Origin of the sequence: Shewanella sp. CAL98-MNA-CIBAN-0140 (assembly GCF_040309905.1) — a bacterium.
In the GTDB taxonomy this organism is placed as follows: domain Bacteria; phylum Pseudomonadota; class Gammaproteobacteria; order Enterobacterales; family Shewanellaceae; genus Shewanella; species Shewanella psychromarinicola.
The window spans coordinates 1-57,671 of record NZ_JBEOPI010000022.1 but is presented as its reverse complement, the minus strand read 5'-3'; the positions used below and the strand labels follow the sequence as shown (position 1 = coordinate 57,671).

Annotated in this window: 54 protein-coding genes and 1 pseudogene (1 of these 55 running past the window's edge); 24 read left to right on the top strand and 31 right to left on the bottom strand. The window is 40.4% G+C overall.

From position 1 onward, the window contains the following. The 6 genes from AAEY93_RS12680 to rnd form a co-directional block, all read left to right on the top strand. Positions 1-294: the 3' portion of a hypothetical protein gene (locus AAEY93_RS12680; RefSeq protein ID WP_351077341.1), read on the top strand. It extends 36 nt beyond the left edge of the window; only the last 294 of its 330 coding nucleotides appear in the window; its start codon lies beyond the left edge, outside the window; it ends in the stop codon at positions 292-294. Beyond that, on the top strand, positions 287-964 hold the full coding sequence (locus tag AAEY93_RS12675) for a M50 family metallopeptidase (protein WP_335686886.1): 678 nt from the start codon (positions 287-289) through the stop codon (positions 962-964). Before AAEY93_RS12680 ends, AAEY93_RS12675 begins: the two co-directional genes overlap by 8 nt. Further along, positions 961-1,824: a class I SAM-dependent methyltransferase gene (locus AAEY93_RS12670; RefSeq protein ID WP_502959557.1), complete on the top strand. Its 864-nt coding sequence runs from the start codon at positions 961-963 to the stop codon at positions 1,822-1,824. The genes AAEY93_RS12675 and AAEY93_RS12670 overlap by 4 nt, the downstream gene beginning before the upstream one ends. Before the next feature lie 224 nt (positions 1,825-2,048). After that, entirely contained in the window at positions 2,049-2,942 is an 894-nt protein-coding gene (locus AAEY93_RS12665) for an alpha/beta hydrolase (protein WP_351077338.1), read from the top strand. Positions 2,943-3,140: 198 nt separating this feature from the next. Beyond that, positions 3,141-4,814 carry a long-chain-fatty-acid--CoA ligase FadD gene (gene fadD, locus AAEY93_RS12660; RefSeq protein ID WP_351077335.1) on the top strand — a complete coding sequence of 558 codons (1,674 nt, stop codon included), beginning with the start codon at positions 3,141-3,143 and terminating at the stop codon, positions 4,812-4,814. 90 nt (positions 4,815-4,904) lie between these two features. Beyond that, a complete protein-coding gene (rnd, locus tag AAEY93_RS12655) occupies positions 4,905-6,017 on the top strand; it encodes a ribonuclease D (protein ID WP_351077332.1) in 1,113 nt (370 codons plus the stop codon). Positions 6,018-6,112: 95 nt separating this feature from the next. Here the strand turns inward: rnd and minE are convergent, their stop codons facing one another. From minE to minC, 3 genes are read right to left on the bottom strand one after another with little or no spacing between them, the layout of a single operon-like run. After that, positions 6,113-6,373: a cell division topological specificity factor MinE gene (gene minE, locus AAEY93_RS12650; protein WP_101031931.1), complete on the bottom strand. Its 261-nt coding sequence runs from the start codon at positions 6,371-6,373 to the stop codon at positions 6,113-6,115. A 2-nt stretch (positions 6,374-6,375) separates the two neighbouring features. After that, positions 6,376-7,185: a septum site-determining protein MinD gene (gene minD, locus AAEY93_RS12645; RefSeq protein WP_101031930.1), complete on the bottom strand. Its 810-nt coding sequence runs from the start codon at positions 7,183-7,185 to the stop codon at positions 6,376-6,378. Between the two features lie 27 nt (positions 7,186-7,212). Next, entirely contained in the window at positions 7,213-7,878 is a 666-nt protein-coding gene (gene minC, locus AAEY93_RS12640; RefSeq protein ID WP_101031929.1) for a septum site-determining protein MinC, read from the bottom strand. Between the two features lie 119 nt (positions 7,879-7,997). Here minC and AAEY93_RS12635 point away from each other — a divergent pair, with 119 nt between their 5' ends. The 3 genes from AAEY93_RS12635 to AAEY93_RS12625 all read left to right on the top strand — a co-directional run bounded on the left by AAEY93_RS12635 (position 7,998) and on the right by AAEY93_RS12625 (position 9,799). Further along, positions 7,998-8,291: a YcgL domain-containing protein gene (locus AAEY93_RS12635; RefSeq protein ID WP_101031928.1), complete on the top strand. Its 294-nt coding sequence runs from the start codon at positions 7,998-8,000 to the stop codon at positions 8,289-8,291. Between the two features lie 31 nt (positions 8,292-8,322). Next, complete coding sequence (locus AAEY93_RS12630; RefSeq protein WP_351077326.1) at positions 8,323-9,291, top strand: lytic murein transglycosylase; 969 nt, start codon at positions 8,323-8,325, stop codon at positions 9,289-9,291. Positions 9,292-9,352: 61 nt separating this feature from the next. Beyond that, positions 9,353-9,799 carry a YcgN family cysteine cluster protein gene (locus AAEY93_RS12625; RefSeq protein ID WP_101031926.1) on the top strand — a complete coding sequence of 149 codons (447 nt, stop codon included), beginning with the start codon at positions 9,353-9,355 and terminating at the stop codon, positions 9,797-9,799. 159 nt (positions 9,800-9,958) lie between these two features. Here AAEY93_RS12625 and dsbB read toward each other — a convergent pair whose 3' ends face one another. Together dsbB and nhaB are read right to left on the bottom strand one after the other, a co-directional pair. Next, on the bottom strand, positions 9,959-10,468 hold the full coding sequence (gene dsbB, locus AAEY93_RS12620; protein ID WP_124011661.1) for a disulfide bond formation protein DsbB: 510 nt from the start codon (positions 10,466-10,468) through the stop codon (positions 9,959-9,961). A gap of 114 nt (positions 10,469-10,582) precedes the next feature. Beyond that, positions 10,583-12,187 (bottom strand): sodium/proton antiporter NhaB, encoded by a 1,605-nt coding sequence (gene nhaB, locus AAEY93_RS12615; RefSeq protein WP_124011660.1) that lies wholly within the window; start codon positions 12,185-12,187, stop codon positions 10,583-10,585. A gap of 585 nt (positions 12,188-12,772) precedes the next feature. Here nhaB and fadR point away from each other — a divergent pair. Next, positions 12,773-13,492, top strand: coding sequence for a fatty acid metabolism transcriptional regulator FadR (fadR, locus tag AAEY93_RS12610; protein WP_101031923.1), 720 nt, complete (start codon positions 12,773-12,775; stop codon positions 13,490-13,492). A 131-nt stretch (positions 13,493-13,623) separates the two neighbouring features. Here the strand turns inward: fadR and AAEY93_RS12605 are convergent, their stop codons facing one another. From AAEY93_RS12605 to sodB, 4 genes are all read right to left on the bottom strand, one after another. Then, positions 13,624-15,150, bottom strand: coding sequence for a SpoVR family protein (locus AAEY93_RS12605; RefSeq protein ID WP_124011659.1), 1,527 nt, complete (start codon positions 15,148-15,150; stop codon positions 13,624-13,626). A 9-nt stretch (positions 15,151-15,159) separates the two neighbouring features. Next, positions 15,160-16,428: a YeaH/YhbH family protein gene (locus AAEY93_RS12600; protein ID WP_124011658.1), complete on the bottom strand. Its 1,269-nt coding sequence runs from the start codon at positions 16,426-16,428 to the stop codon at positions 15,160-15,162. 64 nt (positions 16,429-16,492) lie between these two features. Then, on the bottom strand, positions 16,493-18,427 hold the full coding sequence (locus AAEY93_RS12595) for a PrkA family serine protein kinase (RefSeq protein WP_101031920.1): 1,935 nt from the start codon (positions 18,425-18,427) through the stop codon (positions 16,493-16,495). Between the two features lie 298 nt (positions 18,428-18,725). Continuing rightward, positions 18,726-19,310, bottom strand: a complete 585-nt coding sequence (gene sodB, locus AAEY93_RS12590; RefSeq protein WP_101031919.1) for a superoxide dismutase [Fe] — start codon at positions 19,308-19,310, stop codon at positions 18,726-18,728. Positions 19,311-19,544: 234 nt separating this feature from the next. On the opposite strand from sodB, the gene grxD reads away from it, so the two are divergent. Then, positions 19,545-19,886 (top strand): Grx4 family monothiol glutaredoxin, encoded by a 342-nt coding sequence (grxD, locus tag AAEY93_RS12585; RefSeq protein ID WP_011637214.1) that lies wholly within the window; start codon positions 19,545-19,547, stop codon positions 19,884-19,886. 115 nt (positions 19,887-20,001) lie between these two features. On the opposite strand, the gene AAEY93_RS12580 is transcribed toward grxD, so the two are convergent. Beyond that, on the bottom strand, positions 20,002-21,231 hold the full coding sequence (locus AAEY93_RS12580; protein ID WP_101031918.1) for a uracil-xanthine permease family protein: 1,230 nt from the start codon (positions 21,229-21,231) through the stop codon (positions 20,002-20,004). Between the two features lie 550 nt (positions 21,232-21,781). Between AAEY93_RS12580 and AAEY93_RS12575 the strand changes: the two genes are divergently transcribed. Together AAEY93_RS12575 and hda are read left to right on the top strand one after the other, a co-directional pair. Beyond that, positions 21,782-22,876: a DUF2066 domain-containing protein gene (locus AAEY93_RS12575; protein WP_351077316.1), complete on the top strand. Its 1,095-nt coding sequence runs from the start codon at positions 21,782-21,784 to the stop codon at positions 22,874-22,876. Positions 22,877-23,029: 153 nt separating this feature from the next. Next, positions 23,030-23,740, top strand: coding sequence for a DnaA inactivator Hda (hda, locus tag AAEY93_RS12570; protein ID WP_101031916.1), 711 nt, complete (start codon positions 23,030-23,032; stop codon positions 23,738-23,740). Positions 23,741-23,854: 114 nt separating this feature from the next. Here the strand turns inward: hda and AAEY93_RS12565 are convergent, their stop codons facing one another. The 4 genes from AAEY93_RS12565 to bepA form a co-directional block, all read right to left on the bottom strand. Continuing rightward, positions 23,855-25,804 (bottom strand): hypothetical protein, encoded by a 1,950-nt coding sequence (locus tag AAEY93_RS12565; RefSeq protein WP_351077313.1) that lies wholly within the window; start codon positions 25,802-25,804, stop codon positions 23,855-23,857. Positions 25,805-25,952: 148 nt separating this feature from the next. Then, the gene (locus tag AAEY93_RS12560; RefSeq protein WP_101031914.1) at positions 25,953-26,330 is read right to left on the bottom strand and encodes a DUF2069 domain-containing protein; all 378 of its coding nucleotides are present in this window, start codon (positions 26,328-26,330) and stop codon (positions 25,953-25,955) included. Between the two features lie 11 nt (positions 26,331-26,341). After that, positions 26,342-26,698: an arsenate reductase (glutaredoxin) gene (arsC, locus tag AAEY93_RS12555; protein WP_101034680.1), complete on the bottom strand. Its 357-nt coding sequence runs from the start codon at positions 26,696-26,698 to the stop codon at positions 26,342-26,344. 98 nt (positions 26,699-26,796) lie between these two features. Next, the gene (gene bepA / locus AAEY93_RS12550) at positions 26,797-28,266 is read right to left on the bottom strand and encodes a beta-barrel assembly-enhancing protease (RefSeq protein ID WP_101031913.1); all 1,470 of its coding nucleotides are present in this window, start codon (positions 28,264-28,266) and stop codon (positions 26,797-26,799) included. 126 nt (positions 28,267-28,392) lie between these two features. On the opposite strand from bepA, the gene AAEY93_RS12545 reads away from it, so the two are divergent. Together AAEY93_RS12545 and AAEY93_RS12540 are read left to right on the top strand one after the other, a co-directional pair. Next, on the top strand, positions 28,393-28,614 hold the full coding sequence (locus AAEY93_RS12545; protein WP_101031912.1) for a sulfurtransferase TusA family protein: 222 nt from the start codon (positions 28,393-28,395) through the stop codon (positions 28,612-28,614). Between the two features lie 25 nt (positions 28,615-28,639). After that, positions 28,640-29,722, top strand: a complete 1,083-nt coding sequence (locus tag AAEY93_RS12540) for an AI-2E family transporter (RefSeq protein WP_101031911.1) — start codon at positions 28,640-28,642, stop codon at positions 29,720-29,722. 180 nt (positions 29,723-29,902) lie between these two features. Here AAEY93_RS12540 and AAEY93_RS12535 read toward each other — a convergent pair whose 3' ends face one another. The 13 genes from AAEY93_RS12535 to AAEY93_RS12475 form a co-directional block, all read right to left on the bottom strand. Further along, entirely contained in the window at positions 29,903-30,151 is a 249-nt protein-coding gene (locus AAEY93_RS12535) for a DUF2897 family protein (RefSeq protein ID WP_351077310.1), read from the bottom strand. 75 nt (positions 30,152-30,226) lie between these two features. After that, positions 30,227-30,964, bottom strand: coding sequence for an 8-amino-3,8-dideoxy-manno-octulosonate cytidylyltransferase KdsB (kdsB, locus tag AAEY93_RS12530; RefSeq protein ID WP_124011652.1), 738 nt, complete (start codon positions 30,962-30,964; stop codon positions 30,227-30,229). A gap of 88 nt (positions 30,965-31,052) precedes the next feature. Further along, positions 31,053-32,123, bottom strand: coding sequence for a 3-deoxy-alpha-D-manno-octulosonate 8-oxidase KdnB (gene kdnB, locus AAEY93_RS12525; protein ID WP_351077307.1), 1,071 nt, complete (start codon positions 32,121-32,123; stop codon positions 31,053-31,055). Positions 32,124-32,194: 71 nt separating this feature from the next. Beyond that, on the bottom strand, positions 32,195-33,379 hold the full coding sequence (gene kdnA, locus AAEY93_RS12520; protein ID WP_124011650.1) for an 8-amino-3,8-dideoxy-alpha-D-manno-octulosonate transaminase KdnA: 1,185 nt from the start codon (positions 33,377-33,379) through the stop codon (positions 32,195-32,197). Positions 33,380-33,550: 171 nt separating this feature from the next. Beyond that, positions 33,551-34,165: a carbonate dehydratase gene (can, locus tag AAEY93_RS12515; protein ID WP_101031906.1), complete on the bottom strand. Its 615-nt coding sequence runs from the start codon at positions 34,163-34,165 to the stop codon at positions 33,551-33,553. Between the two features lie 107 nt (positions 34,166-34,272). Then, positions 34,273-35,121 (bottom strand): alpha/beta fold hydrolase, encoded by an 849-nt coding sequence (locus AAEY93_RS12510; protein WP_164839494.1) that lies wholly within the window; start codon positions 35,119-35,121, stop codon positions 34,273-34,275. A gap of 35 nt (positions 35,122-35,156) precedes the next feature. Further along, a complete protein-coding gene (locus tag AAEY93_RS12505) occupies positions 35,157-35,867 on the bottom strand; it encodes a M15 family metallopeptidase (RefSeq protein ID WP_124011648.1) in 711 nt (236 codons plus the stop codon). Next, entirely contained in the window at positions 35,858-36,991 is a 1,134-nt protein-coding gene (dapE, locus tag AAEY93_RS12500; protein ID WP_124011647.1) for a succinyl-diaminopimelate desuccinylase, read from the bottom strand. Before dapE ends, AAEY93_RS12505 begins: the two co-directional genes overlap by 10 nt. Continuing rightward, a complete protein-coding gene (locus AAEY93_RS12495) occupies positions 36,991-37,332 on the bottom strand; it encodes an ArsC family reductase (protein WP_124011646.1) in 342 nt (113 codons plus the stop codon). The genes dapE and AAEY93_RS12495 overlap by 1 nt, the downstream gene beginning before the upstream one ends. 315 nt (positions 37,333-37,647) lie before the next feature. Further along, positions 37,648-38,157 carry a PTS glucose transporter subunit IIA gene (gene crr, locus AAEY93_RS12490; protein WP_124011645.1) on the bottom strand — a complete coding sequence of 170 codons (510 nt, stop codon included), beginning with the start codon at positions 38,155-38,157 and terminating at the stop codon, positions 37,648-37,650. A 69-nt stretch (positions 38,158-38,226) separates the two neighbouring features. Next, on the bottom strand, positions 38,227-39,960 hold the full coding sequence (ptsP, locus tag AAEY93_RS12485; RefSeq protein WP_124011644.1) for a phosphoenolpyruvate--protein phosphotransferase: 1,734 nt from the start codon (positions 39,958-39,960) through the stop codon (positions 38,227-38,229). A gap of 91 nt (positions 39,961-40,051) precedes the next feature. Beyond that, entirely contained in the window at positions 40,052-40,309 is a 258-nt protein-coding gene (locus AAEY93_RS12480; protein ID WP_101031899.1) for an HPr family phosphocarrier protein, read from the bottom strand. 344 nt (positions 40,310-40,653) lie between these two features. After that, positions 40,654-42,270: a methyl-accepting chemotaxis protein gene (locus AAEY93_RS12475; protein ID WP_124011643.1), complete on the bottom strand. Its 1,617-nt coding sequence runs from the start codon at positions 42,268-42,270 to the stop codon at positions 40,654-40,656. A 273-nt stretch (positions 42,271-42,543) separates the two neighbouring features. Here AAEY93_RS12475 and AAEY93_RS12470 point away from each other — a divergent pair, with 273 nt between their 5' ends. The 3 genes and pseudogenes from AAEY93_RS12470 (at position 42,544) to AAEY93_RS12460 (ending at position 44,718) form a co-directional block, all read left to right on the top strand. Further along, positions 42,544-43,254, top strand: a complete 711-nt coding sequence (locus AAEY93_RS12470) for a DUF3334 family protein (protein ID WP_124011642.1) — start codon at positions 42,544-42,546, stop codon at positions 43,252-43,254. 148 nt (positions 43,255-43,402) lie between these two features. Next, positions 43,403-43,558, top strand: a pseudogene (locus AAEY93_RS12465) (LacI family transcriptional regulator); the annotation flags it as partial. Positions 43,559-43,785: 227 nt separating this feature from the next. Further along, entirely contained in the window at positions 43,786-44,718 is a 933-nt protein-coding gene (locus AAEY93_RS12460) for a DUF808 domain-containing protein (RefSeq protein WP_101031896.1), read from the top strand. Positions 44,719-44,821: 103 nt separating this feature from the next. On the opposite strand, the gene AAEY93_RS12455 is transcribed toward AAEY93_RS12460, so the two are convergent. Both AAEY93_RS12455 and trmY read right to left on the bottom strand, forming a co-directional pair. Beyond that, on the bottom strand, positions 44,822-45,217 hold the full coding sequence (locus AAEY93_RS12455) for a DUF805 domain-containing protein (protein ID WP_124011641.1): 396 nt from the start codon (positions 45,215-45,217) through the stop codon (positions 44,822-44,824). Positions 45,218-46,026: 809 nt separating this feature from the next. Then, the gene (gene trmY, locus AAEY93_RS12450; RefSeq protein WP_124011640.1) at positions 46,027-46,623 is read right to left on the bottom strand and encodes a tRNA (pseudouridine(54)-N(1))-methyltransferase TrmY; all 597 of its coding nucleotides are present in this window, start codon (positions 46,621-46,623) and stop codon (positions 46,027-46,029) included. Between the two features lie 290 nt (positions 46,624-46,913). Between trmY and AAEY93_RS12445 the strand changes: the two genes are divergently transcribed. Continuing rightward, positions 46,914-47,375 carry a GNAT family N-acetyltransferase gene (locus AAEY93_RS12445; protein ID WP_351077297.1) on the top strand — a complete coding sequence of 154 codons (462 nt, stop codon included), beginning with the start codon at positions 46,914-46,916 and terminating at the stop codon, positions 47,373-47,375. 98 nt (positions 47,376-47,473) lie between these two features. Here the strand turns inward: AAEY93_RS12445 and dld are convergent, their stop codons facing one another. Then, the gene (gene dld, locus AAEY93_RS12440; protein WP_124011638.1) at positions 47,474-49,174 is read right to left on the bottom strand and encodes a D-lactate dehydrogenase; all 1,701 of its coding nucleotides are present in this window, start codon (positions 49,172-49,174) and stop codon (positions 47,474-47,476) included. 1,063 nt (positions 49,175-50,237) lie between these two features. Here dld and AAEY93_RS12435 point away from each other — a divergent pair. The 4 genes from AAEY93_RS12435 to AAEY93_RS12420 all read left to right on the top strand — a co-directional run bounded on the left by AAEY93_RS12435 (position 50,238) and on the right by AAEY93_RS12420 (position 53,281). Continuing rightward, on the top strand, positions 50,238-51,125 hold the full coding sequence (locus tag AAEY93_RS12435; protein WP_124011637.1) for an STAS/SEC14 domain-containing protein: 888 nt from the start codon (positions 50,238-50,240) through the stop codon (positions 51,123-51,125). A 25-nt stretch (positions 51,126-51,150) separates the two neighbouring features. Continuing rightward, positions 51,151-51,369, top strand: a complete 219-nt coding sequence (locus AAEY93_RS12430; protein ID WP_124011636.1) for a hypothetical protein — start codon at positions 51,151-51,153, stop codon at positions 51,367-51,369. A gap of 259 nt (positions 51,370-51,628) precedes the next feature. Continuing rightward, positions 51,629-51,871, top strand: a complete 243-nt coding sequence (locus AAEY93_RS12425; RefSeq protein WP_101031891.1) for a YecH family metal-binding protein — start codon at positions 51,629-51,631, stop codon at positions 51,869-51,871. Positions 51,872-52,381: 510 nt separating this feature from the next. Then, the gene (locus AAEY93_RS12420) at positions 52,382-53,281 is read left to right on the top strand and encodes a universal stress protein (protein ID WP_164839493.1); all 900 of its coding nucleotides are present in this window, start codon (positions 52,382-52,384) and stop codon (positions 53,279-53,281) included. Between the two features lie 776 nt (positions 53,282-54,057). Here the strand turns inward: AAEY93_RS12420 and AAEY93_RS12415 are convergent. Continuing rightward, positions 54,058-56,262 carry a YfaP family protein gene (locus AAEY93_RS12415; RefSeq protein WP_124011634.1) on the bottom strand — a complete coding sequence of 735 codons (2,205 nt, stop codon included), beginning with the start codon at positions 56,260-56,262 and terminating at the stop codon, positions 54,058-54,060. A gap of 304 nt (positions 56,263-56,566) precedes the next feature. Between AAEY93_RS12415 and AAEY93_RS12410 the strand changes: the two genes are divergently transcribed. Beyond that, positions 56,567-57,544, top strand: a complete 978-nt coding sequence (locus AAEY93_RS12410) for a transposase (RefSeq protein ID WP_124011633.1) — start codon at positions 56,567-56,569, stop codon at positions 57,542-57,544. The last annotated feature ends 127 nt before the right edge of the window (positions 57,545-57,671 follow it).

Below are 57,671 nucleotides of genomic sequence, written 5' to 3'. Positions count from 1 at the left end.
CAATCAGGCCCTATCAGTCTGAGTCAAACTGTTGCCGGAAATCGACCGATCATTGCGGCCCGCGAACCTATTATTATCAACCCTTCTGCTTCAGACCGTGAAGTTAAAGGCATTGAAACCCGTAACGTGGTCATTGTTGATGATTTAACCTTGTCGGCTAAACAGCAGGCACGTGTTGAATATGATCGTGATACCCATAGTCAACGTGGTGCCATAGCGCAATATTTGTCTACACAGCATTTTGTTAAAAGAGACGAAATTCAACAAATGGTTGGTATTGATTTATATGCCTAATGTATCGTGGTCTGCAATACCCAGTCGCAGCCGTTTTATGATTGAATTACTGCTGGCTTTTTTATTAACTCGATTTCCGTATATCTCTATTCCTTTTAAATGGTTTGAAAGCTATTTCCATGAATTATCTCATGGCATCGCGACGTTAATGACGGGTGGCTCGGTCAGTCATATTCAATTATTTCCAAACGGTGCAGGCCTTTGTTTTAGTCAAGGCGGCAGTAGCATATTAATTGCTTATGCCGGTTATTTTGGTGCCGCATTGTGGGGATATACAATCTTCCTCATGGCTACTCAAAAACAGACTATTCGGTTTACACTCACCTTATTAGCCCTAACAGTGGCGGCTTCGTTACTTTTCTGGGCTCGAGATCTGTTAACAATTATTATTCTTAGCGTCTTGATAATACTTTTTTTGTTACCACTTAAATTAAAAAATAGTAGCCTATTAAACACCTTGCTGCGTATATTAGGCCTGATGATTATTTTAAACGCCATGGCCAGTCCAATGGTGTTATTGGGGTTAAGCAGCCAAGGCGATGCGGTTTTGTTAGCTAAAATGACTTGGCTACCAGCATGGTTGTGGGTAATGTCATGGCTAGCATTTAGTGGCTATATGTTGTGGCTCTGCTGGCGTAAAGTGGGTCGAAAAAAGGGAGTGTCAAAATGAAACGTAACATGATGTTAGGAGCCTTAATTGGCTTATCAAGTTTAGGTATGTCGACCGCCATATACGCAGCCGATAGTATGCCCGATAAAAACGTGACGGCGCCGCAGGTCAATGCTGCTCTTGCTAAGGCGGTGGCCAGCGAATTTCGGTCTACAGAAAATAAACTGCGTGATCAATATCGTCATCCTGCAGAAACATTAGCTTTTTTTGATGTAAAGCCTGAACAGACGGTTATTGAGTTATGGCCGGGTGGTGGTTGGTATGCTGAAATTCTTGCGCCTTATTTAGCCTCAAAAGGTCAATATGTTGCCGCCAATTTTGAAACTAAGCCTGCAGAAGATAACCGTCAAACGGCTTATTATAAATCAGCCGGTGTTAAATTTGAAAAATGGGTGAGTGACAACAAAGCCAGCGTTGGCAATGTTCAGTTTGTAACTCTGGATCCACCGGCTAAATTTTCATTAGGCAAAGATAAATCTGCAGACCACGTATTAACATTCCGTAATTTGCATAATTGGGCCATGAAAGGTGAGTTAGAAGGTGTATTTAAAGCCGCTTATGATGTGTTAAAAGTCGGAGGTTCATTAGGGGTTGTCGAGCACAGAGCAAACGTGGGGATGGCTGCAGAAAGTGGTTATATGGAACAGAATCAAATGGTTGAACTTGCCAATAAATACGGTTTTGAACTGACTGCGAACTCAGAATTAAATGCCAATCCTAAAGACAGCAAAGATTATCCCAAAGGTGTGTGGACATTACCACCCCGTTTAGCGATGGGCGATCAAGATAAACAAAAATACCTTGATATTGGTGAAAGTGATCGTATGACACTTAAGTTTACCAAAACTGCGGCTAAATAATCTGAACACGAAATAGTAAACGCATCTAAAATAGCACTTTGAGTCATATTGAATGTACATGTAATAGATTCACTATTGTCATGGTAATTCGGCATGTTAGCGGTACAAAGTGCACGTTTGCTGTGAAAAACTGACCTGTAAGTGGATAGTTAAGCAGATGATTAAGCCATGACCCCTTCTCCGCTCCCAATTTAGATCAATTCGTTTTGTAAAGTGAGCCCATCATGTTGAACGTTAACGTCGCCGAGATTCAATTGCCGTTGGCTCATATAACCCTTGCTGCGAAACGCTATGGTGATGCTAGTAAGCCAATGATATTGGCTTTGCATGGCTGGCTTGACAATGCAGACAGTTTTATTCCCTTAGCACAGGCTTTTGCCGATCAAGGTTTGTTCGATACATTTCAACTAATGTGCATTGATTGGCCTGGACATGGATTATCAGATCACCGTCCAGGGCGCTATCCATTGCATTGGGTCGATTACATTTATGATCTGCAAGCCGTGATCCATGCTATCGCACAAGATACCGGGCCGATTATTTTATTGGGTCATTCGCTTGGCGGCATAGTGGCGTCAGCTTATAATGCTTGTCTTGCTGAAAATATCCATAAACTCATATTAATAGAAGCACTTGCACCATTATCAGAGTCTTCCAGCCAAGCTAAAGATCGCTTACGTAAAGGTTTACTGCAACAACAACGTTTTAATCGTCAATTAGCCAGACCCGCTCCGACATATTCCTCTATGGACGTTGCGGTTCAAGCTCGCCACCAACTGACTGGATTGGCATTGCCATGGTGTGCACTGATCACCAAGCGTAATATGGCGCTCACTGATGGACAATATCATTGGCGCAGTGACCCAAGATTAAAGTTAGATTCGCTGAACCGATTTACGTTTGATCAGGTAGATGCGCTGATGACCACCAGTGACACGCCTTCTTTACTGATTATTGGCCATGATGGCTATAAACAATTAACCGCATCAACAGAGCAAGCCAATAAATGGTTTACCCATATTGAAATAGTACATTTAACCGGAGACCATCACCTTCACATGGGAAATGCCCAACAGGTGGCCGAATCGATTGGAACATTTATTCTAAATAGCCGTTAGCACTGGTTGAAATCGCTGTTATTTTTCGATTATTTATGTGACTATAGTCGAAAATTAAAACGCTTGTATGATTTCGGTCACGATAAGCATCATAATAAAGCCTGCGATAACAATATTAATGATACGCAGACAATAAAATATTTTACCACTGACGGGGTATGCACGTCTTAGCACAGTGGGTATTATTAGGAGACACTTGTGGACCAGCCTTGGATTAATAATTTACCTGAACATGTTCCGGCCGAAATTGACCCATCTCAATTCAGTTCTTTAGTACATATGTTTGAAGATTCAGTAGCAAAATATGCCGACCAACCTGCGTTTATTAACATGGGTGCGACGATCACATTCCGCAAACTCGAAGAACGCAGTCGGGCATTTGCAGCTTACTTACAAAACGAACTGCATTTAAAAAAAGGTGATCGTGTCGCCCTGATGATGCCCAATTTGCTGCAATATCCTATTGCTCTGTTTGGTATTTTACGCGCGGGTATGGTGGTGGTTAACGTTAACCCACTTTATACCCCGCGGGAATTAAAGCATCAATTAGTCGATTCAGGTGCGAAAGCTATTGTAGTGGTGTCAAATTTTGCTCATACCTTAGAAAAGATTGTCGTTCAAACACCTATTGAATCGGTCATTATTACCAATCTTGGTGATCAACTCAGTGCACCGAAACGCACCTTAGTGAATTTTGTCGTTAAATACATTAAAAGATTAGTACCCAAATACCATTTACCTCATGCATTATCGTTTCGCGATGCCTTAACAAAAGGTCGTCGTCTGCAGTATATTAAAGCGGATATTACGGGTGCTGATTTAGCCTTTTTACAATATACCGGTGGCACAACCGGGCTATCTAAAGGCGCAATGCTAAGCCATAAAAACGTGGTGAGTAATGTTTTACAGGCCAATGGTGCTTACTCTCCAGCCCTTGATAATGGCACTGAGTTTGTGGTGACAGCCTTGCCGCTGTACCATATTTTTGCCCTTACGGTTAATTGTTTGCTGTTTTTGCACAAAGGCAGCAAAAATTTACTTATCACCAATCCTCGCGATCTTCCCGCATTTGTGGCTGAACTTAAAAAGTACCCGTTTACCGTACTAACCGGTGTTAATACCTTATTTAATGCTTTGGTGAACAATGAAGAATTCACCCAACTTGATTTTTCTGGCTTGAAACTGTCGATTGGCGGTGGTATGGCCGTACAACGCGCGGTCGCCGATAAATGGCAAAATCTGACTAAGACACGTTTATTAGAAGGTTATGGTTTAACAGAAGCATCACCTTTAGTGACTTGCTGCCCATATAACCTCAGTGGTTATAATGGATCGATTGGTTTTCCTGCACCATCGACCTTTATTCAAATCAGGGATGAAGATTCAAAGGTATTGGCTCAAGGCGAAACTGGCGAGTTATATGCTAAAGGCCCTCAAGTCATGCTGGGCTATTGGCAACGTCCGGAAGAAACCGCCACTGTAATTGATAAAGATGGTTGGTTAGCAACAGGCGATATTGGTTACATGGATGAAAAAGGTTTCTTTTTCATTGTTGATCGTAAAAAAGACATGATTTTAGTGTCAGGTTTTAACGTATTCCCGAATGAAGTGGAAGAGGTTGTTGCCCTGCACCCTAAAGTGATTGAAGTCGCTGCTGTTGGCGTTCCCAATGATGCCAGTGGCGAGTTAGTAAAGATTTTTGTGGTCGCAAAAGACAAATCATTAACCGAAGAAGAATTGATTAAGCACTGTCGTCATCATTTAACGGGATATAAAGTTCCTAAGCTGGTAGAATTTAGAGACGAATTACCGAAAACCAATGTGGGTAAAATTTTACGCCGACAACTTCGAGATGAAGTTAACAAAGCGTAAAATCAAAGCCGGCAACTGAGCCGGCTTTCTTATGCTTAGCTATTCTCAGTTGACTGCCATGGCCCACATCTCTTTTTAGCGGAGCCTATTTTGTTAACGTTTGAATATATCAATGATGATGCCAGCTTATTGTCATTAGTTGAACAATACCAACAAAGCACCTTATTGGTGCTCGATACTGAGTTTGTCCGCACTCGAACCTATTATGCTAAATTAGGTCTTATTCAAGCCTATGATGGCAAGACCTTAGCATTAATTGATCCGGTCGCGATTACCGATTTAAGCCCTTTTTGGCAATTATTAACTAACCCGAAGGTTGTTAAGTTAGTGCATTCATGCAGTGAAGATCTTGAGGTGTTTGCTCATTACGGTGAATGCCAACCTAGCCCATTATTTGATAGCCAAATTGCTGCTAGTCTTGCCGGTTTCGGCCACGGTTTAGGATATGCCAAACTAGTCGATGCATGCTTGCAAGTTGAAATAGATAAAGGCGAGTCACGTACTGATTGGATGAAGCGTCCACTTACTGAAGCACAATTACAGTATGCAGCCAATGATGTGTTTTATTTGTATCAATTATATCCACAGCTCCAAGAGAAACTTGCGGCAAGCAATCGTATTGAATGGTTGTTTGAAGAAGGTCAGCGCATGACGGAAGGGCGTTTGTCATTGCCAGAAGGCGACAGCGTTTACCTTAAAGTAAAAAATGCCTTTCAGCTATCGAGTCAGCAATTAGCCTATTTAAAAGTATTGGCTAAATGGCGCTTAAACAAAGCGGTAAGCCGTAATCTTGCGCTCGGTTTTGTGGTAAAAGATCATGCATTAATTGCATTAGCCAAAAAACAACCGACCACGTTAGCAGAATTAGCTCAATTAAATGATTTAACGGATCAAGAAAAACGTATTCATGGCAAAGACTTATTAACGGTAATGGCGACTGCAGATTTAGTTAATCTACCTGAAGAAGTTGATATTGTTGCGCTTAAATCTGGTTATAAATCAGCTTTTAAAGAGGTTAAGAACGTCTTGACTGAATTATGTGAGCGAGAAAATGTTGCATTAGAATTTGTTGGTTCTAAACGCCATATTCATGAGTTTTTGTTATGGCTTTTCAATAATAAAACGACCTCAACACCTTTGCTACTAAGTGGTTGGCGAGGAATGTTGATCGGTGATTTGCTAGCGCGAGTACGTTTCAATTAATGCAATAAGATCATCAAACTAAAAAGGATACTTGCATTGCTGCAAGTATCCTTTTTGTTATTTTGTCCTAGCGATTTAATCTCAACCAGTGATAGTTACTTAGTATCAGGTAAGGTGACGTTAAGCTCTAAAACCGATAAATTGTCGTCATTTTGGTCTAACTGCACAGACACTTGGTCTTCTGATATTTGGACATATTTTCGGATAACTTCGATGATTTCTTGTTTCATCTTTGGAAAATAATCAGGTATACCGCGTTCTCCACGCTGATGAGCCACAATAATTTGTAATCGTTCCTTTGCCAATGATGCGGTATTGGGCTTTTTACTGCTTCTAAAATAATCAAGTATCGACATAATTAGCTCCCAAATATCCTTTTAAGGAATCCCTTTTTTTCTTCTGTGATAAATCGAACCGGCACATCGTCACCTAATAAGCGCGCAACGGTATCGCCGTATGCTAAACCTGCATCACTTTCTTGATCAATAATGACTGGTACTCCTGAGTTTGATGCTTTCAGTACCGATTGAGATTCAGGGATCACACCTAGCAATTCAATGGCTAAGATTTCCTTCACATCTTCAACGCTGAGCATTTCACCTGTTCTGACTCTGGCAGGAGAGTAGCGAGTTAACAGTAAATATTCTTTAATCGGTTCCAGAGATAATTCAGCACGACGTGAGCGACTCTGTAGCATACCTAAAATACGGTCAGAGTCACGTACTGAGCTAACCTCTGGATTGGTGGTCACAATCGCAATGTCAGCAAAGTAAAGTGCCATCATTGCACCTTGTTCAATCCCCGCAGGGGAATCACACACAATATAATCGAAATCTTTTGTTAAATTGTCAAGTACTCGACCCACGCCTTCTTTCGTTAGCGCATCTTTATCGCGTGTTTGAGACGCGGGTAAAATAAACAGTTTATCACAGCGTTTATCTTTAATTAATGCTTGGTTTAAATTGGCTTCACCATTGATAACGTTGACAAAATCATATACAACTCTGCGTTCACAACCCATTATCAAATCAAGGTTGCGTAAACCGATATCAAAATCGATAACAACGGTTTTTTTTCCTTTTAAGGCCAATCCGGTGGCAATTGCTGCACTGGATGTTGTTTTACCCACACCGCCTTTACCTGATGTGACAACAATAATTTGTGCCATTTATTTTTATGTCCTTGTATTTGCCGATTATTGGGGCAATGATTCAACAGTGAGGGATGCGCCATCAAGGCGAACACAGCCTCTTTGGCTTAGATCGTATTGTTGCAAATGTTCAGTCAACCAATACTGTCCAGCAATCGATACTAATTCTGCTTCTAACGAGTTAGCGATAATCACACTTTGATTATCTCCCGCTGCGCCAGCCATGGCCTTGCCACGAAGAGCGCCATATATATGAATGCTACCATCTGCAATGACTTCTGCGCCATTACCAACCGCACCAAAAATGATTAAATCAGCATTTTGTGCGTATATTTGTTGTCCAGAACGCACATTTTGCTTAATAATTTTGGTTGCCCGTTTAGGCAACTCTGCTTTACGGGCTTGTTTGCCCGACTTTACCACGGCAATAGCCATGCACTTTGCTTGTTCAATTTGCGCTGGGCTTGCGTCGGTAATGCCAACAATAATAAGATTTCGGTCAATTAATAATTGTTTTAGCGCATTGAAATCTATGTGGGAATGCTGAATGGCAGATAAATTTAATACCAAGGGTGCGCCCAAAAAGAACTGAGGAGCTTGAGCCAATTTTGAGTCTAATTCAGATGCTATGATATCGAGATCGTTATGATTAATATGCAGCACTGACAATGTAAAAGACGTGGCCTTTAATTCGAGATTTTCTTTAGCCATCTCGGCGTGATTCTCCAATACTTCAGTGATAAACTGATTTACAATTATTTTCTTGTCTCACCATGTTATAGTGTGCTCAGTTGACTATCAAGTTTGAACCTTTGGAAATTTACACTAAAATGATATGTGCAGTATATAAAAGTGGTCGAAGAGCAGATACTTACCTTTTTGTTAAAAAACGTGATGTTTTTGATGAGGTTCCTGAGTCGTTAATGGAAATGTTCGGCACGCCTACATTAGTAATGATTGTCCCATTATCTAAACGAACTCACTTAGGTATCGCTGATATTAACAAAGTGAAGTCTGCATTGGCTGAGCAAGGCTTTTACTTACAAATACCGCCACCGCAAGTTAATTTACTCGAACAACACAAACAAGAATTAGCTCTTAAGACAGTAGCCCTTAAGAAATAAGCTCATTCTCAAAGGAGTAATCAAGACTAATATGATTCAAAAAATCATTTTAAGCGTATTTTTTTACTTCTTTTGTTCTAATATCTTGATGGCTGAATACAGCCATCGTGAATTTACTGACTACCTGTTACAGCTTCAACAGAAGTCGATAGCCGCTGGCGTTAATCAACTTACAGCAGAACGCTATATTGCTAATATTAAAATATTCAAAAAAGCCAATTTCAGCACCGACTTACAACCATCGACATCCTTAGAGTACTTTATCCCCCAAGCTGTTCCAGAAATTACTGTCAGTACTGCTAGAGCGATGTTTCAGCAGCATGAATCCCAAATAAATGACTTGAGTCGAATTTATCAAGTTCAGCCTCGTTTCCTTATGGCGTTATGGGGCATGAACTCTCGTTTTGGAGAGCGTCCGGGTCGTTTCCCTGGGCTATCTGTATTAGCCTCACTCGCATATAAAGGTGATAAAGAAGCATTCTACATTAACGAATTTATTGCTGCGCTTAAGTTAATCGAGCAGACAAATATAACCGAAGATTTATTGCGCAGTTCCTCATCTGGGGCGATGGGACAGATGCAAATAATGCCGAGCCAATTACTAAAGTACGGTGTCGATGCCGATAATGACGGTATAATCAATGTCTGGAACAGCACGGATGATGCCTTTGCATCAACGGCAAATATGCTGCACCAACAAGGGTGGCAATATGATTCTACATGGGGGCGACAGGTAAAAGCCACCATGATGTTAGATCCTAATTTGCATGGTTTAAGCACACATCACACATTCCCACAGTGGCAAGCCTACGGTGTCAGACGTTTCAATGGTAATGACTTACCGCAACGAAACGACATGGATGTGTCATTAATTGTGCCTGATGGACCGAAAGGGCGCTTATATTTGGTGTACGATAACTTCCGTTTATTGCATCAATTCAATGACACTTTGTACGACACCTTAGCGATAACTTACCTCTCCGAGAGAATTAAACAGTAAACTGAGGTGTTTTCGGTGTAAAATGCGGTCAAATTTCGATAAAAGTTACTATAGATAGAAAATGATGACTCAGTTTTGGACAACCACACCTTTAGAAAACATGACACCCGAACAATGGGAGTCACTTTGTGACGGCTGCGGTAAATGCTGTTTAAATAAAATCATCGATGATGATACCGATGAACTTTATTACACTAAGGCAGCATGCCATCTATTAGACAACGACACCTGTGGTTGCCGTAGTTACCTTGATCGCTTTACTTATGTTCCTGAATGTACAGCTATTACTCCAGAAAATATCGCTGAGTTGACTTGGTTACCTGACAGTTGTGCATACCGTCGCTTGCATCTTGGTAAAGGTTTACCGAGTTGGCATCCGTTGCTGACAGGAAGTAAAGAGGCCATGCACAGCGCGGGTATTTCGGTACAAGGCAAAACCGTCAATGAAATGAAAGTGAAATATTTAGAAGACTGTATTGTATTGTGGCCATTATTGGACATTGAATAATAAGTGCAATAAAACACCTGTTCGGGATATAAATAGCTGAAATAGTCCGGTTATAACCTAATCCGCCCTATCTTAAGCCCAGCAAAGGCTATAAAAGCCAAAAGACCTCAATGAGGTCTTTTGATGCTTAATTTACTCTTCACGCTTACTTTTGCTGGTTTATCTTGCTGGTTTAAGCGCCGGCAACAACATTAATAACCAGATTACACAATAAACAGCAAAACCAACCATCATCCACTGGGCCATGCTAACAGAAAGCCATGACCATGGTGAGTCACTGCACATGCCTGTCGGCGAGAATACTGAAGGCAACCATGTGTCCAATGGCATAAAGCTGGGGAACTCAGGGTAAAAAGAGCAAGTAGCAAAAGGTGACGGATTAACCTGCATATCATTTAATTCATACGCTAATTGTAAGCCCCACACAGCAGAGATTGCCCAACCGACCATACCTACTAGGCGTAAAAACCACACTTCAGGTTGTAGCATGCCTATAAGCCCAGCCAGAAAAATACCGAGTACCGCAACTCGGATGTAAATGCACATCACACAAGGCGCTAGATCCATGCCATATTGAAAAAATAGGGCCGCTAACTCTAGCCCAATAGCGGATAATAACAATAAACCCCAAGAAATACGGCTACGACAAAACTGCTGTAATTGCGACAATTTCAGTTCCTAATAAACGTTGTGATAGAAAAAAACACCCTCAAATGAGGGTGTTCTAATAGACTGTAGAGACTTTAAGATAATTTAACTGCTAAGTCCAATAACGAGATTTAATTAATGACCCATTGCAGCACCAGTGATGTCTTTGGCTGAGTGGTGGATTAATAATTGAGTTTCATAGAGCATATTAGTCATATCGACTAAGAAACCGGTTTCAATAGCCAATACACCGACAATAGATAATACAATGGTATAAGGTAAAGCCATCCATACCATACGGCCATAAGACAAGCGAATTAACGGTGCTATAGCCGACGTTAACAAGAACAAGAATGCAGCTTGTCCATTCGGCGTTGCTACTGAAGGCAGGTTAGTACCGGTATTAATCGCCACCGCAAGCAAGTCAAATTGGTCTCGAGTGATTTGGCCACTCATCAATGCAGCTTTTACTTCATTAATGTAAACAGTACCCACAAACACGTTATCACTGACCATAGACAATAAGCCGTTAGCAATGTAGAAAATCACTAACTGCATATTTCCTTCATAACCTAATGCCCACTGGATAACTGGTGCAAACAGATCCTGGTCAATGATCACACCAACAATGGCAAAAAATACCGCTAATAATGCAGTGAAAGGCAGTGCTTCTTCAAAAGCTTTTCCGAGCGCATGTTCATCAGTAACGCCATTAAATGCAGTGGTTAAAATAATAACAGATAAACCAATGAGGCCAACAGAAGCTAAGTGAAGTGCCAAGCCTGCAATTAACCAAACACCAATTAAGGCTTGGACAACCAGTTTCATTTTATCTTGATCTGTTCGGTGCGAGTCTTCATGGGCTGCATAATCAGATAAAATACGGTGTACAGCGTCGGGTAATTGAGCGCCATAACCAAAAACTTTGAATTTTTCGACAAGAAAACAAGTCAATATACCCGCAACCAATACAGGCATGGTCACTGGGGACATTCGTAGAAAGAATTCGCCAAATTGCCAATGGGCCTGCGCAGCAATGATCAAGTTTTGTGGTTCACCAACCATGGTACATACACCACCTAACGCGGTACCAATACCTGAGTGCATTAATAAGTTACGTAAAAAGGCTCGGAACGCTTCCAATTCATCGTGGTCAAGCTGTCCAGTTGTTTCAGAAGTATGGTCATGACTAGCATCGTCACTGTTACCATCACTAAAACTCTTGCCTGACGCGACTTTGTGATAGATAGAGTAAAAACCTACTGCAACAGCAATAATAACCGCGATGACCGTTAAGGCATCTAAAAACGCAGACAAAAAAGCTGATGCAATACAAAACATCAAGGACACGATAATTTTAGAACGCACTTTTGTGATCATTTTGGTAAATACGAACAGTAGTAACTGTTTCATAAAGTAAATACCGGCGACCATAAAGATCAAGAGTAATAAAACTTCTAAGTTGGCTTCAATTTCATGAAGAACCTGTGAGGCAGATGTCATACCGATAATTACGGCTTGTATGGCTAACAAACCACCGGGTTGCAATGGATAACATTTAAGCGCCATGGCAAGGGTGAAAATAAATTCAACCACTAAAACCCAGCCGGCGAAAAATGGACTGACATAAAAAAACAGCAGGGGATTAATTACTAAAAACGCCAAAATTGCGTATTTGTACCATTTAGGTGATTTGCCTAAAAAATTGACAAACAACGCCTTACCTCTGGTTACAGGCATAGTAGCCTCTCCGATATTGTTATTGTGACGGTATGGATACCATATTTGATAGCTTACAACACATCATTATGTTTAACAGATTCGGAAGAATAGAGGCAACTCACATTCGAAAACTTGATAAAAATCAATTTTTGGTTAATTGAGTTAAAATGCCATTCGATAAATAGAGGATTATGACCCATTATTTTCTGTTTAATAACGATATCTTGATATAGCAAACAATGAGTTAGTACAAGAATGTATGTGGCTAACGCTGCATGGCTGTTATTTTATCGATAGTGTAGCCTAAAAAAAATCGAATTGTAACGTTGTTATTTGGTAAAAAAAACAACATAAAGATAATAAAATATCTACATCAGTATATACTAAATCTGTTTGGTTTTATGACTTAAATTGCTGATATGTTCATGATTACAGTGGTTTAATGTGATGTGCATTCAATTAATGACATTTGAATAGACTAGAGTTGTTCGAAAATCAATCGTTAAGAGAGTGGTGATTAAACAATGGTTTTTATTTTCCACCGCTCTGGTATGATCAGTAATAATAGTTTCGTCATTGTTTAGCAATAGGATATGAAGGCTGATGATCATCAATGCCAAAGGGCCAGCAAGTTTTGCCGAGAAATATATTGTTCGTTCCATTTGGGAAAACAAATTTCCACCTGGTTCCATTTTACCTGCTGAACGTGAGCTTTCTGAACTTATCGGTGTTACTCGCACGACGTTAAGAGAAGTGCTACAACGTCTTGCTCGAGATGGTTGGTTGAAAATCCAACATGGTAAACCTACCCAAGTGAATAACTTTTGGGAAACGTCTGGGTTGAATATTTTAGGGACGATTGCTGATTTAAATCCTGATGGTTTTCCATTATTAGTCGATCAACTAATGGCTGCTCGTGGTAACGTCAGTAACATATATTTTCGGGCATCAATCCGTCACAATCCCGAAAAAGTGGTTGAAGTCTTGGCCGGTATTCACAGCTTAGAAAATGAGGCTGAAGCGTATGCTGAATTTGATTATCAGTTGCATCATACATTAGCCTTTGCATCAGGCAACCCATTGTATGTTTTGATTTTAAATGGATTCAAAGGCCTTTACAATCGTGTTGGACGCTATTACTTTTCAAGCCAAGAAGCGCGTGAATTAACCATGCGTTTTTATCTTAAACTTGAAACGCTAGCTAAAGACAAAAATTATACTGATGTGCCTTCGCTAATGCGTATTAATGGTATTGAAAGTGGCAAAATGTGGCAAAAGCTGCGCGATGATTTGCCCGCTGAAATGGGTCATGATAATAGCTAATTAACGTTAGTTGTGAATCATGATCCTTGCTTAATCCGCTTGGGATATCGAATCATAGATATAAAAAAACCAATCACATTGATTGGTTTTTTTATCTGTTAATTATGGCTCAATATCTGTGCTTAGTTAGGTCAGGTGGATATGCTGTACTCTTTTGTTTCAGGGCAAGTAGAGAGTGTGCTAACGTCGCCTGAGTCATCAATTTGTTCTAATGTGACGTTAAACCCCCATAACCGATGCAAATGTTTTAATACCTCTTGATGGTTGTCTGCGAGCGGAATGTTGTCAAATGGAATGTACCGTAAGATAATAGATCGATCACCGTCAACTTGCACTTTCTGCACCTGAATATTGGGCTCTATATTCGACAGGTTATATTGTTGCGATAAAATGTTGCGAATGTCTTGATAACCTTGATCATCATGAATGGCTGATATTGAAAGTTGACTGCGTTTTTGGTCATCTAAAACGCCAAATAATTTAAAGTCACGGATCACTTTGGGTGATAAATATTGGCTAATAAAACTCTCATCTTTAAAGTGCTCCATGGCAAAATGAACCGTAGTGAGCCAATCGCTACCTGCTATATCTGGGAACCACTTTTTATCCTCATCCGTTGGCGTTTCACAAATTCGTTTGATGTCGATAAACATTGCAAACCCTAATGCATAAGGATTAATTCCGTTGTAAGAAGGACTATTGTAGGCCGGTTGTGCGACTACCGCGGTGTGATTTTGTAAAAATTCGAGCATAAAACGGTCGGTGACTTTACCTGTATCATATAAGTGATTCAGGATAGTGTAATGCCAAAAAGTCGCCCAACCTTCATTCATGACTTGGGTCTGCTTTTGTGGATAAAAATACTGTGCCATTTTACGTACAATGCGCACTAATTCACGTTGCCAAGAGGCTAATAATGGCGCGTTTTTTTCAATAAAATATAAAATATTCTCTTGGGGTTCGCTGGGGAAAATGGCTGTCGTTTTAAGGTTGTCTTTTTGTGGTGATGTCGGCAGCGTTCGCCATAAGTCATTTACTTGGCTCTGTAAATAATTCTCTCGCTCTTGTTGTCTTGCTTGTTCTTCTTTAAATGACACTTCAGCAGGACGCTTATAGCGGTCAACACCGTAATTCATTAATGCATGGCAAGAATCTAAGATCAGTTCGACTTGTTCAACACCATAACGTAATTCACATTCACGGATATAATTTTTAGCAAATACTAAGTAATCGATAATAGAGCTTGCATCAGTCCAAGTGTTAAACAAATAGTTATTTTTAAAAAAACTATTATGTCCATAACAAGCATGAGCCATAACTAACGCTTGCATGGTGATGGTATTTTCTTCCATTAAATAGGCAATGCAGGGGTCTGAATTGATAACAATTTCATACGCCAAGCCCATTTGACCACGTTTGTAGCCTTGTTCTGTTTGGATAAAACGTTTTCCAAATGACCAATGAGTATAACCAATCGGCATCCCAATACCTGCATATGCATCCATCATTTGTTCTGCAGTAATGATTTCAATTTGATTCGGGTAAGTATCAAGCTTAAAAAAAGCCGCTGCTTTTTCTATTTCTTGTTGATATTGTTTTAGTAAATCAAATGTCCACTCGGGTCCATCATCTAACGGGTTACGTTTTTTTTGAACCATGATAGCCCCCTATATAGCTTGTTTTTTAAAAAGTTCGCGAAATACAGGGTAGATATCTTCAACTTGGTGAATATGCTGTACCGCAATGTTATCAAACTGCTGTTGTAGTTGTTCATACTGGTCCCACAGCGTCTGATGAGCTCGATGGCTTATCTCTATATAACTGAAGTAACGCACTTTTGGTAAAATATGTTTCGCCAGTATTTCATGGCAAGTTGGGGAGTCATCAGACCAATTATCGCCGTCAGATGCTTGAGCAGCATAAATATTCCATTCAGTTTCGGGGTAACGTGCTTGTTGTATTTCGTGCATCAGTTTTAACGCACTTGATACGATAGTTCCACCGGTTTCTTGTGAGTAAAAAAACTCGTGTTCATCAACTTCTTTGGCTTGTGTATGGTGGCGAATATAGACCACCTCGAGGTTTTGATAACTGCGAGTAAGAAATAGGTACAGCAGAATATAAAAACGCTTAGCCATATCCTTGGTTGTTTGATCCATAGAGCCAGATACGTCCATTAAACAGAACATTACCGCTTGGCTGGAGGGGATTTCACGTTTGGCATAGTTGTTATAACGTAAATCAAAGGTATCAAGAAAGGGCACTTTAGCGATTTGCTGCTTGAGTACTGATATTTGTTCTTTAATGGCTAAAATTATCTCAGCTTTGGCCCCTGGCGTATCTTCAAGTAACGCTAATTCGGCTTCTAATTGTTTGAGCGCTTTCTTTTTTCCACCACTCATGGCAATGCGCCTTGCAAGTGATGAACGTATCGATCTGACAATATTAATATTGGCTGGTACACCATCATTGGTGAAGCCTGCACGGTAAGTTTGGTACTCTATCAGTTTATTGAGGCGGTTTTTTTGCAAGTTGGGCAATTCTAAATCTTCAAATAACAGTTCCAAATATTCATCTTTTGATATTTGAAACACAAAATCGTCATCTCCCTCACCAGAGTTTGAAGCTTCGCCCTGTCCAGATCCATTTCCTTGTCCGCCCTTAGGGCGTTGAATTTGATCACCGCGATTAAATTGATCATTACCCGGGTGAACACGATCACGCTTCCCGCCTTGACCTTGTCTAAACAGCGGTTCACTGAGATCTCGAGTCGGAATACTGATCTCTTCTCCTTTATCAATATCAGTGACACTGCGACGTGTTACCGCATCACCGACGGCTTTTTTGATTTGTTTTTTGTAACGTTCAATAAAACGCTGCCGATTAACGGTGCTCTTGCCTTTTGCGTTGAGTCGTCTATCAATAAAATTAGCCATACGCCTCTCCCAAGTCATATTTCTGCCAGAGTCATTGACTATCTACTCTGCCAATATTGGGTTTTTACGATGATTTCCGCACTCGTAAATACCATTCTGACAATAATCTGACTTGTTTTTTGGTGTAGCCTTTTTCCATCATGCGATTAACAAAATCGTCATGCTTACGCTGATCATCATTGGATGTTTTGCCGTTAAATGAAATAACCGGTAACAGATCTTCTGTATTAGAAAACATTTTCTTTTCTATGACAATGCGCAGCTTTTCATAGCTGGTCCACAACGGATTATTGCCTTCATTATTGGCTCTCGCACGTAAGACAAAATTGACAATCTCATTACGGAAATCTTTTGGATTACTTATCCCCGCTGGCTTTTCTATTTTCTCTAGTTCAGCATTGAGTGCTCCACGATCAAATAATTGTCCGGTTTCAGGATCTCGATATTCTTGATCTTGGATCCAAAAATCTGCATAGGTGACATAGCGATCAAAAATGTTTTGTCCGTATTCTGAATAAGACTCAAGATAGGCGGTTTGAATTTCTTTACCAATAAATTCAACATATTTAGGGATTAAATAACCTTTCAGAAACTCTAGATATTTTTCGCTAATGTCATTGGGAAATTGCATTTGTTCAATTTGCTTTTCGAGTACATAAAATAAATGAACCGGATTGGCCGCTATTTCTGCACTGTCAAAATTGAATACTCTTGATAAAATCTTAAAGGCGAAACGAGTCGATAAACCTTGCATGCCTTCATCTACGCCGGCGTAATCTCGGTATTCTTGGTAGGATTTGGCTTTAGGATCGGTGTCTTTTAAGCTTTCACCGTTATAGACGCGCATTTTTGAATAAATCGATGAGTTTTCAGGTGCGATCAAACGTGATAACACGCTAAATTGAGCCAGGGTTTCAAGTGTGCCTGGTGCGCAAGATGCAGTTGATAATTCGGAGTTGGCTAACAATTTTTGATAAATTTCCATCTCTTCAGAAACCCGTAAGCAGTAGGGCACCTTAACGATATAGACGCGATCTAAAAACGCCTCATTGTTTTTATTGTTTCTAAACGTCGACCATTCGGATTCATTGGAATGGGCCAAAATAATGCCGTTGTACGGTAACGCAGACAAGCCTTCAGTGCTGTTATAATTGCCTTCCTGTGTAGCGGTCAATAATGGATGGAGCACCTTAATCGGCGCTTTAAACATTTCGACAAACTCCATTAATCCTTGGTTGGCTCGACATAATGCTCCAGAGTAGGCGTAGGCATCGGCATCATCTTGTGAGAAATGTTCTAACTGACGAATATCAACTTTACCCACTAGTGCTGATATATCTTGATTGTTTTCATCCCCGGGTTCTGTTTTGGCGATACCAATTTGGTCTAATATCGACGGATAAACTTTAACCACTCGAAATTTAGCAATATCACCACCATATTGATGTAAACGTTTTACCGCCCAAGGAGACATAATTGTTTTAATATAACGGCTGGGAATGTTGTATTCGTTTTTAAGTAATTCGCTATCTTCTTCTGGGTCAAACAAGCAAAAAGGATGGTCGTTGACAGGGCTGCGAATGCCATCGGCACTTAATATATAAATGGGCACTTGCTGCATCAATGCTTTGAGTTTTTCGGCTAGCGATGATTTACCGCCACCGACAGGGCCTAATAGATACAATATTTGTTTTGATTCTTCTAAGCCTTGAGCAGAATGTTTTAAATAGGCCACAATTTGTTCAATCGCGTCCTCCATGCCATAGAAATCTTTAAACGATGGATAGCTTGCAATAACACGATTAGAAAATATTCGACTTAAGATCGGATTTTTTGCTGTGTCGATGATCTGCGGTTCACCAATGGCCATTAATAAACGTTCAGCAGCAGATGCAAAGGCACTTTTATCTTGTTTACAGATAGCGAGAAATTGCTCTAAGGTATATTCTTCGTCGCGTTTTTTTTGATAACGTTGTTGATAATGCTCAAAAATGCCCATAGTAACCCCTTAAAAACGTGCAGTTGTATTGCTTAAAAAGCCAGAGTGATTAACGCGATGGTCTATAATGTGGTGATGAGTCGGTGGCGCAATATTAGGCTTTACGACTAAAGTGTAGGACAGGAAAAATAACTTGGCGAAGTTTTAATGAAAAATAAATTAAATAAAAACAAAGACAAACAGTAGCATTTGCAATAGTTGCAAAAATAAAGCTGTCAGAGTCGTGGTACTTTTGGTGGATTTTAATGCATAAAAAAGGAGCCTTAACGGCTCCTTTGATTTTTGCTATTAATTAACATTAAGCAGCAAAGTTGTTGTTAACAAATTCCCAGTTAACAAGTTGCCAGAAGTGAGCTAAATACTCTGGACGTGCGTTACGGTAATCAACGTAGTAAGCATGTTCCCATACGTCTACCGTTAATAGAATGGTAACTGATTCGTCAGTTAATGGAGTAGCAGCATTGCTAGTGTTAACAATCGCTAATGAACCGTCAGCTTTTTTCACTAACCATGTCCAAGCGCTACCGAAGTTGTTTACTGCAGAATCGGTAAATTTAGCTTTGAATTCTTCAAAAGAACCAAAAGAAGCATTGATAGCAGCAGCGATATCGCCAGTTGCTTCGCCGCCAGCGTTAGGTGCTAAGCAGTTCCAGTAAAAAGTGTGGTTCCAAACTTGAGCTGAGTTGTTGAACATACCACCAGTTGAAGTTTTAACAACTTCTTCTAGTGTTTTGCCAGCAAATTCAGTTCCTTCAACTAAACCGTTTAGTTTTACCACATAGGTGTTGTGATGCTTACCATAATGGAACTCAATGGTTTCTTGAGAAATGTGTGGTTCAAGTGCGTTCTTTGCATAAGGTAATGCTGGTAGTTCGAAAGCCATTAGTATTTCTCCATGGATTCAGGTTATCGTTTTGTTTACCCATCAGGTAACATTCATTTAGGACCATTGTACTGATTATTTTTGTGATGTGAATCATTGTTTAGGGAATTATGTGGATTGCAGTAATCGATTTTATCGATTTTAAAAAAACCCTACAAACTGTGGCATTTTGTTCTTTGTCTAGGTGTCGTACAATAGTCACTATATGTTCAGTCGTTGTAATTAGGAAATCAAATGGAAACTGTAGAAAAGATTAAACAGCAAATTAGCGAAAACCCAATTATTGTGTACATGAAAGGTTCGCCTAAACTACCAAGCTGTGGATTTTCATCTCAAGTTGCTCAAGTGATGATCAACTGTGGTGAACAATTTGCCTTCGTAGATATTTTACAGCACCCAGATATTCGTGCTGAATTACCAAAATTTGCTAATTGGCCAACATTCCCACAATTATGGGTTGAAGGCGAATTGATTGGTGGTTGTGACATCATCACTGAAATGTTCCAAAAAGGTGAACTTCAGCCAATCATCAAAGCGACAGCTGATAAGTTCCGTACAGAAGATGCTGCAGAATAATTGCTATTGATTGAGTGCGTTAAGCGTTCAATAAAAAGCCCCAATGCTAATCGCTATTGGGGCTTTTTTATTTTACATTTTATATGTGTTTACTTAACGATGCTGTAAAAGGATATTACTCGTCTGTTTGTGGCTTTCTCACGGCAGGTAAAATCAGGTTCATGAAAATAGCCACGATACCGCACAAGCTGATACCTGTTAAACTGAACGAGCCAATACCAAAAGCCATTCCGCCAATACCAAACACTAATGTTACCCCGACAATACTCAGATTGCGTGGTTCTGATAAATCGACTTGATTACGAATTAATGTATTTAATCCCACCGCTGCAATAGAGCCAAACAGTAAGCACATAATGCCACCCATGACCGGAACGGGAATGGTTTGCATCATAGCGCCCAGTTTGCCGATAAAGGCTAAGGTAATCGCGGTGATAGCAGTCCAAGTCATAATGCGCGGGTCAAAGCTTTTAGTCAGTGTAACTGCGCCGGTGACCTCGCTGTATGTTGTATTAGGAGGACCGCCCAGTGCCGATGCAGCAATCGTAGCAATGCCATCGCCGATTAGGGTGCGATGTAAACCAGGCTTTTTGAAAAAGTCTTTTCTAGTGACATTTGATATCGCTAAAATATCGCCAATATGTTCTACCGCGGGGGCAATAGCGACTGGGATCATAAATAATATCGCGTGCCAGTTAAACTCAGGGGCCACAAAGTTTGGCATCGCGAACCAAGGCGCTTCACTGACAGGCGTAAAGTCGACAATACCATTAGCTAAGCTGACAGAATAACCCACTAAAATACCGGCGAGAATAGGCATTAAACGGACTAACCCTTTGGCAAATACCGCGACTATGATAGTCGTCATTAATGCAGAAAGAGAAATGATTAATGCGATATTTGGCTCGACGATGATGAGACTGCCATCACCGCTTTTGCCTAACGCCATATTGACCGCAACCGGTGCCAAGCCTAAACCAATGATCATGATGACTGGGCCAACGACAACAGGAGGCAATAGAGTATGAATAAATTTTGTGCCACGTAACTTTACTGTTAATCCAAGTAGCATATACATACCACCTGCAGCCATTAATCCGCCCATGGTGGCAGGAATACCCCATGTTTGTACGCCATATAAAATCGGCGCGATAAAGGCAAAGGAAGAAGCGAGAAAGACGGGGACTTGACGTTTGGTGACTAATTGAAACAGTAGGGTACCGAAACCGGCAGTAAACAAGGCAACACTTGTGTCTAGGCCCGTTAATAACGGCATTAGCACTAGTGCACCAAAAGCGACAAATAACATTTGTGCGCCTTGTAGCGGAATTAACACGCGTTTCATATTTTTCTCCATCTTTGATTAGAAAGTTAGCGTGTGATTAAACGGCGCGAATTGTCACATAAAAGCGATCATATGCATAACAACTTATAGGGCGCTGTAGCGATTATTGTTATTCGATATGGCTACAATACCCAGGTCTTGTTGAACTCGAGCTGTCAAAATTTTTTCGCGATAAGCGAGTTAGCTCTTTGCTTAAAATGATGCGGCGCAAGTGTTAGAGACAAAGTCTCTAAGTAAGCCTGTCTCTTGTAACAAAGACCCTAGCTTACAAAGACACTTGCTTAACATCATTACCGCGGTTTAGCCGAACCCTCCGGCAGCGTTTGTGGCTTCTTTCTACTGCATTATCACTTATTCATCTCGAACATCGACACACCATAAACGTTGCCTTGGATAAAACGGCCATAAACTGTTGTAAAATTTATCTCAAAAGATCAATCACTTCCTTTCAATATGTTTGTGCAAAAAAGAGTTTTCGTTATCTATTACTCGATGAAATTTTATTATGATATAATTTGCCTACTTTTATTTGCTGCGTTTATGTTATCAGATGCTGAAAAAACTAATTAATCTCATTGTGTTACCCCTGTTTGCGCTTACCTCAATCGCGCTCGTGCAAGCTGCAGAAGTCGGCAAGCTTGATGAAGCGGATATTGCGGTAAGCTCACGCGCAAACGATGTTAAAGATCACGGCCTCAAAGAGGCATTAGCTGCCGTTTTCATAAAAAATTCTGGTCTGCCTAGCGTGGTGTTAAATCCATTGGTTAAGGCTCAAATTAATACACCAGAAGTCATTTTGACTCAATATGGTTATTATGAAAAAAATGGCGAGCTAATGCTCAAGGCCAGTTTTGACCATCAACGGATTATTTCAACGTTACGTCAAGCAGGTTTACCTGTTTGGGGTAGTCAGCGACCCTTGACCCTGTTATGGATGTCTGTCAATGAGAACAATGAGCCGACTGTGTTAGCTGATGCTTCTTCGGCAGATATTCGTATTGAGTTGGCTCAAGAGTCTACTAATAAAGGCATACCATTATTGCTGCCGATTATGGACTTGGATGATGTTATGCAAGTGAGTATCACTGATGTACGAGGGATGTTTACTGATGTATTAGCCAATGCATCTGCGCGTTATCAAGCGGATTACTTTGCCGTTGCGAATGTGGACACTCAAGGCGGTAATGTCCATTTCTCCTTTAAATTATTTGATAAAAATAGAACTAATGGCGTGTTACAAGCATTAATTTCACAACAAGGTAATGCTGCTGATTATAAACAAGCGACTAAACAAATGATGAACATTCTGGCCGATTATTATATTAGCCAGTATGCAATCGCCTCTACAGGTAGTGATGTTGCAACACAAGTCAGCTTTACTGGGTTAAATAACATGATTCAAGTGGTGCATGTTGAGACCTATCTTCGTCAGCTCAGTGCAGTAAAGTCGATTAAGCTTAGCCAGTTCAAGGGTGATTCTGCTACTTACTCGATAGCGCTGTTTAGTAGTGTAGACGATTTACAGCGGCTGCTTAATATTGATAGTCGGCTATCACAATTAGATACAAAGGGCAGTGTAGAGTCATTTTATGAGTCTAAGACTGACGACACCAAACCCAAATTGATTTATCAATGGTTAGGCTAATAAGTATTACTGGTGCGCGGTACATTGTAATAGTGCAGCGTTAAATACTGTACCAAGACTCGTTATGTGCAGGTTTGTCGTTGAAACTCGCATAATTGAGCGACTTAGGTATATAATAGTGTTAGTTCGTTTATGATTTTGAGACCTATCTGAGTGACACAAAACTCACCAAGACAATTATCTTTACCCGTTTATTTACCTGACGATGAAACCTTCCAAAGTTATTACCCGGCTTCGGGTAACGACGAGTTGATCCAAAAACTTCAAGCCAGTGCTGAGGGGAGGTTGGCTTCTTCTTTATATGTCTATGGTCCTGAAAAATCAGGCCGAACACATTTAATGCATGCTGCCTGCGCCCATGCTAATGACTCGGAACGCCGCACTCTCTATATTCCATTAGGTATCCACGCAAGCATTTCACCGGCATTATTTGAGGGCCTAGAATCTCTTGAATTGATTTGTATTGATGATATAGAAGCGATAGCGGGTAACCTTATATGGGAAGAAGCGATTTTTCATTTGTATAATCGTATTGCTGAACAACAAGATTGCCGCCTGATTGTCAGCGGCAAAGCTTCACCTTCTGAAACGGGTTTTTTGTTGCCAGATCTGGTTTCTCGTATGCAGTGGGGCTTAATTTATCAACTTCAACCGATGGCAGACGACGAAAAACTAGTTGCTTTGCAACGCCGAGCGGCAATGCGAGGACTGCAGTTGTCAGATGACGTAGGACGATTTTTACTGACTCGAATGGCGCGTGATTTACGTTCTTTGTTTGATGTACTCGATAAATTAGATAAAGCTTCGATGGTGCACCAACGTAAGTTAACCATCCCGTTTATTAAAGAGATGCTTAGCCTTTAGTGCCTTAGGGTTTAATTCATTAGAAATAAAATTATCGCCATCAGTCTATCCGATTAGACAATAAAAAACGCCAAATGCATTCATTTGGCGTTTTTTATTGCGTGAGTCAATGGCTTATTGCTTCACGTGATCACTGCCACTAAATTGCAATGGTCTAGTGTCAACAGAATTTTTTTCAGTTTGTGATGAAATTTTCTGTGAAGATTTTGATGGATCAGTTGTTAGAAGCAAGTTTTGTGCCCAGGTTTGGCCTTTAACTAACGCTACTGGTGCAGGTAAACCATCCATCACTTGTCTTACCTCTATTTCAGGTAACATTTGGCTCAAGACGTAACTAGCGCGATCGTATAACTCAGGTTGACCGACTCGGCCGCGTTGGCCCCATTCAACCACAATCGTCGAGCTTGTCTCAATTTCTGGTTTGTCAGTAATGGCGATATCACGCAAAATACCATATCGATGGCTCAACATCACTTCTTCAAATAGCATGGCAACATCTTCTCGTGTTGATGAATAAGCATAATCATCGTTGGCGAGGTCACTTGAGAAAAATAGCGCTACATCACTTGGAGTATAGGCTTTTTGGGTGTTATTTGCAGATTCACCGGCATGATTTACTTTTGCAAGACCATACATCTCATTACTGGTTAATGGATAGCGTATATTGAGTTGAGCTGATGTCATGGCATTCGATTCATCACGACGCTGATATTCGTCTATTAAGGTAGGTCCTTGAATATTGGCATGCATGCTTTGTGGATAATAATCATTTGCGTGAGCCAGTTCATGATAGAGCAAATCAGCTAAATCATAAGACATGCTGTCAATCGTGCGGTTGATGCGATTACCTTTTTCTATGTATTCACTTGCATAAGCATTATCTTTAACATAACGATAGGGAGATAAATAATTCAGGTCTTCACCAAAGTTGCTGCGATAATCAGGCGTTTCATTAATCGTATCTCGCTGGGCAGAAGTTAGCCACAGGTATTCAGGATCAAGATATATTGCTCCTATAAAACCAGTATAAAAGGCTGGTCTGATATCGTAACTGATGACGACAGCAGTCACTGATTGCAACAATTCTACAAAATCATTATGAGTTTGTGTACGTAAATAGGCTTCAAAGTTTGCCCCCATCCAGTCGTGCGACACGACCACTCTGTCCATAATCGTATCGATAGGATCGAGATTGGTATCTTGGCTAATAAAGGGCAACTCATTAATGATGTTGCATGGATCAACGAATTGGTTCGAGTAAACACAAGAGATTAGTTGGTTTGCATATGGTGAGTCAGGCTTGTAAGGGTGCATTCGTGCAATGGGGTAGCTGAAGTAGGCGTCCGATGGGGTGGTTTTTTCTTTGGTTACGAGTAAATTGACGTCATCACTAATGGTTTGGCCGTCAAATGTGGCAGTGGCTTTAAGACTGAATAGTTGATCGGTATCGACGTTTGGCGCAACAAAAAACGGCCTATTTATGTCACTTAAATCCACGTTGGTAAAGGCTTTATTATTAGCACTCGGATACATGCACCAACTGATATTTTCAGGTACTTGGCCGTTTATATTCTGTATACGCAAACTCGCATCAGTTCTATTCACCATTTGATGATCGCTATTAATGCGTAAAAGATTGTCATTAGAATCGGCAGTAATTGATACCGTTTCTTCAATGTTGATGTTATCGCCAGAGACCGTCACTTTAAAAGCGTAATCTTGGTTACTTGTGGGTGTGAATGCTAATACTTGGCTATTAACTGCAGCAAGTTCAAGACTGGGTCCTGAAATCTGCTGCCACAAAAATGTTTTTCCAATACTGTCTTGTTCATTGATACTGGCAATAATGCTACCTGGTTTGTCTTTGGCATAATCGTGTTCAAGAATAAAAGTCAGTTGAGAGTTTGTGTCGGCAATGGAATAAGTAATATTTTCACTGCAGATTTCGAAAGTGGATGAGGTAGGTACACCTGGATTGTTATTGTCTGAATCTCCTCCGCAGGCGCTAACTAGTATGGCACTGGCTAAAAGACTGTAGATCCCTAAATTTTGCGATAACTTCATTAAACCTCCCTGTCTATTTTATTATTATTTAAAAATACATTTTTATAACATCCTGTTAGCAAAATAATGTAGCATGCTGTTTTGTATAAATGCAACTAACAAAAAAGCGCCCGAAGGCGCTTAGTGAGGCAACAAAAATGAAGGTTGGTTATTGTTGCTCAGATTTTTTCTTTAACCCTAATCCCAACTCTCGGCCACGTATGCGGGCATAAAACGGAAAACTGACAAGTAGTACGCAAATAAGCACCGATTCAATTAGGGCAAAAACAAGGGCGTCAGTGGTGACATAAGCTAGGGTTAATCCATGTAATAAATACAAACACAGAATAAAACTCGCCCATGCATAAGTGTATGGGTTACCCGTTAAAATACCTTTTAGCGGCAACAATAAAGGTACAATCCATATTAAGCTGAATCCTAGCGAGTAAGTTCCATTTATACCTTGTTGAATAAACCAGCCGCTGAGCAACAAGAGTAATGCAAGGTAACCAATTCGACTTAGTTGAAACAAGGTTTGTGAAGTCATTATTTTACTCGTTAAAGAATAGACAAAACATTTTCAGGTGGACGACCAATGGCAGCTTTGTTGTTCGCTAACACAATAGGGCGCTCAATTAATTTAGGTGTTGCTACCATTGCAGCGATAAGTTGAGCTTCCGATAACGATGTATCCGCCAAATTCTGAGCTTTATATTCGTCTTCTTTGGTGCGCATAAGTTGGCGAGCCGTTAAGCCAAGTTGCTGTAATATTGTATGGATTTCTGCGGTAGTGGGTGGCGTCTTTAAATATTCAACAACAGTGACATCGGCATTATTTGCTTGCAGCAATGCCAATGTTTCACGACTTTTTGAACAGCGCGGGTTATGTAGTATCGTCGTTTTTGTGGTTGTCATGGTCATAGTCCGTCATTAAAAAAATGGCAAACAATAAGTGGGTTTATTGTTTGTCATTATTCTATCAAAGAATTGCTTATAAGGTTAGATTATCGCAGCTATTTTAATGCCTCCATAGCTCTATCCGCTTGTCTAAACTGCCTTATTCTCGCTTCAATTCGCGCCAGTTGTAAGGTTTGGCCATCGGAATAGCGATAGGCATAATTGAGTTGGTCAATCGCACCTTTATAGTTCGCCGATAAGGCCATCAGTTCAGCATTGCTGTAATACTCAAGTGCTTTGTTGTCTAGCTTACGGTATGCATCAGCCATAATTTGATATGGCAACATGTTCTGTTTATCGAAAAATATCAGTTCTTCTAACAGCGGGATAGCTTTTTTAGGCTGATCTGCCTGAACATAAATATTGGCTAAGTTAGCGTTGACCACTTGTGAGGTCGGTTTTAATTTCCGTTGAGCTTCTAATAATGCTATCGCCCCCGCAAAATCTTTTTTCTGATCTAATAAGTCTGTTTTGGTGTCGATGTAAAACAGATTATTGTCATCTTGTTTAAGTAACCCATCAATAATGACTTCAGCTTGATCAAATTTCTCTAAACGGAAAAGTGCTAAGGCTTTGCCATAGAGTGCAGCCTCTTTAAAAGAGTATTCGTTCTTTTTTAGTTGTTGATCAAACAAAGATAACGCTGCATCATCACTAAAACTGGAAAAGCGTACTTGGATACGGGCTTTAGCTAACTGAAAGTTTAAACTATTAGGAACATTATGTTTAGGGTACTGAGCCGCGCGATTACGCGCCTCGGTAATACGTGATTCTGGTAACGGATGTGTCAGTAACATTTGCGGTGGCGTCGTGGTAAAGCGATAGCGAATAGCAAGTTGACCAAAAAATGTAGCGGCAGCATTGGGATCAAATCCAGCATCTACAAGAATTTGCATTCCAATACGGTCGGCTTCTTTTTCATGTAACCGAGTATAGTTAATTTTAGATTGTGTGGCTAATGCTTGAGTTGTTGCTAGCGCAGCCATACCGGCTTGAGGTGCGGCAATCGTTAATAAAATAGCCCCTAACATCCCCACAATAGTCGCCGTCGAACTCTTTTCTTGTGCTTCAAGTGAGCGAGCTAAATGTCGTTGGGTGACGTGAGAAATTTCGTGGGCTAATACCGATGCTAATTCACTTTCGGTATCGGCATTTAAAAATAATCCGCTATGTACTCCAACATGACCACCAAAAAAAGCAAAAGCGTTGATTTCATCATTGCGCAGTAAAAAAAAGTAAAAGGGTGTTTTTACTCCAGTGGCATTAGCAACCAGCTTATTTCCCAGTTCTGATAAATATTGATTCAGCACCGGGTCACTGAGCACGGGTGCCGAAGAACGTATAACGCGCATATAGGCATCACCGTAAACGGTTTCTTTTTCTAAACTAAAAGTATTGACCGCTGCGGTGCCAAGATCAGGAAGATCGTTATTGGCAAAGCTGTGGCCAATACTGGCAGCAAACAAAACGCTAATAGCACTAGCGGCCAGTGTTTTTGAAAAGGTCAATAATGATAATTTACGCAAACGGAACCTTTATGATGATTGAATCGAAAATTTAATCTTAACCAACAAGAATGCTTAATTTACATTGCTTGTGGTTTATTGTCCAAACTAGGATAATAGCCCTAGATTGTTTAAAGCAAGTTGATAATGATTTTAATTGATTTAACACCCTATGTTTGTCCTTATCCTTTGGTAAAAGTAAAACTTTTACTGAAGCAAATGGATCTGGATGAAAAATTACATGTACTCTTGTCTGACCCTGGTTCACGCCGAGATGTTCCCTTGTTGATAAAAAAAATGGGTTTTGGTATTGAAATCATTGCAGATCAATCGCATTGTTTGTCATTTATCATCACCAAAACAAATTGATATTGTTTATATAAAAGGTTTTTCAATGCTGGAATTTTTAACTGATTGGTACAAAACCCGTTTTAGTGATCCACAAGCCATAACGTTAATGTTTATCATTATTGGGATAGGTCTTGCATTGTACTTTGGTGCCGGATTACTTGCGCCCTTGCTCGTTGCTTTGGTGTTAGCCTTTTTGCTTGAGTGGCCGGTGGCACAAATGTCGCGGCTGAGGATCAGTCGAACCGCCGCCGCAACGATAGTGTTGGTGGTTTTTTTAAGTTTGATGCTCATTTTGATGTTAGGTTTGGTACCCAGTATTTGGCGTCAAGGGGTGTCATTGGTCACTGATTTACCCTCTATGATCGATAAGGGAATGCTAATCGTTAGAGAGTTTAGTGCAGATTATCCTAAATTTGTCAGTGCATCGCAACTTGATTCGATGATGGAAGAAATCAATAAAATGCTAGATACACAGCATCTTATTGATTTAGGTAAACAAATTCTGGGTTATTCTGCGTCATTACTAGTGTTAATGGTGTACGCCATTTTAGTGCCATTATTGGTTTTTTTCTTTTTAAAAGACAAAGACCTTTTGCTGAGAGGTAGCAAACGTTTCTTCCCTACTAACCGCGGTTTAGCGCGAAAAGTATGGTTTGAAATGGACCAACAAATCTTCAACTATATTCGTGGTAAAGTGATTGAAATTGTCATTGTAGGCGTAGCCAGCTATATCTTTTTTGCCATCATGGGGCTGCGTTATTCTACGTTACTAGGTGTGTTGACTGGATTGTCTGTATTGATCCCGTATGTTGGTGCCACGTTGGTTACATTACCAATTGCGTTAGTGGCTTTTTTTCAATGGGGTTTCAGTGCTGAATTTGGATACTTAATATTAGGCTATGGCATTATTCAGGCGTTAGACGGCAATGTGCTGGTACCGCTATTGTTTTCTGATGCAGTGGATTTACATCCGGTAGTGATTATTGCCGCTGTGTTGGTATTTGGTGGCTTATGGGGCGTGTGGGGAGTCTTTTTTGCCATACCGCTAGCGTCGTTAGTGAAAGCGGTGATAAATGCTTGGCCGAATAACCAAGAGCAACGACGAGTCAAGTTCGACTCTGAATAGCGCTTGCGAATGGGGGCATTAATCCTGATACAGTAGCCTAACCCGTTGTATAAAAATTAAAGCTAACCCTATTATGGTGTTAGCTTTTTTATTATGTGGTTTAGGTGTGAGATGTATAAGTGTTTATATGTACAATATGCTATTTGTACAGTGCTTGCTGAGGCATACGACAATCGGCCACTATAGTGTTTTGTCTTTACTGTCTTTACTGTCTTTACTGTCTTTACTGTCTTTGCCTTCTTTGGTAGAAGATTCTTTATCAAGTTCTTCTGAACTATTTTTTTGCTCAGGGTTAAGCTCTTTGCCTTTATGCTCACCAAATTGAGGCATTTTAAATTTGGCCGAATATTTCAACACTGCAATATTACTCGCGATAACACCTAGGACTAAAATGATAATTAGCCATACTTCATAGCCTTCTAAACTCATTGTAAACTCCTGTTTAATATTGATATTTTATAGCCTTGCTGTTAAGCCAGCGCAGGCTAGATCCATATCTATTGCTTAGTCGACGGCCAAACGTAGCTCACACTTGCGAATATCTTCTGGGGTATCAACTTCTGGTGAGTCAAATGCACTGATGGCGATTTTAATTTTGTAACCATATTCCAGTGCGCGTAACTGTTCTAATTTCTCGATGTCTTCAAGTTTACCTAAAGGCAACTTAGCAAAGGCATTCACAAAACGCTTAGTGTATGCATAAATACCTAAATGTTTGTAAACAGGGTAGTCGTTAGTATCTCGACCAAAAGGAATGCGGGCTCGTGAGAAATATAATGCATTATGGTGATTATCGAATACCATCTTAACGTGCAATGGATCGTCTAACTCACCTTTATCGACAATTTCAAAACCTAAGGTCGCCATGTCAAACTCATTAGGGTGACGTTCAAAAAGCGTAATGATTTGTTCAATTGATATTGGATCAATCAGCGGCTGATCGCCTTGCAAGTTAATCACTAAATCGTCATTACTAAGACCAAGTTGCTCGATGGCATCGTTAATACGGTCGGTACCTGAAGCCGCATCTGGGCTGGTCATTACCACTTTACCACCAAAAGATTCAACCGCGTCTTTGATCCGGTCGTCATCAGTAGCGACATAAATATTATCTACCCCTCTTGCTAATGAGGCTCGTTCATAAACGTGTTGGATCATGGGTTTACCATTAATCGGGGCGAGTGGTTTACCCGGGAAACGGCTTGAACCATAACGTGCAGGGATTAATAGAGTAACGTTCATTAATATGACCTACTTGTGGTTGTGACAATGGTGTAGACAATAAATAAAAGGGCTCATAAGAGCCCTTTATGACTAAATGTATCGTTTATTATATACGACGGAATAACGTCGTTAGCATTTCATCAGTAACTTTTTCTTCCCAGCCTTTACCGTACACATTGTCCCAAAGTGGGCCCATGCTCTTGGTGACGGCAACCATCTTAGCGATAGTTTCATCTGGTAAATCTTTACAGATATTTTTCGGCAGAGTGATGTTGTGAATTTTCATCATTTTACGGAACTCAGTCACGCCTTCAGGGTAGAACTCTTCTAACACATCAAAGGCTAAACAGTTACCAATACCATGGTGATAACCCAGCACATACCCGAGACCGTAAGATACAGCATGACATGCACCTACTTGGCTATAAGCAATGCTCATGCCGCCCATGTAAGATGCCATCATTAATTTGTCATCTTTTTCTGGGTGGTCGTTTAAGAACACTTGACGACATAAATCCATCGATTTTTCAGCGAAGGCTTTAGCAAACTCGTTAAGATAAGTACCTTGTAATGACTCTACGCAGTGGATAAAGCAATCCATACCGGTATAGAACCACTGATCTGTTGGAACCCCTGCAATTAATTCAGAGTCCATAATGATTTGATCAAATACGGTGTAATCAGAGTTTAACCCTAGCTTACGTACCGGTCCGCACAATACCGCAGTACGTGACGCTTCAGCACCAGTACCCGATACCGTTGGAATACCAATATGATGTATCGCAGGGTTTTTAATCAAATCCCAGCCTTGGTATTCAGAAGAACTACCAGGGTTAGTTAGCATTAACGATACCGCTTTAGCCAAATCCATGGTTGAACCGCCACCTAAACCGACGACGCTCACAGGTAATTGGCTGTTAAATGCTTTAACTTGTGCCGTTAAACCATCAACTTGTTCTGTGGTTGGCTCATCATCTACGTTAACGTAGATAACTAAGTCGTGTGCTTTAGTTGGCACGCGGTCAGCCAGTGGTTTGCCCTGGTGGACATCATCGACAAGAAAAACAACAAAATCGTTTACGTCTTGTCGTTCTTGACCTAATACAACATCAAGTTGTACAAATGAACCACGACCAAAGATCATTTTTGGTACACATTTAAAATTTTTAAAACTCATTACAAGTGTCTCCATTGAGATAAATTCTGTAAAAAGTGCTCTCAGCTATCACTGACCAAGAGACATTAATGCTAGGCGAAAGCACGTTTAATATTCTCAATACGCTCAGCAATTTGCTCATCGGTCCAAGATAATTTTATCAGCATCGAAATGGTGCGGCTGATGATAGCGTCAGACTTAGGCGTTAGCACCTTAGTGTAATCTGGGCGATCGGCTATTAACATAATGGGTAACGCAGCAGGAGCGTTAAGCTCTTGGATGTGCTTCCAATTTTTAAGATAATGCCAATTGTTAACATACCAGTAAAAACAACCATCAACTTTGTTGGCTGCGAGCTTTTTATTAATTTCTTGAGTGCGAGCTTCCGTTGGCATCATAAATGTTAAGAAGCCTGCTGAATCACCTTCTGGATCAGGAATTTCACGGAATGTAATTTCTGCGATAGAAGCCATAGCATCTTTGATGGTTTTCTTGTTTTTACGTTGAATAGCAATGATTTTATCAAGCTTACGTAACTGTGCTAAACCCATTGCCGCATTCATTTCAGAAATACGGAAATTCAACCCCATCATTGGGTGCGATTCTGCACCGCGATCATTGCCTACATGGTCATGACCGTGATCTGAAAACATATGTGAATGGTTATAAATCTCGCTGTTGTTGGTCACAATCGCGCCACCTTCACCACAGGTAATGGTTTTGACTGAGTCAAAAGAGTAACAACCCACATCACCAATTGTGCCTAATGCTTGGCCTTTATAACTGCCACCGATGGCTTGACACGCGTCTTCTAAAATCACCAAGTTATGCTTTTTACATACTGCTTTGATTTCGTCCATCTTAGCCATTGAACCACACATGTGAACCAGGTTAATCGCCTTGGTACGTGGTGTGATTGCCGCTTCAATACCTTCTGGAGATAAACACAATGTTTCATCAATTTCAGCAAAAATGGGTACAGCACCGGCCATAAACACGGCTTCAACAGAGGCGACAAAGGTAAATGGAGGAACAATGACTTCATCGCCAGCACCAATGCCCGCTGCTGCCATTGCCGTTTGTAATGCAGCGGTACCGCTTGATACTAGATGAGCGTGTTTAACGTTCATCTTTTCGCAAAGTAATTGCTCCATGTCGCGGGTTTTCCAGCGATCATTGCGCATATGGTCAAAATTGTAACGGAAGGTAAAACCGTTCTCCATCACGTCAGCAACTTCCTGCTTTTCTTCAGGACCAAATAATTCAAAACCAGGCATGGAAATCATCTCCTAAAAATTCTGCGCATAGTAGCGCTAAATAAACGGGATGATTATAACGTCCTTCAGTGGTGGTTCGCGACTTTTATTGCATATTTTTAATAACAATAAACAAAGGCCTACTAAATAAACGACCTATTGATAAAGTGTAAAAGCAGATAGAAGGAGCCGTTATGCGAAATTTCGGCCATGAAGACGGTCAATGGTCACGTCTAAATCGGTGAGTAATCCGTTATTAACCCCGTAAATCCAACCATGTACTGCTACATCCTGACCGCGATCCCATGCTTCTTGGACTATGTTGGTCGACACGACATTTGACACTTGTTCTATAACATTAAGTTCGCAAAGACGATCAAAACGCCGTTGCTCAGTCATGGGTTCAAGTTCTGCACAATGAAAACGATGAATATCACGCAAATGCCCAAGCCAATTGTCAATCAGCCCCAATCGCTCTTGATTCATTGCCGCACGCACACCACCGCAGCCATAATGCCCAACGACCATAATGTGCTTTACTTTCAGCACATCAACAGCGTATTGCAGCACCGATAAACAATTTAAATCAGTGTGGATCACCATATTAGCGATATTACGATGAACGAATACTTCACCCGGTAATAAGTCGATAATTTGATTAGAAGGCACTCGACTGTCAGAGCAACCAATCCACAGGTACTCAGGATTTTGTTGTTTTGCTAATTTTTCGAAAAAGGTGGGATCTTCTTTGTTGATCCGTTCAGCCCAACGGCGATTATTTTCAAATAAAGGTTGAAGAAGTTTCATTGGTGCTCAAATTAGGTCGTTTTCGCCGGTAACGCATTACAGACTATATGTCATTTGTCTCGATTATATCAGCAATATCGGTGGATCTGGTCTATCCATTTAAGTGATTAATTAAAATTAATTTTACTCAAAAAATCAATAAGATGCTGATTAAAAATAGTCGGTTTTTCGATGTTAGCTAAGTGACCCGTTTGTTCTATGTGGACTAATTGACTGCCATCGATGGAGTCATGCATTAAATAACTTTCCAGTGCGGTACGCAAATGGCCGCTTAATCCAACCGTCACTAATGTGGGTAATGTTAGCGATTCGACAAATTCGAGGGTATCGCGTTTAAAGATGGCCATGTTGGCAAATTTAAGTAACGCGGCAATTTGCGCGCTGGAATAAGTGGTTAATTCAGTGCTGAATTGCTCTATCTCGGCCGTAAGCGTGGCATCTTGGGTGATTAATTGCTCAATGTCTTTACTGAAAAATAAGCCGCTAATAGTCTGTGCAAGCTCCGATGATATTGCTTGTTTGTTGGCTATTTCAGCCATTAACCCTTGATATTTAATGCAATTGACTTGCGGTTCAAATCCAACAAAACTGTTTAACATCACCAGCCCATTAATACGAACTGGGGCATGTAAAATCAGTTCTGCCGCAATGGCGCCGCCACTGCCATGGCCTATGATGGCGGCCGAATGAATATTGAGCATATCCATTAGTGTTAATACATGTTGGGCCACATCTTGCAAATTTTGAGTCGTCTCTGGGATAGTCGTCGTTTGACCATGGCCCCAAAAGTCGATGGCGATACAACGATACTGTGTTGATAATTCATCGATCTGTGCTCGCCACATATGACTGTTTGCGAGTAAGCCATGACAAAAAATAACCACAGGTCCATGGCCTTCATCCGAGTAATACAGTGGCTGATTATCAATTATTTTATGGGGCATTAAAGTGGACATAACAGACTCATTCAAAGGGAACGTACGCACAGGCATTAAGCCGGAGAGGGCGCAACAAAAAAAACGTAATGATTAACTAACTCGGTTAGTCGTTCAAGTAATGATGATTTTAACGATATTTCTGCAGCAGACAACACTTTTGCTAATTCAACCGCGCTAAATTGCGCTAACAATTCATTAGCAACGGGGAAATAACTTATATGCCAAGGCTCTGGGCTAACACCGCTTAAATGAGGCTGATACGGGAAATAAAACCCAAATTGAGCAGCGTGTAAATTGAGCCACTGGTGCAATGGAGCACAAGGACCATTGCCTGAGTATTCTGCTGTGATTAATTGTAACGCTTGCTGGGTAATACTATTGGCATCATATACATCAATATCTGTACCCCAATGGTGCCTCGAGGCACCAGGTAATGCAGACCATATCAAAATAGTATCAATTAGTTGCTGTGGCGTGAGGGTAGTAAACTCTACGGGATTTGAGGTTTTATCGAGTAAAGGACGTTGGCCACAAGCTTTTGCATTCCAAATACTCAATTGGCGATCAAATGGTCGATATGCCGAGCATATTTGCAAATCAAACCCTGCCGCTGATGCCGCATTTTGCAGCTGGTTAAATGCAGCTGCAGTGCGCTGTTCCAGTAAATATTGCCCAATAGCAACTAGATTTTCATCATCTAAACCATAAAGTGACGCTTGCTCGCAAGCAATATCGACCAAGGGCTGCCGTGGACTTATTTGCACAGTAGTTTTTCCAAAATGCGTTCATAACAATTGGCCAATATCTCTAAGTCGGCCACATTTACGCATTCGTTGACCTTATGAATAGTGGCGTTTACGGGGCCTAATTCCAACACTTGTGCGCCCGTTGGGGCGATAAAACGTCCATCTGAAGTACCACCTGTGGTTTGTGGATCGGTTTGATAACCTGTGACTTCACGAATTGCCTCACGCGCAGCGTCAAGTAATGGACCGTCACCGGTTAAAAACGGTAAGCCATTAAAAATCCAGTTGATATCATAATCTAAGCCATGTGCATCAAGAATACTCACTACCCGTTGGATCAACTCTTCTGCGGTCACCTCAGTGGAGTAACGGAAGTTAAACATGACGGCTAGCTCACCTGGAACCACATTTGATGCGCCCGTACCGCCATTGATGTTAGCGATTTGAAAACTGGTGGGTGGGAAAAACTCATTGCCATTGTCCCAATGCATTTGTGCGAGTTCAGTTAGTGCAGGAACCGCTTTATGAATAGGATTATCGGCTAAATGTGGATAGGCTACATGACCTTGAATACCATTGACGGTTAAGTTGCCTGTTAAGCTGCCTCGGCGACCATTTTTGACCACATCACCCAATTTATGCGTTGAAGAGGGCTCGCCGACTAACGCCCAAGTCATTTTTTCATTACGGGCTTCGAGGGTATCAATCACGCGCGTAGTACCGTTAATAAACGGACCTTCTTCGTCACTGGTAATTAAATAAGCAATAGAGCCATTGTGATCTGGATGTTTGGCGATAAATCGTTCGGTAGCAATAATCATCGCCGCCAATGAGCCTTTCATGTCGGCAGCGCCGCGACCATGTAAATAATTATCAATAATGGTGGGTTCGAACGGTGGAGTGTGCCAACGATTGAGATCGCCTGTTGGTACCACGTCGGTATGGCCAGCAAAGCAAAAAACAGGGTCGCTATTGCCACGTCTTGCCCACATGTTAGTGGTGTCTTCAAATACCATTGGCTCAATGTTAAAGCCAATGGCGGCAAGACGATTGGCCATCAACGTTTGGCAACCTTCATCTAATGGCGTTACCGATGGGCGTGAAATCAGATCTTTTGCTAATTCAACTACGTCATTATTCATTATGCGAACCACATTTGATATTCTGCTGCTTTAAAGCCAATCAGCAATTTATCCTTGTTAACTAAAACTGGGCGCTTGATCAGCGTAGGGTGTTGCACCATCAATGCGATAGCCTTGTCTTGAGTGAGATCGTTTTTTTCGGCATCATTTAAGCCACGAAAACTGGTACTTCGTTTATTAAACAGGGTTTCCCAACCGACGATATTAGCCCACAGCGCTACCGTGGTTTCACTTAGACCGTCTTCCCGAAAATCGTGAAACGTGTAATCAATTTTTTCGGCTTCAAGCCATTTGCGCGCTTTACGAACAGTATCGCAATTTTTTATGCCGTATAAGGTCAAAAGAATACTCCATTAATGTCGATTGGATTGTAATAGTAAGGTTTGGCTTTCAAAATAAGCCTGAAAAGTGCCTTATGTAAGATGGATATCAGTGAATGCATTTAACAACATTGTGGCATTGTGAAGCGGCTTGAACAAGCCTAAGACGGCGTTTTGGGGCGATTTCATAATTTGCAACCTAGGCTAATTTAAGCGTGCGGTTGCATATTAATGTGTCGCTAACCATTAGCAATAACCATTAGCATTATCGGTTAACTATGGCAGTTAACTATGTCGGTGAACTATGTCGTTAAAATAGATCGGGCCAACATGATGTTACATTTGCACAGTAAAAATAATATCTTTACCGGCAATGACACTACCTTGGGCTTTATCTAATTGCTTAATATCTTCCATATTGGCCAACACCACAGGGGTCAATAGACTGTCGACTTTATCGCGCAAATAGGCCAGATCAAAAGCCAAAATGGCTTCACCTGCTTTGACTTGCTGACCTTCTTCGGCTAAACGTTTAAAACCATTACCCTTGAGCTCAACGGTGCCAACACCAAAGTGAACAAACAATTCTAGCCCCTGGGGTGACTCGATGCTGAACGCATGATTGGTTTCAAAAATTTTACCAATGGTGCCATCAATTGGGGCAACCATAAATTCGCCCTTAGGGTCGATAGCAATACCATCGCCAACAATTTTTTCAGCAAATACCACGTCGGGTACTTTTTCAATTGCAACAATATCACCCGATACTGGTGCATAAATAGCTATACCGCCCGTCAATGGTGGTTGGCCAGAAATCAATCGCCGTATTCGGCTTAAAAATCCCATAAGAACAAGCCCCTGTTAGTCATTTTTTTATGCGGTTAAGTGTAAACGGCTCTGCCAGCTTTACCTACTTTATTCGTGTGATTGGTCGCAATCGAGTGAAAAAGCGTTAATGGCTTCACGAATATCAGTAATGCGAGTTAACAAAGCGATGTGTTGTGCATGGTTAACAAAATGGGTGTAGTTACCTTCAATCAATGCCACTTTTACGTCTAATAAATTAGCAGGATTGATACTCAACTCATCAAGCCCAAGTCCTACCAATAAGGGCAGAACTTGTGGATCGCTGCCAAGTTCACCACACAATGAAACACTGACATGAGTGTGTTTACAGTGGGAAATCGTTAAGGCAATAAGTTGTATTACTGCCGGTGACAGTGGTGGGTATTGTTTAGCTAAATGCGGATTGGTGCGATCGGCCGCTAAGGTATATTGGGTTAAGTCATTGGTGCCGATACTGACAAAATCGAGTAATGGCAACATACTTGGCAGGTTCAGAACTGCTGCTGGGGTTTCAACCACAATGCCGTAGCTGAGAGCCCCAAAACCTTTTTCTTGCTCGTTCAACTCGGATTTAGCGCGTTCAATTAACAAAAAGGCGGCGTCAAGTTCTTCTACCTGGCTTACCATCGGAAACATTAATCGAACTTGGCCATGATTAGCGGCGCGAAGGGCGGCTTTCACTTGAGTAATAAAGGTCTCTGGGTGTGCCAAACTATAGCGAATGCCACGAATGCCAAGGGCAGGGTTATCTTCGTTGTTTTGAGGCAAGAAAGGAATTTCTTTATCGGCGCCAATATCAAACGTTCGAATGGTAAGCACTTCACCTTGTAAGCTATGAAGGGCATCGCAATAAAGTTTATATTGTTGATGTTCATCTGGCAGAGCTTTGGCATTCATCAGTAAAAATTCGGTACGAAATAAGCCAATACCTTGGGCTCCAACATCGGTGACATGAGATATTTCACTCAGGTTGCCCACATTGGCCAGCAAAGTGACCTTATGACCGTCGCGAGTTTGACTGGGTTTATCTTTATAAATCATCAATGCTTGGCGACGCAGCAATTCTTGTTGTTGTTTCTGCTTTAATTGATCAAAAACGTCAGCTGACGGGGCAACATGTAATTCACCTGACATACCATCTAAAATAAGCTGAGTGCCATCGTCAATGACGTCTTTGGTTTGTGAAAATTGATAATTGAGTAATGCAGGTATCCCTGCTGCCCGAGCCAAAATAGCAGTATGGCTTGTTAGACCTCCAGACTCTAGGATCAGCCCGGTGATGTGAGTTAGTGGCAATATGGCAAATTCTGCAGGGGTTAAATCATCAGCCAGTAATATGGTGTCTTCGGCAAGGGTCGATAAATCCCATTGTAAGTGCCCGTGCAACGCACTGGTTAAGCGCTTAGCCAAACACATAATATCAACACTGCGATTAGCCAAATAAGGGTCATCTAATGCCGACATTTCTGCTGCATGTTGATTAAAAATGCGATCAACAGCAACGGCGGCACCGACTTTAAATTGACGAATATGTTGATGAAGTTGCTGTTGTAGTTCCTCATCTTCAAGCAACATAATATCGCTATCAATAAGTTGGAAATTATCACCATCTGGGTACAGGTGATGTTGGCAGTGTTGTAAATGAGCAATAAGGTGATTAATGGCTTGTGTTAGCTGTTGTTGCTGCTGGTCAATTTGTTCAATAGAGAGAAGTTTAAAATCCAGTGGTGGCAGTTGAGTGGTGATAGTCAGTGCTTTACCAAAAGCGATGCCTGCAGATACTACTATTCCGTTGATTGACATATCGCTGTCCTATTAACTATGGTTGTCCTAATTAACTCTAATTAACTCTAATTAACTCTAATTAACTCTAATTAACTCTAATTAACTCTAATTAACTCAGAGTCATCAGCAGTGAGGCAATTTTGTCAACGGCTGCTTGGGCGTGTTCACCGGAAGCAAATACCGTCACTGACACACCTTGGTATAGACCTAATGTTTGTAACTTGAATAAACTTTTGGCGCTGGCCTGCTTACCATTGCATTCGACTATGACGTCGCAATCAAACTCTTTTGCCTCTTTAACCAGTAATGCCGCTGGGCGGGTATGAATACCGTGAGGAGCAACAATGGTGACCGTTTTTTGATACATAAACAACATACTCTGTAATGAATGACAACTAAATACTCATCGGATTAAATATCAATATTTCAATAAGCTAGTCGAAATATCCACTAGCTTATTGGTTAAATGATACCTTGTAGAACTCAGCTATTTAATCTAATAGGCATAATATACCCTAAAGTCATAATAGCTAAAAGCGATGTTCGACTCGAAATGAGCTGTGATGTTGATATAGACCATGGCTATAAGCCAATATTGTTTGTCGATAAGACGGCGAGGGTGAGGGTAGTAACATTAAGGCTTTCCATGCTGATGGGTATAATATCAACCGTGGAAAGCCTTTGTTTGTGTAATGAGTTGATCGAATTAAATTATATTTTAAATTGTCCTAGTGTCTGACTCATATCTACACTAATAGTTTGCAACGATTGTGCTGCCTGACTGTGGGTTTCGTTAGCTGTTAACGATAGTTCGGTGAGTTCAGAAATCGTACTGACATTAATGTTAATGTCTTCGGTGACGAGTGCTTGTTCTTCTGTGGCGCTGGCGAGTTGCGCTGTCATGCTACTAATATTTTCGATAAGCGCTAAAATTGCGATAATCGCATCACTTGATTGCACAGCTTTTGATTGCAGCTGAGCAGAATGTTGCTGTGTGTTAGTAATACTGTTAATAACCGATTGAATACCTGTCTGGATCTGGTTAATAATTTTATTGATTTCATTGGTTGAAGACTGAGTCCTGTTTGCCAACGCACGCACTTCATCAGCGACTACAGCAAAACCTCGGCCATGTTCACCTGCGCGTGCAGCTTCAATGGCGGCATTCAGTGCAAGTAGATTAGTTTGATCTGCAATGCTACCTATCACGTCAAGGATGCTGCCAATCTCAGCAGATGATTGACTGAGGGTTAACGACACCGTTTCTGCTTGTTGTAGCTCACCGACTAAACTTTCTGTCTGTTCAACTGTTTGTTGCATCAATTGTTGATTTTGTTCGGCTTGATGTTTCACATTGCTGGCACCGTCTGCCGCATCTTGAGTGTTTCGAGCCATTTCTTGGCTCGTCGATAGCATTTGGTTAATCGCAGCGGCGACACTTTGAGTTTCGCTGTGCACTTGGTTCGCGCTTTGATTCGATAATTTTACAGTATCTAATAAATGCACAGCTTCATTATTTAAGGTATGCCCAAGAGGTTGTAAATTAGCAACCATATTAGCTATTTTAATCACAAATTGATTGAACGCATCGGCTAGTTTGGCGACTTCATCATTGCCTTCTGTCGACAAGCGTTGAGTCAAATCGCCTTCACCTTTGGCGATTTGTTCCATCGCGTCGATTGTGACGTTAAGAGGTTGGGTAATGGAATGATTAAGCAATAAAAAGAACGCAAAAATAGGCACTGCAATCATCATCATAATAATGAAATAGTCAATAATGATACCTGTCATACTGTTATTGACATCGTTGACGTTTGCTTGGGTGATTAGCGTTAATTCAAGTTTTGGATAATATTGTGCTGCGGCAAGTACCGTTTGCGGTTGATTTTGTTGATCGACAACCGCAAACTTTGCTTGGGCTGTTTGGTGTTGTTTTGCCGTGGTGATTAGCTGTTGATAAGGCGTTGAAGCATCATTTGCCGCCAAGTTGTTGATGGATTTACTGATTGATCTTGGGTTTAGTGGATTAACAATAATATTATTTTGATTATCGACAACAATAAACGCTTGATGCTCAGAGACCTTAATGTCACTAACAAACTGGCTTAATAATTCGACCGTTGCATCAGGATTAACAAGCTTAAAGGCATCAAGCGTGCTACTTAATTGGTTGACTTGTCCGGTGAGCTGTTTGAACTTTTGCTCTATTAAATGATTGTATTGTTCATTAATGGAAAAAGAACCGAAAACCACTGTACCTAAAGCGGCTAAAGCTAACATAATAAATAATCGCTTTAAAATGGTTAGGCGTCTCAATAATCTAATCATTATCAGTCCTATTTTAAACTATCAATACAAAGTAATGGGATTATAATGAAAATATTAAAAAAAATAAGCGTAAAAGATTGTTTTTGTGAACAAACTGCATATTTTATATTTGTAAGCATAAGGTAGTGAATTGGTTAAAGCTGTTTTTTATCAACTGGTTAGTTGAATATTAACGTTGTTTGGTTAATTAATGTGCTAAGCAATTGTTTTAATTTTGATTTTTTTACGGTTTACCCGCAAGATTAGTGTAATTAACGAAAAGGTATTAATGCTATGAATTCATCTTCTATCGTCAACAATGACGATATTCTACTTAAGCTTTGTCATTCAGTGTCTCATGTTCTTTCTAGCACGAGTGCTAGCCAAATTAGTCATGCTGGGATGATTCAAAGTATTTCTCGCACCCGCTTAAAACCTGATTTGGGTTGTTTCTCTATTTTCGATGGTGGTTTTTCTGGCTTGGTTGTGATCAACTTTTCTGCGGCAGCGGCTATTGAAATTTATCGCCGTTATATGCTCAACATGGGAATGCCTGAAACGGAATTAGCGTTTTCACATACTTCTGATGATGTGAGCAATGTAATGGGCGAATTAATGAACCAGATTTTGGGTGATTTTATTGGTAAAATATCAAAAGAATTACAAACATCCATTAGCCAAAGTCAGCCTAAAATGTTGACGATTAATAAAGAATTAACGATTTCAGTCGATACTAACCTCGATAACGCCGTCGCGAGAAGAGTGTCGTTTAGGACTGAAAATAACCATATTTTTTATCTTGAATTTGCCATGGATAAAACAGAGTTTCTTCGATCTGCAGACTTTGAAATGAATGAGGAATTTGATCTTGACTCATTAATCGAAACTCACGGTCAAAAAGCGCAAGCTAAATCAGATAAATCACAAGATGTACTCAATGATCCCAATGTAAAAGGCCTTGTTGTCGACGATGCTGATGACTTACTCAGCGAGCTTGGGTTATAACGTCAGGGATATAATGAAAACAACCATGTTAAGTTATTTATCTTGGTTGTTTTGTTTACCAAAATGCACTATTCATAGAAGGTTAGCTATAAAAATGGCATTTAAAGCCACTTCTATTGATATAACTTACTGTGATGGCGTGTTTTAGTTGACCGTGTCTGGTGCGTTAATGAATAGTCCATTGGTAAATTTAGACACGCGTCAGCCATTTCAAGCTATTGCCAAAGAGCTTAATGCTAACGTTGATAAAAATGCCAGTAACTTAAGTACTCAAAATAGGCATATATTAGCCTTATTAACTTGTGGTTAAGAGGCCTGTCAGCGATTAATCAAAAACCATTTAGTGTTACATAGCTCTTGTGGTGTGATGGTAGAAGACGACTCACTGACTTAACGTGTACTGAGTAGTATTTTGAGTATCAACACTAGGTCAATATCACGGGTTTAAGTGTTCCCATGTGTTTACTCTAAACGATGTATGACATAAGTAAAAATCAACCAACTGATTGATTTAAAAGGATAAGTCTTTTTATGGCAGGTGCCAGTTTATTAACCCTATTAGATGATATTGCCACTATTTTGGATGATGTAGCGGCAATGAGCAAAGTGGCGGCACGCAAAACCGCTGGTGTTCTGGGTGATGATTTAGCGTTAAATGCGCAGCAAGTATCGGGTGTTGCCTCTGAGCGAGAGCTTCCTGTCGTGTTTGCCGTCGCCATGGGGTCGTTTCGCAATAAAGTCATTTTGGTGCCGATGGCCATGCTGATCAGTGCGTTTATTCCATGGGCTATTACTCCTTTATTGATGTTTGGTGGTTTGTTTTTATGTTATGAGGGCTTTGAAAAGGTCTATCATTCACTAACACATAAGCGTGTACCAGTGGTCGATGACGATGCGGTGGTTGCCAAAGCAAAAGCTGATATCGAAGACTTAGCAGCATTCGAAAAAGAAAAAATAAAAGGGGCGATTCGCACCGACTTTGTCTTATCCGCTGAAATTATCGCAATTAGTTTAGGTGTTGCTGCACACATGGACCTAATGGGGCAATTTTTAACCTTATGCGTTATTGCCATTGTGATTACGATAGGCGTATACGGCCTAGTGGCAGGGATTGTTAAAATTGATGACCTTGGTTTGTATCTTGCTCAACGTAAGCCCAGTGGAATAGGGCATAAATTGGGATTAGGATTAGTATCTGCAGCCCCTTACTTAATGAAAATTCTCACATTTGTCGGTACTATTGCCATGTTTATGGTTGGTGGCGGTATTTTAACTCACGGTATTCATCTGGTATCTGAATGGATTGCGCATGCAGAAACGCTGGTAAGCCAAGTGAGTGTTGTAGGTGGCTTTTTAGGGTTATTAACCCCAAGCGTGTTGAATGCACTATTTGGTGTTGTTGCTGGTGGTTTAGCGGTATTAGTGATCAATGGTGTGACTAAGCTAATGCCCTCTAAAACCTAGTTTTATAGTGATAAAGCTGGCTGCAGATACGAAAAGAGCATAGTCAATGACCATGCTCTTTTTTAATGAGTGATGCTAATCTCTGTTAGTGAATCACTTAAGATTAAACGGCTAAGTCATCACTCTCACCAAGGTTTGGTTCTGCTTTTGGATTCGGGCCGTATTCGTTATCATCTTTACTGTTAAAGCACATCACGACGAGCAGAATTAATGCACCAAGCAGCGGGATAAACATTAATAATAACCACCAACCAGAATGGTCAGTATCGTGAAGACGACGAACACTCACTGCGATGCTTGGAATGACGATGGCGAGTGAATAAATAGAACTCAATAATCCAGCACCATAAAGTTCACTGTATAAGCCCACACCCATATCCAATAAGGTCAGCACAATACTAATGATCATGCTGATCAGTGCAAACATCCAGTATTCTTTACGACGTGCTCGGCCGCTAAAATCGAAATACTGTTTTAAAACCTTTACATACCAATCCATTCGTTATTCCTTAACGTTAATTTTTTTTAATCTAGTGCATTTGTAACAAAACAGCCTTGAATTAACAAGATTTTATTTTATTTAAGCCTAAACATTAATGCCGATTTGATCAACAACGGCATTATGGTACAAGCTGATAAAAAGGTTGTTAACGTGGCTGATCACTTGGCTATCTCAAGGGATAATAAACCCTTATCAAACTCGCTACTTGCGTGGAATTTTCAAGCAATAAATAAACCATAACCTTCATTACGCTAAAGATTATAACCCGGCGCATTTCTGCTATCTTTTGCGCAACATTAACATTTAACTCATCAGTTTAGCTCAAGAGTTTGGCCATCAATAAATATAACACGGTTGCGAATGTGTGGGTCTTGAACATCAACCACTTCATCACGGACTCATTCTAAAAAGTTAGCGTTTAACATCAGCCGCAAATCTCGTTTCGACTTAGTGTTTTATCTCGTCGGCTTTCGGTGTTGTTTGGGACCTGGGCGGGTTATTTGAGAGGCGTCAAAATCTAATTTTGCATTCTTGACGAAAAAATTAGCGGGTATGAGCATATCGTAATGCCACTGAGTGATGTCGGAAGCCATAAGTCACCGCATACCTGCGGCAATCCACAAGGTAGCGGAATAGGGCATAATAAATTGCCAAAAAGGTAAGACATCCATTAGAAAGCAAGGACGACGGAGACTAAGGTTTAAGCTTTATTGATAGGATTTGTCTGTTATGTAAGCTCAACAAGCTTAGCGTTAATTGACGTAAATTATCCATCAACTGCAGGTCCTTGATCCAATCGTATTGATTTACAACCGTATATCTAACTCATTATGGATTAACACCACGCATTGAGACGCGAATAGCATTTTTGGCCCTAAGTTTATATGTTGAGTACCGAGTCGCTTTAAGCTATTAAAGCTCTTTTTAGGCATAGGAATATGATCGGTGAGTAGAAAACAAGGATTATGTGCAAACTCTATGTCACGCACTGGGGTGCCTTTTTTCTCCAACATATACAGTTGATATTCTTCGGCTAACTCTTGCACTAGCTTTTCAAAACTCACAGTGCGTACCGTAATGCCGGGCTCAACCACACGCAATTGCTCTTTCGTCATGCCCTTTGACGCGGTTAAGGCTTTGGCAATTTTATTGGTTAAATTTTGCTCATGGAAGCCGCCTATATGACCCAGTTCACCTGAACGGAAACAGATGGTGCGAGAAAAATCTTGGGTGCTTTCTAATACTAAATAAACAATAACATCATCCCGATGAGACTGGGCCACAAAGATGGTGTTCATTAAGGTATGGGCTAAAATTTCAGTATGGGCCTCTTGGCCTATACTCGCCACAAACTGCTGACTATCAACTGGAGCCGCTCTGGCTCGAACTACAAAAGCGCGCATCGGTAAATCCTATTAGAAGTAAATTAAACATGAAGCGGATAACGTAGTCGAATAATCAATCTGTTACTGCGCATAGCATTATTATTGCAGCTTTAAGCTTGGCTGTAACGCGATTAATCTATTGGTTTAGTTTTAGATAACGCAGACTAGTTCTAATGAGTAATACAGTTGTTAAAACAAGCGCTAAGCGTTATGTTGTTAATGCTGGAATGTGATTTATTCAATTATTGATGCCGGTTATCAAGTCAATAAATCACATTCATGAGATCATTAATTCAAGGTCATTTACGATGATAATCAGGAAAGCGCTAGAGTCTGACGTTCAATCTATTTACACCATGAGAAACCGAGCTATTATTGAAAAATGCATCGGATTTTACAGCTCATCGCAGTTGGCATTATGGACACAAGGCGACATCTCTGAGGCATTGATTAATGATATTGTAGCGAACTTCTATGTTTCGCTATTCAAGGATCGTGTTATCGGATGCGGTAAAGTTAATCTTGAAACGGGCATGATAGACGCTATTTTTGTCGACCCTGACAATTTTGGACAAGGGGCTGCAAAGTCAATGTTGGTATTTCTTGAATGCCGAGCCTTGGAGAACGGTCTTGAATTATTACAACTCGAATCCACGCTAAATGCCGCATCATTTTATCGCGCCTGTGGTTTTGTTGGTGATGAAGTGTCAACTTATCATTCACCGCGGGGGATCCATTTGGATTGTATTCCAATGCGAAAGTCGTTGTAATAGTTAGACTCTGTGAACAGACATCAATTCTTAGGTAAATATCAGCCCCCTTTGTGTAGAGGGCTGTTTTGCATAAGGAACGGGATCTTGGCAACAGATTAATGTTGGCAACTACAATTACGCTGGTTTTTTTCAGTTTTACCAATACCGGGGTTGAATGTATTGGTTGGGTCGAGAGTTAAATAAAAGTCTTTAAGAGTTTGCTCTGCTTCATACAAATGGCCCACATTATGCTCAGCAGGGTATTTAACGCCGCGTTTATTGAGCAATTCAAGCATGCTTTTCTTCACTTCTTTAGGATCTGCACCTTTTTTCAAAATGTAATCCTGATGAAAAACGTGACAGAAAAAGTGCCCATAGTAGAGCTTCATTTCAAGCTGTTGTTCCAATGCTTCCGGAAGTTGTTCTAACCAGTCAATATCATCCCGTCTTAGTGCTATATCTAACGACAATAAATCACCTACGTCTTTTTGATATAAGGTATGGTAGCGCATAGCAGCACCTGCGGCTGCAAAACGGTTTAAAACGGCAGCTTGTGTTTCTTGTGCATCACATTCAAAAAAGTCACCTTCTTGCTCGGCAAAAAAGCCAGTCAAATGAGTTCTCGCTTCTGCAATACCTTGCTCGCTCATTTTCAAAATTAAGTGATGATCGTATTTGGCTCGATATTGCAAAATACGCGGCGGTAAATGTTGCGGAAAAAATCGACTGGCAAGTTGCATAAGCCAATCACTTAAATGAGAAGACACAAAGGGTAACGATTTACACACGGCATCTATTCGGCCTTTTAATGCAAACAACTTAGGTAAACGATCCGTGCCTAAGTGTTTCACACTCAAAAATGTGTCTTTGCCATACTGGGCAGAGATATCGAAAATATCTTTGTGTAAGTATTCGCCCACCTCTGGTAAATGCTTATATTGTTGTAAAATTTCCCGTCTGAGCCTGCCCAATACTAAGGGATCGTTAGTGCCAACATAAAATGTTTGCTCTTGCTCAGCAACGGCAAAAGTATCTAACCTGACCGCAAAAACAGCTAACTTGCCTGCGCAGCCACTGGCTTCAAATAAACGCCTTGGATCGGCGTTGTAGCGGCTAGGGCTGTTTTCATCTACCTGACGGACACGGTGCTGATATTCTGTATCTGAACGCTGAGCATCGCTTGGCGCCAAGTTTTCCTTAGCAAAATTACCCGTCATCAAATTGGTTAATATCTCTTCAGGAGTCTCACCCAGCTCAATACCTAAATGATTAACCAGTTGTAGTTCACCCTGTTCATCAACCCGCGCAAACAACGCCATCTCAGTATACGCTGGACCTCGTTTGACTAACGCGCCGCCCGAATTATTGGCTATGCCACCGACCACGGATGCTCCTAAACACGAAGAACCAATCACCGAATGAGGCGTACGCTTAATTGGTTTTAGCAACGTCTCTAGGCTGAACAAGGTTGCCCCTGGAAAACTTAAAACCTGTTGACCTTGTTCCAATAAAGAAACTTGATCCATTGCCAACGTATTGATGATAATAATAGGTCGGTCATAATCATCACCACTGGGTGTGGAGCCCTCTGTTAACCCTGTATTAGCCGCTTGCATAATAATAATAACTTTGTGGTTAACACACACTTGCAAGGCCTTATATAACACCAGCAGAGACTGCGGTTTGAGCACCGCAAGCGCATCACCGCCGCCAGTTCGCCAACCAAAGCGAAATCGGCGTGATTTTTGCTTATTTATAATGATTTGATTTTGACCTACAACGTCTTGAAGTTGTTGCAGTAACTGCGGATGGGGCATGATGTGAACTTCCTAACATTCATTCAACAGTTGCTAAAAATCAGCTATATGTTGAAACAACAAATACAATATCTCTACCCTAGGCTAATAAAACCCAAAACACCACAATAGATTATCCCGATATTTTCTATTAAAATAATCCAACATTACTCGCCAAGCTGCAGCATTAGTGCGTATGACGTATGTTGATCACTGTTTGAAAATCGAGAGCGGAAACCACGATAAGGCTCAACAAACCGGCAACGATGGTTGGGTGCTGAAAACTTAATTTTCAAATAATACCTCTTACTCCCCCCTTTATTGTTATCAAACAGTTTGTGCTGCTTTGAATCTACCTAATTGCTTAAATTAAACTTTTCAGAGCCCAACCTATTGATAAATCCCGTTCAATTTGTACGTTTGAATAAAGATAAAAGCTATCGAAATAAAAGTATCAAAAGTTATCTTATAGGATGAGTGCGATGGGTGTTTTAGGCTTCGTCGTTTTGCTTCGTTTTGCTTCGTTTTGCTTCGTTTTGCTTCGTTTTGCTTCGTTTTGCTTCGTTTTCTAGGTTTACCATTGATGTGATTAACCAAATATTATGGATTCAAACATGGCTCAATTTATGGGTTTGAAAAAAAATTAAATAACAACGACAAGAATATACAACGGATGAACATCTCTCTGAGCATCAGCAACAGGCATAAATAAATGCTGAACATGCGCTATAATTAGCTTAAATAAGACTCTAGGAAAAGAACTTGCTGAAGCCTTGATAGAGTTGCTAAAATTAAAATGCAATTAATTATTCTTTCAATGGCTTAGATGGGTCCTCCGAGTTTCCTGGCCCATGAGGCGCGTGATGATGAACACGAAGAGCTCATGGCAAAGACAGGGCAAGACCCAAGGCCGTGAGGTTTTTGAAGCTGGTATATAATCAGGAAAGGTAAGAGCAAATTCAATACACTAAATTGTAACATCATGAAACGTTTCATTCTGAAATGTTGTCATTGATCAATAAGCTCTATAAAAAAAGGTTTTAAGATGAAGTTAGTGAGTAGTGTGTTTTAACTGATTCTGGATGTGAACTATCCGCAAAAGAAGGAAAATCCTATGTTGCAATTTATCCCTGTATTTGATGCTAATATCATTGCTGTACGAGCTTCAGGACAATTAACTGATGCAGATTATCAGAATTTTTTACCTCAACTTGAAACGCAAATTAAACGATTAGGCAAAATCTCATTACTTTTTGAGTTTGATAATTTTTCCGGCTGGGATTTAGATGCCGCCATAGATGATGTTAAGTTTGGTATGAAACATCTTAGTGATTTTGATCGCATTGCGATGGTTGGCGATAAGTCTTGGGAACATTGGATGGCGTTAATCGCGAAGCCTTTTTTAATATCTAGTGAAGTGCGTTATTTTAACAGAGAAAATCTGCAACAAGCATGGGACTGGTTACGTGAAAAACAAGAGTTTGAAAAGGCGGTGGAACAATTACACCCCTATAAAAATATCGTGGTTGCGGTGGATTTTTCCTTGTATTCAAAGCATGCATGCAAACGCGCAATAGAATTAGCTAACTACTATCAAGCTTCGTTAACATTACTCAATGTTGTTCCAGAAGTACTCGCTTATACACTCTATGGCGATCCAGTGGGCTACAACGTTGTTGATCTAGATATCATCAAAGATCAAAACAAAAAAGCTATTGATGCTGCTCAGTTTCAGATGAAAGCGTTTGTAAACGATTTGGATACCGATTTTCCCATAGAGACCAAAGTAATTTGTGGTGAGATAAATTATGGCGTTGTGTCTTTTTTGGAAGCACAAGATGTTGATTTAGCCATTTTTGGGGCAAAAAAGAAAAAAGGCATAAACAAGTTATTGGGCTCAGTGGCGCATTATGTTCAAAATCATAGTCGTTGTGAAATATTAATCGTTCCGGTTCAAGCTCCTGTGTTCTAACTTATTATGGTTAAGGTGTATTTATATGTCTGATATACAAAATATAGAAATTGAACGTTACCAAGACAATATCACTGAAGATATTCGTAAAGTCGTCGAAAAATATCGCGAAATTATGGCCTGGGATGTTCCTGATAATGACACTGTGGAGGCTGACAGGCTTATCTTTCAAGCAATTTATTCAGCACTTGCAGAGATCGAAAAAAGCTCAAAAGAAAGCGAAAGCCATGCAAAAGGCCGTTAATAAATCAACAGATGCCGCTAAATTTATCATCACTCTGACGGCTGATTTCATCGAATATTTATTCGCAAAGCTATGCTAAGTTGAATATTAATTTTTTATTTTACGGGTATCGTTTATACAGATGTAGTGGGTATGCCGTATCATTTTTTAATCCGGGCATCAAAAAAATATTTTTTCGGATCTTGTGGGTGAGATCTGTATTTATGAAAAAAAAATAAGCTATAAAGTATAATAAATTTACACCTTAATTGGAGATACAATGTCTGGATCAGTACACGGCCATCAAGTTATGCAATTGATGCTAACCCATGGCTCTGCGTTAACAAAGCAAGAGCTTAAAACGTTAATGCATACTAACTTTGGTGCTGATACTCGTTATCATACCTGCTCTGCAGCGGAGATGGACGCTGAGATGCTTATTGAGTTTTTAGAAGGCAAAGGTAAGTTCATCCCTAGTGAAGGTGGTATTACAACAGCAGCAGATAAAATTTGTAATCACTAAATCATTCACTGACAACATGTGGCTTAGATCTCCTTAGGCCTAATGTAACAACACTCACTTTATACTCAGATGCGATGTCATATCACATTGAGTGCCTCTGCTGAGGCGGTATTTAATCCGCACAGTCCTGCTTACATCTAACAAGTCGTTTTGTTTGCATTTGTAAACAAACTCTTGGATGAAAATGCTCAATCGCCTAGATTTTGCAATATGGGTTTATTGCGATAGTTGATTGAGTTAGTAAAATGGCTGGCTTCATTTGCGGCGCAAATATTTATGGTCAAGGTGGGATAAAAATTGTAACAATAAATATGGTCGCAACAATTATGTAGATGTTTGATTTTACTCCGGTTCGATGGCTTAACTATTCACTATAAAGCCCCCTCAGTTAGTGTCAATCAATCTTTCTGTGTCAGGGTGAGATCCACTAATACTGAAGTATGAGGCGAAAATGCCTCTGTTAAACTAGGATTGTACAGGTCTAATACCATTACGATGGAGGCCGCTACCATGTACCCATATGAGCACATATTAGCTGTTACAGAAACACCAAACCTACTGAATAGCTCATTTCACAAAGCCGTTATCTTAGCCAGTAGATCACGCGCAAAACTCACATTGCTAACCGTAAAGCTTACCCAAACTAGCCTGTTGAAACGTCTATTAGAAAGAAGCTGTGTAATTGAACCTAAGTCAAAACGAACATTGACAACCAAAGGATTAGAGCAAGTTCTCAAATACCCAAGCAAACAAATCAGTTGCCAATCGAGCACCATTTATCGCGCAGTGCTAAATCAACTAAAACAAGAACATTATGATCTTGTGGTATTGCCTCATAAACGTTATCACTCCATTATTTCTGAGTTAATTTCTGCTGACGAATGGCACTTATTAAGAGAAACCTTGGTACCCGTAATGTTTGTTAATAGCAGTCAATGGCAGACCCAAGGGCACGTGCTGACCGCCTTAGACATTAATCACACTCAAGATTGCCATCAAGCTTTTAATCATCACATTATTCATGAATCTAAAGGTATAGCAGACAGCATCAATAATGATTTACACTTCATTAATTGTTTTTTGGCTGACAATTACAGTATAGCCTTTGAAACCGAAGATAGGGCCCATGCTCATTCAATGTTGTCACAACAAGCAAACCAGCAAAGCATTCTTAATCACGCAGTGGCAGATTTACTGTCTGAAAAATATCACTGTCACATAGCTCATGGCTTACCTGAAGATGCTATTCCCATCAAGGCCCATCAACTCGATGTGAATATGGTCATCATGGGAGCGGCCGAGCACACAGGGTTAATCCACTCAATTAAAGGCCATATTCCTGAACTGCTGATTAATCAACTCCCCTGCGACATACTCGCCGTTAAACCGCCCACAAGTGAGCTTAGATAAGTTCAAAAATCTATCGATCAGACAACACAACACAACACAACACAGGGACGTGACTAAAACGCCTCTCGTCGGATATTCATATTGTAATATCGCCACCTTGCTTTCTCATATAAAAGAAGAGTATTAATTTACAACCAAGGTATATGCTCCTCGTCTCTTTAGTGGTTGTTTGTCGATCTTCAAATACCTTTTAATCTATAGGAATGGAGGTACATTGACACTGTTGAAAATTGCTTAAAACGTAAACAATTACTTCAACCATTAAATTTATAATCAATGCACAAGTACACCTTACTTCGAGCCGCTCATCAAATTAGGTCTGGGTTGATGCACGTATTCTTAATCCCACATCCCCATATACTACTTGATAAATAACAAGCTTTTCTGCTGTGATAGATTTAGCTTATAAGTCATTTTATGGCGATTAATTGCCGAATGCATAGACTTTTGGGTTGAAATCATCTCATCAGTAATTGAGCGTAGGTGTTGGCAACTCAAATAAAAAGGGGGTTATCTTGTTACTTCATAAAATGGCTATTTAAAGACCTCGTCCAGCTGAATATAGAAAAATTTTGTTGTACCCGATGGTCTTTTGACGCTAGGGCGGCCGATTACCCTGATGGTGCTGCAGGAATAGGTAATCGAGAAAAATGAAGCTAGTTTGAGGAAGGCGATGAGGTTTGAGAAAGGTAAAGTGGATAAATTCATTAAAGACAGTAACAAACTAAATAATGAATAAAAAAGGGATTAAGTGTTAACTTAATCCCTCTCGCTATTTACTTGGTATGATTATCGTAATACTTGCTATTAATCATGCCTTTAACAATTGATTCAATTTTTTTGATTGGAACAACTGATTGCTGTCTTTGTGATGATTGCACAGTCACCGACTGCGGTTCTTCGCTCCATTCATTGATGGCAGCGAACAATAACTGACCATCAGCATCTTTTTCAATTTTAGCTACATGCCACCATTTTGTAATACCATCTGTTGGAGGGCTAAATATATGTTGTTCATTATTAAATATAAATTCAACGCGTGTTGTCGCTGGGTTAATGTCTGGTGAGTCAGAAAAATTCTTTACGTAATAATCGTAACTACCTTCAACAGGAAATTGAGGAATAGAAATCACTTCAGGCCCATAACTTGTTATATCATCAACATCTAAATAGATGATGGTTTCATTAATAGTGACTTCTGAATTGGCATAATACACATGGCTTTCATTACCTTCAGCATCAGTGATATAGAGATGTGAGTCTAAATCTCGGGGTGCTTCACCCCAGTTCAAGGTTATTTTGGTTAACGCTTCAGATAGCACTAAACACTCAGCTAAGGTGATGTCCTCTTCAAAAGTGTTAATAATAGATGTACGGCTTTGAAATTCGATTGTTGCACCAAGTAAAACGGTAGAATGACTCTTAACCGGGATGCTAAATGTGCCATCATCGATAGAGAATGTGAGTGAGCGCCCCAAGTAATCACGTCCGTCTGAAATAACGCGAGCACCATTTAATAAATTACCATCTTCGTCTTCCACACAACCATTTACTATAATGGTGTCGTAAATCATATCAGCATTCCAAGTAGTGAAATGACTAACATTACCTTGATAAAATGATTCATCGTTGACTGAAAATAATAGTGCTTCACCTTCTTCAATCCATAAACCTGACGTGGTGTCGAAATAATAAAGCGGTATCGTCGCGGGGGGATTAGTACCTGCAACAGGTATTTTAATCTGCGCGACTTTGTTTGGAGCGAGTTGTAGCTTGTTACCTGCACTATCAACAAAACTGACTGTAATAGCACCAAATGATTCTATTGGCACAATTTCGTTAGCACTGTTTGTTGTGAGCATATCACCTGGCATCATTTCAATATCAATAGCCGGGTTAATGACCGTTAGTTCAGCTACAACTGCAGAGGACACAAGGTTACCGTTCAAGTCGACAAGGCTGTTTTCAGGTAAGGTAACAAGCACATTACCATCAACAGCTAGCTCAGAGACTTGAGTCGCATCAAAACTAATAGATGCATGGACTGGTTGTAATAGTAAATTGTGCTCTTGGGTTAACTCATTTCTTGAAATGCTCAACGCAGCTTCTGAATAATCCGATGCATCGGCAACAAGAGTCAATCGGTCACTTAATTGGATATCTTGAATTTTAGATGTGAATAATCCTTCTGCATCAGAGGTTGTCGTATTAACAACTAGGTTGCCATTAGACAAACTCACAACACTATCCGGGATAACTTCGCCATTAAAATAGTTAATTGTGGTGCCAGAAATAGTATAAAAATACTTTTCATTTAAATTGAAACTAACTTGAACTGGAGCAACGCCATCTTCACCACCGTCAGTAACTTGTACAGAAATGTCGGTTGATATTGTTTCTAATACGGAAGATGTATAACTCATTAAGCCTGAAGGACTAATCGATAAACCCGTTGGTCCGGCGACTAGCTCAAAGCTAATGTCATTTTCAGTATCAGTATCGTCTACATCAGAGACTAATAATTGGTAAGTAAATGTTGATCCAGAATCAATACTTTGCGCTGCGATAGCAGACACAAAAGGTGCATCGTTGACAGGGGTCACTATGACATCAAAATCCTGTACAGCTTGTTGCGCTTCATCTTCACCGCCATCACGGACTGTGACACTCACAGTGCCAGACGTTAATACACCTTCAAGCGGCGTCCATGAAATTAGACCTGTATTGTTAATGGTCATGCCATCTGGCGGATTGGTTAATGTGAATGTTAAATTCGTACCGTCATTGGCATCGTCTGGATCGGTAACGGTTAGCTGATACAGGTATTCACTATCTTCAATTGCAGTGACAACAGCGCTAGCAGATATTAACGGTGCAATGTTTTGAATCACCTCATCCTCGGAAGATGAGTCACAGCCAGTTAATACAAAAGAAAGTGCTATAGCAACGATAGATAGTTGCCACTTGTTTGTTAATTCCATTTACATACTCCATTAATTTGAACGCTATTGATAAGCTTTAAAACATCATCCATAAATAATGAATTCATGGAAGGATATTTCATGGCAAATAATGAAGATTTAACAATGTTATATCAATACTCATAAGTGATGTAATTTAGCGCTGAGAGGTACACTTTTGTACAAGGTGGATGGGGGGGGGTCGAATGTAGCTAGCGGATGGCCATTATGGCATTGCTTTAACTAAATGAGGACATCCACGATAAATAGCGTGATTTAGAAGCTTCTACTAAACTCAAGAAAGTTATCGATGTTGGAGCTTGTTATGCCACGCCCTCGTAGAACTCAGATTAGTGTTGAAGACACGCCATTTTACCATTGCTGTAGCCGTGTGGTACGGCGCGCTTTCCTGTGTGGTGATGATAAATTTTCTGGTCGAAATTACGATCATCGACGTGGTTGGGTAGAATCACTATTATGTGAATTAATTGATGTTTTCTCTATTGATGTAGCCGCCTTTGCTGTGATGTCAAACCATCTACACGTGGTGTTACGTATCGATATCGAAACCGCAAATCATTGGACTGACAGAGAAGTACTTGAGCAGTGGCATAAGCTGTTTAAAGGTGATGAGCTAACCCAAAAGTTTGTTAAAGGTGAGTTAGTTGAAGCCCATGATGTGCTCAGGTTAAAACACACCATCGCGACTTATCGAAGCAGGTTGTGTGATATCTCCTGGTTCATGCGCTGTCTTAATGAGCCAATAGCAAGACAAGCAAATCAAGAAGATAACTGTACAGGGCGTTTCTGGGAGGGCAGGTTTAAATCTCAGGCCCTGCTTGATGAAGTAGCAGTATTGGCCTGCATGGCATATGTTGACCTCAATCCTATCAGAGCCAAGATGGCTGACAACCCAGAGCAATCAGACCATACCAGCATTCAATTGCGAATTAAGGCTGCTTTGAAAGGCGAACAACCCAAAAATTTACTGCCTTTCATTGGCAATGAACGTAAAAATCAACCTAAAGGCATTGCATTTTCACTACAAGATTATCTTGAACTGGTCGATGATACTGGACGTATTATTCGAGATGACAAGCGTGGCGCTATCAATGTTAGTAGTGCTAAGTTACTCACAAGATTGAATATCCCTCAGGATCATTGGCTCAAACTCACCACTGAGTTTGGAAAGCTATTTCACGGGCCAGTGGGTACACTTCAAGAACTCACTAGCTATTGTGAACATCTAGAAAAACGGCGACGACACTTTGCCAGTTGTTGCCAGCATTTAAAAGCTGGCTAATCTAAAACTCCTTTCAATAACCACGTCTTCCAAATCAGCTTAATCCTCTAATGGGTTGGATCATAGTGGCTAAAAATCACTATTATTGAAGGAAATTGGTTCATTTTTCAATCTACGGCCATAAACT

Excerpts from the sequence above, each read along its gene's own strand:
- AAEY93_RS12675 (WP_335686886.1), top strand. The coding sequence starts at position 287 with ATGCCTAATGTATCGTGGTCTGCAATACCCAGTCGCAGCCGTTTTATG.
- AAEY93_RS12670 (WP_502959557.1), top strand. The coding sequence starts at position 961 with ATGAAACGTAACATGATGTTAGGAGCCTTAATTGGCTTATCAAGTTTA.
- AAEY93_RS12665 (WP_351077338.1), top strand. The coding sequence starts at position 2,049 with ATGTTGAACGTTAACGTCGCCGAGATTCAATTGCCGTTGGCTCATATA.
- minE (WP_101031931.1), bottom strand. The coding sequence starts at position 6,373 with ATGTCGATACTTGATTATTTTAGAAGCAGTAAAAAGCCCAATACCGCA.
- minD (WP_101031930.1), bottom strand. The coding sequence starts at position 7,185 with ATGGCACAAATTATTGTTGTCACATCAGGTAAAGGCGGTGTGGGTAAA.
- minC (WP_101031929.1), bottom strand. The coding sequence starts at position 7,878 with ATGGCTAAAGAAAATCTCGAATTAAAGGCCACGTCTTTTACATTGTCA.
- AAEY93_RS12635 (WP_101031928.1), top strand. The coding sequence starts at position 7,998 with ATGATATGTGCAGTATATAAAAGTGGTCGAAGAGCAGATACTTACCTT.
- AAEY93_RS12630 (WP_351077326.1), top strand. The coding sequence starts at position 8,323 with ATGATTCAAAAAATCATTTTAAGCGTATTTTTTTACTTCTTTTGTTCT.
- AAEY93_RS12625 (WP_101031926.1), top strand. The coding sequence starts at position 9,353 with ATGATGACTCAGTTTTGGACAACCACACCTTTAGAAAACATGACACCC.
- nhaB (WP_124011660.1), bottom strand. The coding sequence starts at position 12,187 with ATGCCTGTAACCAGAGGTAAGGCGTTGTTTGTCAATTTTTTAGGCAAA.
- fadR (WP_101031923.1), top strand. The coding sequence starts at position 12,773 with ATGATCATCAATGCCAAAGGGCCAGCAAGTTTTGCCGAGAAATATATT.
- AAEY93_RS12605 (WP_124011659.1), bottom strand. The coding sequence starts at position 15,150 with ATGGTTCAAAAAAAACGTAACCCGTTAGATGATGGACCCGAGTGGACA.
- AAEY93_RS12600 (WP_124011658.1), bottom strand. The coding sequence starts at position 16,428 with ATGGCTAATTTTATTGATAGACGACTCAACGCAAAAGGCAAGAGCACC.
- AAEY93_RS12595 (WP_101031920.1), bottom strand. The coding sequence starts at position 18,427 with ATGGGCATTTTTGAGCATTATCAACAACGTTATCAAAAAAAACGCGAC.
- sodB (WP_101031919.1), bottom strand. The coding sequence starts at position 19,310 with ATGGCTTTCGAACTACCAGCATTACCTTATGCAAAGAACGCACTTGAA.
- grxD (WP_011637214.1), top strand. The coding sequence starts at position 19,545 with ATGGAAACTGTAGAAAAGATTAAACAGCAAATTAGCGAAAACCCAATT.
- AAEY93_RS12580 (WP_101031918.1), bottom strand. The coding sequence starts at position 21,231 with ATGAAACGCGTGTTAATTCCGCTACAAGGCGCACAAATGTTATTTGTC.
- AAEY93_RS12575 (WP_351077316.1), top strand. The coding sequence starts at position 21,782 with ATGCTGAAAAAACTAATTAATCTCATTGTGTTACCCCTGTTTGCGCTT.
- AAEY93_RS12565 (WP_351077313.1), bottom strand. The coding sequence starts at position 25,804 with ATGAAGTTATCGCAAAATTTAGGGATCTACAGTCTTTTAGCCAGTGCC.
- AAEY93_RS12560 (WP_101031914.1), bottom strand. The coding sequence starts at position 26,330 with ATGACTTCACAAACCTTGTTTCAACTAAGTCGAATTGGTTACCTTGCA.
- arsC (WP_101034680.1), bottom strand. The coding sequence starts at position 26,698 with ATGACAACCACAAAAACGACGATACTACATAACCCGCGCTGTTCAAAA.
- AAEY93_RS12545 (WP_101031912.1), top strand. The coding sequence starts at position 28,393 with ATGATTTTAATTGATTTAACACCCTATGTTTGTCCTTATCCTTTGGTA.
- AAEY93_RS12540 (WP_101031911.1), top strand. The coding sequence starts at position 28,640 with ATGCTGGAATTTTTAACTGATTGGTACAAAACCCGTTTTAGTGATCCA.
- AAEY93_RS12535 (WP_351077310.1), bottom strand. The coding sequence starts at position 30,151 with ATGAGTTTAGAAGGCTATGAAGTATGGCTAATTATCATTTTAGTCCTA.
- kdsB (WP_124011652.1), bottom strand. The coding sequence starts at position 30,964 with ATGAACGTTACTCTATTAATCCCTGCACGTTATGGTTCAAGCCGTTTC.
- kdnB (WP_351077307.1), bottom strand. The coding sequence starts at position 32,123 with ATGAGTTTTAAAAATTTTAAATGTGTACCAAAAATGATCTTTGGTCGT.
- kdnA (WP_124011650.1), bottom strand. The coding sequence starts at position 33,379 with ATGCCTGGTTTTGAATTATTTGGTCCTGAAGAAAAGCAGGAAGTTGCT.
- can (WP_101031906.1), bottom strand. The coding sequence starts at position 34,165 with ATGAAACTTCTTCAACCTTTATTTGAAAATAATCGCCGTTGGGCTGAA.
- AAEY93_RS12510 (WP_164839494.1), bottom strand. The coding sequence starts at position 35,121 with ATGTCCACTTTAATGCCCCATAAAATAATTGATAATCAGCCACTGTAT.
- dapE (WP_124011647.1), bottom strand. The coding sequence starts at position 36,991 with ATGAATAATGACGTAGTTGAATTAGCAAAAGATCTGATTTCACGCCCA.
- crr (WP_124011645.1), bottom strand. The coding sequence starts at position 38,157 with ATGGGATTTTTAAGCCGAATACGGCGATTGATTTCTGGCCAACCACCA.
- ptsP (WP_124011644.1), bottom strand. The coding sequence starts at position 39,960 with ATGTCAATCAACGGAATAGTAGTATCTGCAGGCATCGCTTTTGGTAAA.
- AAEY93_RS12480 (WP_101031899.1), bottom strand. The coding sequence starts at position 40,309 with ATGTATCAAAAAACGGTCACCATTGTTGCTCCTCACGGTATTCATACC.
- AAEY93_RS12475 (WP_124011643.1), bottom strand. The coding sequence starts at position 42,270 with ATGATTAGATTATTGAGACGCCTAACCATTTTAAAGCGATTATTTATT.
- AAEY93_RS12470 (WP_124011642.1), top strand. The coding sequence starts at position 42,544 with ATGAATTCATCTTCTATCGTCAACAATGACGATATTCTACTTAAGCTT.
- AAEY93_RS12460 (WP_101031896.1), top strand. The coding sequence starts at position 43,786 with ATGGCAGGTGCCAGTTTATTAACCCTATTAGATGATATTGCCACTATT.
- AAEY93_RS12455 (WP_124011641.1), bottom strand. The coding sequence starts at position 45,217 with ATGGATTGGTATGTAAAGGTTTTAAAACAGTATTTCGATTTTAGCGGC.
- trmY (WP_124011640.1), bottom strand. The coding sequence starts at position 46,623 with ATGCGCGCTTTTGTAGTTCGAGCCAGAGCGGCTCCAGTTGATAGTCAG.
- AAEY93_RS12445 (WP_351077297.1), top strand. The coding sequence starts at position 46,914 with ATGATAATCAGGAAAGCGCTAGAGTCTGACGTTCAATCTATTTACACC.
- dld (WP_124011638.1), bottom strand. The coding sequence starts at position 49,174 with ATGCCCCATCCGCAGTTACTGCAACAACTTCAAGACGTTGTAGGTCAA.
- AAEY93_RS12430 (WP_124011636.1), top strand. The coding sequence starts at position 51,151 with ATGTCTGATATACAAAATATAGAAATTGAACGTTACCAAGACAATATC.
- AAEY93_RS12425 (WP_101031891.1), top strand. The coding sequence starts at position 51,629 with ATGTCTGGATCAGTACACGGCCATCAAGTTATGCAATTGATGCTAACC.
- AAEY93_RS12420 (WP_164839493.1), top strand. The coding sequence starts at position 52,382 with ATGTACCCATATGAGCACATATTAGCTGTTACAGAAACACCAAACCTA.
- AAEY93_RS12415 (WP_124011634.1), bottom strand. The coding sequence starts at position 56,262 with ATGGAATTAACAAACAAGTGGCAACTATCTATCGTTGCTATAGCACTT.
- AAEY93_RS12410 (WP_124011633.1), top strand. The coding sequence starts at position 56,567 with ATGCCACGCCCTCGTAGAACTCAGATTAGTGTTGAAGACACGCCATTT.